This window comes from uncultured Microbulbifer sp. (assembly GCF_947489355.1).
In the GTDB taxonomy this organism is placed as follows: Bacteria; Pseudomonadota; Gammaproteobacteria; order Pseudomonadales; family Cellvibrionaceae; genus Microbulbifer.
This window is the reverse complement of the sequence record NZ_CANLDD010000004.1, coordinates 57,672-115,342: the sequence shown is the minus strand read 5'-3', so window position 1 is coordinate 115,342 and position 57,671 is coordinate 57,672. Positions and strand designations below refer to the sequence as shown.

Genomic DNA, 57,671 nt, shown 5'->3' with positions numbered 1-57,671 from the left:
CGAGGGTGTGGCACTGGGTATTGGCGACGATTGCGCCCTGTTGCAGGTGCCGGCGCAGGGCCAGCTGGCCGCCTCCGTAGACACCCTGGTGGCGGGCAGGCACTTTCCTGTGGATGCAGACCCCGCCGCTATTGCCGCGCGGGCGCTGCGGGTTAATCTCAGCGACCTGGCCGCCATGAATGCGCGCCCGCTGTGGTTTACCCTGGCGCTGACCCTGCCGCACAGTGATGCGGATTGGTTGCAGCGGTTCGCCGCTGGCCTGCTGAACACCGCCAGGCTATTTGGCATTTCCCTGGTGGGTGGTGATACCACCGCGGGGCCTTTGTCGATCACCATCCAAGTACTGGGCCAGACCCTGAAACCGCTGTGCCGGGGCGGCGCCCGCCCCGGCGACTCCGTGTATATCAGTGGTCCTCTGGGCGGGGCAGCCGCCGCTTTGCCGGTGATCCTGGGCGAACGACCAGCCGAAGGGGAAACCCGGCGCAGTGCCGAGCGGGCTTTTTACTACCCTGAACCACAATTCGCCATTGCGGCGTCCATCGCCGGGTTGGCCAGCAGTGCAGTGGATATTTCCGACGGCCTGCTGGCGGATCTCGCCCATATCTGCACAGCCAGCGCGGTCAGTGCCGACGTGTATCTGGAGCGGCTGGCGATTGCGCCGTTGGCGCGGGCGCTGGCGGGGAAGGGTGCACTGGCGTTGGCCGCTGGCGGGGGCGACGATTACCAGCTGTGTTTTACCGTGCCCCAGGCGCGGGTTTCAGCCCTGCAAAAGCTGGAGCCGGAAGCGGTTGCTATCGGCACCCTGGGCAGCGGCGAAGCCGAGGTGCGCTGCTGGCAAAACGGTAAGCGCTGGCGGGTCCGCCGCACGGGTTACCGGCACTTTTGAGCGCGGTTTTACAGGCAGGCCATACCGCTATGGCTGTGTAGTGTCACCGGACTTGGACACCATGAAGATACAGAATCCGTCTTTTTCCCGGCTGTTGCGCGACCCCGTTCTGTTGCTGGCCTTTGGTTTTGGTTCCGGCCTTGCCCCCAGGGCGCCGGGCACCTTTGGCACCCTTGCCGCCATCCCCTTCTGGTGGTTGATGCAGGGGCTGTCTCCGGCCGGGTACCTGGGGATTGTGGTGGTCTCCGCACTGCTGGGGTGTTACCTGTGTGGCGCCGCGGCGAAGAAACTCGGCGTGCATGACCACGGCGGCATTGTCTGGGATGAAATGGTGGGTTACTGGCTCACCATGTGGCTGGCTCCCCAGGGCTGGCTGTGGGCGCTGTACGGCTTTGTGTTGTTTCGCCTGTTCGATATTGCCAAGCCAGCGCCCGTGCGCTGGGCGGACAGGCAGGTACAGGGTGGCATCGGAATTATGCTCGACGATATACTGGCCGCCATTTACGCGGGGCTGGTAGTGCAGGTGACCGCATGGCTGGTAGGTGTGTAAACGGATAGGGACTATCGATGGGAAAACGACTGTGTGTACTGCTGGGGCTGCTGATTGCCACTGCCGCCGGTGCCCAGCAGGTGCAGCTCAAGGGGCTTTTTGGCGACAGCGCCCTGCTGGAAATTGATGGTCGCCAGCGTATTCTCAGCAGGGGGGAAAGCTCCCCGGAAGGGGTCGAACTGCTGGAGGCCACCACCAGCCATGCCCGCATCCGTGTCGCCGGGCGCGAGCGAAAGCTCACCCTGGATGCACCGGTTGCCACCCGCTATGTGCAGGCCGAAAAGGCCGAGGTGCGCCTTATGGCCGACAGGCGCGGCCACTACAGCACCGAAGCCTGGGTGAATGGCTTGCGCGTGCCCATGCTGGTAGACACCGGCGCAACCAGCATTGCCTTCAACTATCCCACTGCGCGCCGCCTCGGCCTCAATCTTGAAGGTGCGGAGGAAATCGCGGTTTCAACTGCCAATGGTATGACACGGGCGTACTTGGTGACTCTCAGCAGTGTGACCATTGGTGGCATTAAACTGCACAATGTGGAAGCCACTGTGCACGCTGGGGACTTTCCCCGTATCGTGCTGTTGGGAAACACCTTTCTCGCCCGGGTGGATATGAAGCAGCAGGATGGTGTGCTGATACTGCGCGCACGCAACTGAATAGAAGAGGTATAACGTTGGCTATTCGATATGTGGAATCCTCAAAGCTGCCCACCTCCTGGGGTATGTTTGAGATGCACGGCTTTGAGGAGCTGGGTACCGGCAAGGAGCACCTGGTACTCACCATGGGCGACTTCAATACCGATACACCGCTGCTCGCCCGCATTCACTCAGAATGTCTGACCGGCGATGCGCTCTTCTCTCTGCGCTGTGACTGCGGTGCCCAGTTACAACACGCCATGCACCGCATTGCCATGGAGGGGCGCGGGGCCATTTTTTACCTGCGCCAGGAGGGTCGCGGCATCGGCCTGCTGAACAAGATTCGCGCCTATCACCTGCAGGACTGTGGGGCAGATACTGTAGAGGCCAATGAAAGGCTCGGCTTCGGTGCGGATATGCGCGATTATTCCCTCCTCAAGGGGATGATTGCGCATCTGGGTATCCATGCCATTCGCCTGATGACCAACAACCCGCGCAAGGTAAAGGCCTTGCAGGATCTGGGCATCGAAGTGACCGAGCGCCTGCCACACCAGTCTGGGCGCAACCCGCACAATGCCAAATACCTCTCCACCAAGAAAGGCAAGCTGGGGCATCTGATTGAAAGTGGAGAGGAAGAGGACGGGGAGCCATAATCTCCGCTCTTTTGTGCCCCTGCCATTCCAATAAAAAAGGCCGGAAGTATCCGGCCTTTTTATTTTTGCTTCCTGCGATGGGTTCAATAAGCCCGGCGCGGCTGTACAAATACCGCTGTGGTGCGCCCGAGCAGGGTAAAGCTGCCGTTCCGCCGGTTGAAGCTTGCCCGTTGCAGGCGCGGGTCCACCGAGCGGCGTTGGCGCGGATGTGGGCGCAGGGGCAGGCCGCGCAGCGTGTCGCTGGCAAATGCCACCGTGTCATCATCGCCGTTAAACAGCACCACAATGCGTTCAAAGCGCGGGTCAAAGCTGCCCTCAGCATCGGACAGTGCCATTACAATCAGGCCCGGTATCTGGTCCGGGCCGGTATTCAGGAAATGTACATGCGCTGCCACCGCCGCCGCATCAGGCAGGCGGAACAGCGGTGAGCTGTTGCGGATCGCCAGCTGCTCGCGGAACAGGGCACTGCTCCACCGGCGGTGGCGACGCTTGGGCGCCAACGCGGGATTGGCCAGCAGCGGCTGCATCAGGGGCCATTTGTCCTCGTTCTTGTCCGCCATCGGCAGCCCGGCACCCCAATTGTCGGTGGCCAGGCTGAAATCCAGCGCATTGAACCAATCGCCGGCGTTGTAGCTGTCGCGATCCGTGGACTTGGAGCGCAGGAAATCCTGGCCCGCGTGGATAAACGGTATCCCCTGGGCGAAGAGTACCAGCGAGTTGCTGAATGCCTGCATGCGCACCCGTTCGCGCAGGCCGGCGCCCTCACTGGCCTTGATCTGCACGCCGTCAAACAGTGTCTCGTTGTCGTGGGCGGAAATATAGTGGATGGATTCCTGTGGATCGGCGGTGTAGCCCGTGGGCTGGCCGTTGTAGACCAGCTCGCTGCCGGTGATCAGGGCGCCGGTGGCATCCTCAAAGAGGTAATTTGCCAGATTACCGGCCAGGGAAACCCGCACCTTGTCCGCCAGGGTCAGCAGGGTGGTGCGTTCATCCCCACTTTCGAACTTGCCGTTGCTATCGGTGAACAGGCCGGTACCAAAGCCCTGCTCTACATAGCCGCCGAAGGGATTGCCACCGCGCACGGCATCCCGCAGACGGTCGTTGAAGGTGCCCACCCCCGTGCCCGCCATATTGGCCTGGCGTGCCTGCAGGAAGCGGGCGTCGTTGGCAACCTCGCCGAAATTCCAGCCCTCGCCGTAGAGGTAGAGAGTGCGGCCATCTACACCATCGGCCTGCAGGGTCAGGGATTGCAGCGCCGCCTGGGCCTTGAGCATATTGTCCAGGCTGTGATGGCCCATCAGGTCGAAGCGGAAGCTGTCCACTTTGTAGGCCCTGGCCCAGGTGCGCAGGGAATCGATCATCAGCTTTTCCATCATGCCGTGCTCAGTGGCGGTATTGGCACAGCAGCTGCTCATTGCCACATCGCCCTCCAGGGTGCGGCGGTGGTAATAGCCGGGCACGATCTTGTCGAGTACCGAATGCGCGTACTGCCCGTAGGCACTGGTGTGGTTGTAGACCACATCCATCACTAGGCGCAGGCCGGTGCGGGACAGTGCCTGTACCATCTGGCGGAATTCGAGGATACGCGCAGCGCCGTCCGGGTTTGTACTGTAGCTGCCCTCCGGCACGGTAAAGTGCAGCGGATCATATCCCCAGTTAAAACCGTCGGTATCGCGAACGGCGTGCACTGCGGCCTGCTGTGCGCTGCTGTCCGGTGCGTAGAGGGACAGGTCGGGCGTCTGCTGCTGTTGCCCGCGGTCTTCATTGACTGTGGCAAAGTCAAAAGCCGGCAGCAGGTGTACATGGGTGAGCCCGGCGCGGGCCAGTGCGGCAAGGTGGCGCATGCCCTGGCTGTGGCGCCGGGTAAAGGCCCGGAAAGTGCCGCGCGCAGCTTCAGGCACCGTTTCATCATGAATACTGAAATCCCGTACATGCAGCTCGTATATGCTGATATCTTCCGGCTGTGCCAGTGCCGGCTTGCGCAACCGCTCCCAGCCCCAGGGTTTCAGGTCGCGATCATTGAGGTTGACGATCTGGCTCTTGCCGCTGTTGATAGAGAGGCTCAGGGAATAGGGGTCGGTCACCAGGTTGGTTTCGATCCTGCGGCTGAAATAGGAGTAAACCTCCACCTCATAGAGGTAAAACCCCCGGTCCCACTGTTTGTCGATAGATGCCGACCAGACCCCCGTGGCGGTATTGCGGTGCATGGGGAGCACCAGATCGGCGCTGTCACCGGCAGAATCCCGGAACAGGTGCAGCTTTACCGAGCGCGCAGTGGGTGCCCATAGGTCCAGTTGGATATGATCCGCCTCCACGCGGGCACCCAGCGCGCCATCGTAGTAAAAGCGCGCGTCCAGGGCGCCGGCCATCTGTACGCCGGTGGCATCGCGCAGCCTGCCTTCGCGGTCGTAGACCGCAACGGCCAGCTGCCCGGTAACCAGGGCTTCCAGTGAGACCCCGCCGGGCAGTTGCAGCGCGTGAAAGCCGGCCAGGTGCGGGAATTTTTCGCGCGCGCCCTGGGGCAGTCCGTCGGCGGGTGTGAGGGGGATTGCGCCGTCTGAAACGATACCATCGGCAGTCAGCGCCAGCCCGGCGGAATGGCTGTAGTGCAGTTGGAATGTGTCGCCTTGTCGCGCTTGAATATCCCAGGCAAAGGTGTTGGTGTCCACCCAGTGAGCCCTGTCGCGGCTGAGATCACCCTTGGCGAAACCATCGCTGCGCACGCTGACCTGTTTGCTGGCGGCGTCGAAGGCAAAATAGAGTTCGTCGTTGTCGGCGCCCACGGTAAAGGCAATATTGTCGCCGTCGTTGCCGTAGCTTTCGTCCCAGCCCTCATGCAGGGCCACCTTGAACGCATAGGTACCGGCGGGCAGCCCCGAGGTCACAAAGGTGTAGATACCGTCGTTGTCGGCGTCCTGCATCCAGGTGCGCAGGCAACCGGGCTGCCAGTCGCCGGCACAGCCGAGCAGGTTCTGGAAGTTACCGGCTACCGTGGCGATAAACTGGTTTGCGTCGTCGCTGATCCAGTGGCTCTCGTGGTCGTAAATAAATTTGACCTCGCGGGCTTCGCCCAGATCGAGAGGAATATTGGCTCCATTGCGCTGGGCGCCCTGGCCGTAGTTTTCGTCCCAGTTGTTGTTGAGGGCGGCTTTGTACTCCCAGTTTCCGGCCGGGACAAAAAAGTGGCCCTGCCACTTGTCGTCTTCGCTGTCGTAATGGAGCCCGGTGGCGGCGCAGTCCGGTTGCCAGTTGTCGCTGCAGCCGAGCTGGCTTTGCAGGCTGCCGGGAATGTTCACTGCCACCGGTGCCGGCGTGTCCGACGCCCGGGAGGGCCATTGGGTGCAACAGAGCAGAGCGCCCAGCAGGAGCGCCTGATAAAAGGGGCTGGCGGTTTTTACTATTGGCATGATCTGGCCTCATTTATTGTTATAGGCAGGGGGTTTGCGTTTCTCCCAGCAAGGCATTGAAGCCCAGTTTTGCCCCGCCGACCTCCCTCCCCAAGGGGGTGGAGGCAGACGGGTTGTGGTGGCTGGTGGGGGTATGCGCCGCCGCAAACGGGCAGGCAGATTGGTGGATGGCTTCACAAAACCTTTATGCGGATGTCATCTGCCGGTCATGTCCGCGGGACAAAGTATGCCTGGGTAGGGAGCGGGCAACCTGAATTCTGAATGGTCGGCGACCTATCTGATTGTTGAGATTGCTTCGGGTCGGGAAAGGTGATGTACCCGTTGCAATCCCCGGCACGCCGGCATTTGCCGGCTTTACCCTCATAAGGTAGTGATGTTTCATTCTTTGTTTAATATTCGGGCCTTCCCCCTCTCCGGCTCCCTGCCAGGTACTATGCCCTCTGCTGACTAGAGTTATTGTCAATTCTGGTGTTCAACAAGCCTGATCAAGCAGCGCTCTGGTCGGCTGTTGGCACCTCCTCTCCATCCTTGAATTCCACCCCGATGATGACCTTGGCCAGGTAGTCAAAGCCCCGGAGTTTTCTCCATTTTCCCTCTGCACACATTCCCAGCTTGAACAGCATGTGCAGCATTCCCTCTCTCGACAGACAGCCTTTAGAGCGCTTCGTCCTATGTCGTATCGTTCCGAACGTCGACTCGATCGGGTTCGTTGTCCGGATGCTCTGCCAGTGTTTTGCCGGGAAGCCGTAGAAGCTCATCAGCTCCTCATGGTCTTTTAACAGGCACTCGGCAACTTTCGGGTATTTGGCTTCGTACGTCTTGACGAAAGTGTCGAATGCCTTCTCCGCATCGGTCCTTGTCTCAGCCTGCCAGATGTCGTGTAGGAAGCGCTTGACTTTCGGCTGGCACGACTTGGGCAGCTTGTTGAGCACATTGGCCGTCTTGTGTACCCAGCAACGCTGCTGGCGCGTCTTCGGGTAGGTCTCTTCCAGCCCCGTTCAGAACCCCATGGCACCATCGCCAATCGCCAGCTCCGGAGTGTTCATGCCGTGCTCCTTCAGCTTTCCCAGCACACCTTTCCAGCTCAGCGTCGATTCGCGTTTCCCATCTTCAATTGCCAGAAAGTGCTTTTCTCCACACTCGTTTACGCCAATGACAACCAGCGCACAGAGCTTGCTTTCTTCCGAGCGCAGGCCGCTGTATATGCCGTCTGCCCAGATGTACACCCAGCGATCTTTATCAAGTCGCTTGGTTCGCCAGGTATCGTATTCATTCTTCCACTGCCCCTTCAAGCGAACCACTGTGCTGGCTGATAGGTCCTTCGCTTCCGGGCCAACCAGTATCGACAGGGCCTCCTCCATCTCACCAGTTGAAACGCCCTTCAAGTATAACCACGGCAGCGCCGCCTCCAGCGAGCGGATCTTGCGCACGTATGGCGGCACCAAAGCTGAGCGGAAGGTTACTGGCTTACCGTCCTTGCTCCGGACCTTCGGCACTTTCACCGGGCCAATTCCGGTCTGTATATCACGCTCTGGCAGGTATCCATTGCGGACTACAGCCGCTCGGCCATCATCCAGGCGGCGGTTTTGAAACTCCTCCATGAAGGTCGACAGCTCTGCCTCCACTGCTTTCTGAAGCAGCTCTCGTGCCCCTCGACGTAATAGCTCAGTTAGCGGATCTACTGTCTCCTGTCGACCTGCAAACTCAACAACGGTATTCTTATCCATAGCAGCGTATTCCTGGTTGGTTGACTGTTTGGCGACAACAAATCAACCAGATACGCCGCTTTCTTTCAAACACCAGAATTGGTTATAACTCTGACTTCTGCACTATCACCGCTAGGTTTCCCTGTAGTGGCATAGTGAATTTGGCTACCCGTCCTGAAGCGCAAGTTGCAGGGCTTCCAGAACTACTTCGGTCTGCCAGATAACAGTCGAAGCTTGTCCCGTTTGTACCGCTATGTACTACACAGCATACACAAATGGCTCAACCAACGAAGTCATCGCAAGAGTTATAACTGGAATGATTTAAAGGAAATGCTGGGATATTTTAGGCTAAAGGCACCTCGGGTATACAAACGCAGTATACTTGTGGACTGGTATTAGGGTTTGTGCTTTACGCGAGCGATTATATTACTGAAGAGCCGGATGCGGTAGTTCCGCACGTCCGGATCTGAGTGGGGGTAGTTAGGGTAACCGGTTGTCCTACCACTACTGACTACCAATGGAGTATGTAGGTCCATATTAGAGCAAAGAAATTTTTGATAGCAAGAACTGTTATTCCAATTTTATTGTTTTTACCCAATCGGCCATGAGCTCTTATATGCTTTTTTCTGGGTAGGTTCAGCCAGGAGATAGAATGTATGCCGATGGTATAGTGCCAACCTATTTGGGGTCATTTCTCGTGACCACAGTTAGCTTTATTATCATCGGGCTGCTTATTTATGCTAATCACCGGTTAGTTAAATATGGTCCAAATACAAAGTCATAACCAATAAGGATATGTTGCGCCTGTCGCTGTATTGCAGAACCGAAACCTGTAAGATATCCTGATCACGTGTGTAGATGGCTTGAAAGGCTTCCCGGAAGCGATTGCTGTGGATACCCTGAAACCAAGGTTCAATTTTGCATCGTGTACATGGTGCGCAACTCGCTCAAATACGTTTCTTGGAAAGACTACTAGGCCGTTGCGGCCGATCTGAAAGGGATCTACGCAGCAGTCACGGAAGCCGCCGCACTGGCCGAACCTGATCACCTTGTTTGAGTATCCGCCGGAGATCCGAAAAGTGATCTATATCACTAACACCGTTGAGCCACTGAAAAGCGTTATCCGGAAAGCAACCAGGCAATGCAAAGTGTTCCCCTCGGACCACTCTGCGGTGAAAGTAGTGTATTTGGCGATGCAAGTTGCCGCGAAAAAATGGGCGATACCGATCCACAAATGGAAGCTGGCACTAAACTACTTTATGATCAAATTCAGCAACCGTTTCACCGATTATCAATAAGCAGTAGGGACGATTACATGGAATTATTTACACGTTCGGTTTTATCTAAAATTAAAGGTTTTCATCGGCCTGCTATCACCAACCAATCAAAAAAATAGCCTTAGTTAAAATTTTCAGAAAAAAACAACTACACGGCCAGGTGGCATGTGGATCTATAAAATCTGCTTTTTGTCAATCTTACCTACAGCGGTTACCGGTAGGCGTGAAAGCACATTTAGGCGCTCGGGTAATTTGAAAGCTGCCAATCCTCTTTCGGTCAAAAAGTCACGTAATGCTTGTAAGGTTATAGTTTTATCAGTGCATACAATCGCTACTCCAACTTGTTCGCCTAGGTCTTTGTCTGGCAAAGGTACCACAGCCGCTTGTTGTATGTTGGGGTGTGCAAGTAGGTGCTCTTCGATTTCCTCGCATGCAAAAATTTCACCTCCTCGATTTACAACATCTTTGAGCCGACCAGTAACAATAATATTGCCATCGGCCTGGATACGTACGCGATCTCCACTGCGATAAAAACCGCCGGAGGTAAAAGCGCTGCGGTTGTGCTTCTCGGCTCGGTAATAGCCTCTTAGTGTGTAGGGACCCCGAGTGAGCAGTTCCCCTTCGTCACCGGCGCCAACTTCTTGTCCTTGGTTATCGACTACTCTAAGTTCATCCAGCGGGCTCATGGGCCTGCCCTGAGTAGTGGCAACTACTTCATCTGTATCTCCGAGACGGGTATAACAAACCAGCCCTTCAGCCATACCAAAAACCTGTTGCAACGCGCCGGGAAATGCAGCCATTGCAGCTTGGGCATCGGTTTTAGCGAGCTTTGAACCACCAACTTGTAACAGATGTATGGAGCTTAGATCCGCTTCCTCCCAAGCGGTCGCTGCGGTCCAGACTTGGGACAAAGCCGGGACGAGCGCAGTAGCAGTTACACCGAAGCGCTCTATCAGTTCAAAGCATTGATCCGGGCTGGCATCTCGAGTGAATACCACTTGTCCCCCCATTGCCAGGGTGCCGAGGATACCGGGGCAGCCAAGTGGGAAATTATGTGCAGCAGGAAGTACGGCCAGATAAACCTCATCGCTTTGCAATTCGCAAGCGGCAGTGGCGCAGGCAATATTGTAACGATAATCGTTGTGACTGCGTGGAATCAACTTGGGGAGACCCGTTGTGCCGCCTGACACCAAGAACAAAGCCGGGGCATCGGGGTCAATGGGGGGGGGGGTAAATTGGCCCTTCCCTTTGGGTAAGGGTTCAAACGGATCCTTGTCATCTGCGCTGTATATGCCGCGCAGGGTTTTGGCTTGCTCAGCGATTTGCTCTATCATTTTGTGTCGGCTTGCATCCCCCTCAACACCGGAGGTGATATACACACTTGCGCCAGACAACTGGGCAAAATGACAGATTTCATTTTGGCGGTGTGCCGGTAAAGCCATCACTGGCACCAGTCCTGCTCGAAATATTCCGAGTAAGGTAGTGGCAAAACTGACCTGATTACTCCACTGGAATACCACGCGCTCCCCTGTGTTGAAACCTTTTGCCAGTAACCCTGCGGCAAAAAGGTCGGCCTCTTTAAGCAGTTCGGCGTAAGTTAGCTGGTGTGATAAATCACGAACCGCACAGCGGTCTGGCAAATTCCGGGCTGTGCGCGTAATCAGTTCCCAAATAGGTTGATTATCCCAAATTTTCTGTTGTTTGTAATGAAGTTCGATTTCTTCAGGGTGGGGCTTGAAACCGTTAAGTAAATCGTTATTCATTCTGATCTCCTGTAATTAGTAGCTGGAGCAGACTAATAAGACTCGGTACTATTTCACATTTCTAAATTTAAAAATAAAGGGTAGTATCTACTATCCAAGTCCTTTACCAAGATAGGTTTTATGTCCTGCGCCTGGCTAAATATTCCTCATCCCAAACCCAATGCAGCAATACAACTTTTGTGCCTGCCCCATGCTGGTGGTACTGCTGCACTGTACCGACCCTGGGTAAAGCTACTGCCGGATTCGATTGAATTGGTGCTGGTCTGTTTGCCGGGCAGAGAGCAGCGATGTAATGAGGTGATGCCCGCAGATATGCGGAGTTTAATCACCTTGTTGGGTAACGCAGTCACCCCTATTCTCGATCGCCCCTGGGCCGTATTTGGGCATAGTATGGGTGCAACAGTTGCTCATGAATTGATACTCTCCTTGCAGTGTCGAAACCTGTGTGGTCCTGAGCACTTGTTTGTGTCTGCCCGCAAGGCCCCTCAGTTTCAAGAAGGCGGAAACCAACATCAGCTGGATGACGATTCCCTGTGCCAACAACTCATACAACTTGGTGGAACTGCTCCCGAATTGTTAGAGATACCGGAATTACGGGCCTTGCTACTCCCGACACTACGCCAGGACTATCGTTTGATAGAAACCAGCAAGGTGTCCTCGGATCAACCTTTGAGTTGCCCAATCACAGCCATGTTGGGCCGGGATGATCCTGAGCTTACCCCTGATGATGCTCGTGGCTGGCAGCGGTGGACCAACTGTCATTTTCACATCTATGAATATACTGGCAATCATTTTTATTTGTCTCAAAGCCCCCATTTAGTGGTTAGTCACGTAGTAAAGCAACTGGGTCTAACTTAATTCTGCAAAAGATCGGACTTGTCAGGGAATCATCAATTAATTGCTACCTATCCTGCACGGACTCAACTAGTGATTGCTCTAAATACACTGCCGGGTGCACTTTTTTGCATCCGCGGTAAAAAATAACAACGAAATAGGGCATCTGAGGTGCTCTTGTCGCTCCATCAACCTGCTGTTTAAAGCTTTACGCTTACGCTTACTCTTACCGTTACAGGGTTCACCCTGAATCACTAATTTCGGGTGGAATGTAGATATCGTAGAGTCTCGTAATCATCAAATTTCTAAAAAGTCACTGCCCTCTGCTCTGATCAATCAGGCTATTCAAAATAATCTATTGATTTGCAAAAGGATATGTTATAACGTCACAACCTCAATGAAAAGATTGACTTTGGGGTGGTGGATTTTTAATGCAAGTAGCCAAGCTGCCAATGGATTGTGGAAACCTGAATGAAATCCGCCAGGGTTCCGATGCCGTAGACCGTGGGATGATCAGATTGGTGCAGCGACCTTTAGGTTATGGATTGACTGCCGCACAGCCCAAACCAGATGAAGCCAGTATTCCCGCTCCAGACCGGGTTGTGGCTAGGTTGATTGATCATCGTCACTGGGCTGGGGAAGAACAGTTAGGCGCCGATCTCACCTTCCAGGCCATCGATTGATTTGGCAATCAATATGATAATCATTATCATTTTCAAAAGCAATGGAAAGATCGGCTCTACAGTGATGGAGTTTTTATGCAAGCAGCCAGGTTGCCAATGGAATGTAAAAATCTGAATGAAATCCGCCAGGGCATCGATGCCATAGACCGCGAGATCATCAGGTTGTTGCAGCAACGTATGGGCTATGTATTGTCTGCCGCACAGTTCAAACCAGATGAAACCAGTATTTCCGCTCCAGACCGGGTGGTGGCTATGTTAATTGATCGGCGTCACTGGGCTGAGGAGGAAAAGCTGTGTGCTGACTACATAGAATTGCTATTTACCGACATTATTCGGTGGTTTATTAATCAGCAAACACTGCATTGGCGTAAAACTTATCGTGCGTCGATGGGAGAGGATGTATGACGGTGCGCTTTGAGTTTGCTGGCTTGAAGCAATGCTTGCAAGAAGCAAAATCCCGAGCGAAGCATCAGCAGTCTAAGGTGCTGGCATCATATTCATTGCCGTGCCACAGGCGCGATCCACTCGCACTGTTTGCGGCAAATTATCAATATGGACGCACCGTGAGCTTGTGGGGTACACCTTCTAGTGACTATTACTCCGTGGGTTTTGGTTCTGCCTGTGAGTTTAGCTGTGCCCCTGGAGGATCCTGGTCCGAAATCCAAGCTAGCTGGCAAAAGCTGTTGGTGTCCTCGGTGGTGATCGGAGACCATCAACCGGTTTTGTGTGGCGGATTTGCCTTTGATTGCCAGAGAGCGCCGTCACCACTCTGGAAAGATTTTCCCCCAGCCGTATTGACACTGCCTGAGCTGACCCTTTTTTGTGAAGAGAACCGCAGCTATCTGGTAATCAACTTGATGGTTAGCAGTCAAACGGATTGTGGTCTTGCTGCTGAGCGAGCATATGCGCAGTGGCAAAGTATTTTATCCTGCGCCTTAACAACGCCTAACAATGACAGTTTATTGCTGGAGGAGGTTGATCTTTACAACAGTAATACTGATCCAGTGGTTTGGCAACAGTGTGTCGTTGATGCGGTTGCGTCCATCAAGCGGAATGAATTGCAAAAAGTGGTCCTTGCACGCTCGGACTCACTAGCCCTGAATTGTTGTCCTGGGGATATTCTCGAATACCTGAGAGATCACTATCCCGGCGCTTTCCTGTTTGCTTTTGCACGGAAAAAGAGTTGCTTTCTTGGTGCGTCACCCGAGCGTTTGGTCGCTTGTAAAGATGGGCGTATTAGCACGGTTGCCCTGGCGGGCAGTGCCCCAAGGGGAAAGGGCCCGGGCGAAGATGATAAGTTGGGATTATCTTTGCTCAACAGTGATAAAGACCGCTTTGAGCATCATTTGGTGGTGTGTCACCTCCTTTCCATTTTACGCAAGCATTGCCAGAGTGTATGGGTATCAGACCAGCCCGAGCTTTGTAAATTGAAGCAGATTCAGCATTTGCTGACGCCATTATATGGCTGCGCTAAGCAAGGGGTAAATCTATTGGAGGTTCTATCCGATTTACACCCAAGTGCCGCAGTGGGAGGCCTGCCGAGGCAAAAAGCACTGGAGTATATCCGCAAAAATGAAAACCTGGACCGCGGTTGGTACGCTGGGCCAGTTGGCTGGTTAGATGCCAGGGGGGAAGGGGAGTTTGCCGTTGCATTGCGCTCTGCGCTTTTAACCCAAGGCAGGGTGACACTGTTTGCCGGTTGCGGCCTCGTTGAAGCCTCCCTTCCTACCCACGAGTATCGTGAAAGTTGTATCAAAATGCGTGTTATCCGAGACGCAATAAGGAGCGTATCTCTTGTCGCCGAAGCCGCAGAATAAATCAGAGCCAATCAGTCCGGCCAGTTTGTTAAAGGATTTAGTTTGTCAGGCTATTGATGCCGATATTAATGGCATTCATCCGCAGGCTGACTTAATTGCACTGGGGCTCAACTCAGTACAAATCATGAAGATAGCTGGCCAATTAAGGCAGAAAAAGATCAAGGTAAAATTTGCTGATCTTATCGCGGTGCCTCAATTGGAAGCCTGGCTTTCTCTACCTCAGTTGGCTACTGGAACTGAAGAAAGTACCAGTGAACATTTATCTGTGCTGGGAGCCTTTGATGAAGGCACTCCCTTTGATTTGGCACCGATGCAACATGCCTATTGGATTGGACGAGACCCGAATCAATATTTAGGGGGCGTTGCCGCACATTTTTATCATGAGTTTGATGGCCAGGAAGTAGTACCTGATCGATTGGAACAGGCTGTGCGCTCCCTGTTCGAGCGGCATGGGATGCTGCGTGTTTAAATCCTCGATGATGGTCGACAACAGATTCCCGCTGAAGTGAGCTGGCCCGGTTTAAAGGTTCATGATTTCAGGCATCAGGCTGCCGCAGAAGCGGAGCAGAGTCTTATCGCTGTTAGGGAGCAACTCTCCCATCGGCAGCTGGATATATTGCAGGGCGAGGTTTTTGATGTACAGCTCTCATTGTTACCTACGGAATTAAAAGCTGGCGGCACACGCCTGCATATTAATCTGGATATGGTAGCTGCAGATGCCTTTAGTCTGCGCGTGTTACTGAATGACTTGGCCAAGCTCTACCTGGAACCAGAGCAGTCACTGGTACCGCTGAGTTACAGTTATCCGCGCTACCAGGCTGATCGCAGCGCTCTTCACTCAAAGGAAGAGCGGCAGGCTGAGAAGCTGCGGGCTAAGGCGCACTGGCAGGATCGCCTGGCAGATTTGCCCGGCGCTCCTCAATTACCCACTGCAATAGGTATTGAGTCTAAAGACACTCGTCGCGTTGTTCGTCGCCACTATAGTCTGTCTGCTGATCGGAAAAACCAGCTAGCGGAATTTGCGAGTCGTCACGGTATTACTTTATCCATGACCCTGGCAGCGGCGCTTGCGGAAGTGCTTACGGTCTATAGCGAAGAGTCAGATTTCCTGCTGAATCTCCCCCTGTTCGACCGGGAATCCCTGCACCGGTATGTCAACTCTCTGGTAGGAGACTTTACTTCTTCGATCTTGCTTGCCTGGCAGGGCAGCCAGAGTGGAACCTTTGTTGAGCATGCACAGCGTTTACAACACAACTTCCGTCAGGATGTAGCGCACGGGAGTTATTCCGGCGTAGAGGTGCTGCGTGACCTCAGCAGGCAACAGGGACAAACGGTGTTTGCGCCGGTCGTCTTTACCAGTGCGCTTGGGTTGGGAGAATTATTTGGCGAGTCAGTTCGCAGTGCCTTTGGAGATGTCAATTGGATTATCTCCCAGGGGCCACAAGTGTGGCTGGACGTACAGGTTATGGAACTCAAAGGTGGCCTGTCCGTAAACTGGGATGCACGGGAAGCTGCTTTTGCTCCCGGCGTCCTGGATGGCATGTTTGCCGCCTTTACGCAGTTACTGGAATGCCTGATCGGCAGCCCGGAATTCTGGGCCAAGCCCATACCATCGCTGCTGCCAGCGGAGCAAAAGCACCAGCGCGAGCAGGTAAATTCCACAGCCAAGCCATACCAGTCTCACCAATTACACGAACATTTTTTTAGCAATGCTAAAAACTGCCCTGAAGCAGTGGCTCTCTATTGGAACGGTGAACAAATCCGTTACGGGGAGTTGGCCCACAGTGCTTTGGCGATGGCCGCGTATTTACAGCTTCAAGGTGTTGAGCCCGGTGATTTGGTCGGTATTTTATTACCCAAGGGGCCGGAGCAGATTATTGCAGCCTTGGGCGTATTAGCGGCAGGAGCGGCTTATCTGCCGCTGGGTATAGACCAGCCACCGTTGCGTAGAGAGCGCGTACTCAAACTTGCTGGAGCCAAGCTGGTTATAGATAACTTGTCTGTGCTCTCCGGTGTCGCGCCTTTATCCCAGCCTGTCGTGGGAGAGGCAAAAGATCTCGCCTATACCATTTTTACCTCTGGCTCCACCGGTGAACCCAAGGGCGTCGAAATTAGTCACGGGAGTGCCTGGAACACCATAGCAGACATTAACGCGCGCTTTTCGGTTAGCGAAAATGATCGAGTGCTGGCCGTATCGGCATTGGATTTTGACCTTTCCGTTTACGATATTTTTGGGCTCTTGTCCGCCGGCGGTGCACTGGTATTGGTTGAAGAGGAATCCCGGCGGGACGCTGAGCGCTGGCATCAGTTGGTGTGCCAACATGGCGTAACGGTTTGGAATACAGTACCGGCGCTTTTGGATATGCTGCTCACCACGGGTGGTGATACTCCAGCTGGAGAGCTGCGCCTGGTATTAAATTCTGGTGACTGGATCAGCCTCGACCTGCCGGAACGATTAAAGCGCGTAAATCCCGGTTGCCGCTTTATGGCTTTGGGTGGCGCCACTGAAGCTTCTATTTGGTCGAACAATTTTGAAGTCAAAGAAGTTGATTCCTCTTGGCGATCTATTCCCTATGGTTACCCCCTAGCCAACCAGCAATTCAGAGTGGTGGATGCCCTGGGGCGCGATTGCCCTGACTGGGTGACAGGGGAGTTGTGGATCGGTGGTGCTGGCGTTGCTTTGGGGTATCGCAGTGCTCCCGGTATCACCGCAGCCCGTTTTGTGACAGACGAAGGCGAGCGCTGGTACCGCACCGGAGACTTGGGCCGCTATTGGCCGAACGGGTGCCTGGAGTTTTTGGGCCGCGCCGATAATCAGGTCAAGGTGCGTGGACACCGCATTGAACTCGGCGAGATTGAAGCGGCACTGACCGCACACAAAGGGATTGCGCAAGCGGTTGCATTGTTGACTCAGCGAGGTGTGGTTGCGGTTGTCGCTCTGGAATCCAAATTATCGCAAGGGAATATCAATCCAGAAAAGTGCTTTGTTGATTTGCAACAGTTGCAGGAACCCTTGAACGACCTGCGTGAATTCCTGAGCCAACGATTGACCAGCGCCATGCTGCCCAGTGAGCTTTGCTGTCTCGCTGAAATACCCCTTACCGCCAATGGCAAAATTGATCGCGGTGGCTTACAGCAGTTTGCCGATGAATCCCTGTCGCAGCACCAGGCAAAGCAGAACCCACCGCAAGGTAAATTAGAGCAGCAGGTGGCTGCCGCCTGGTGCAAATTCCTTGATGTTACCGATATAGCGCGGGACGATAACTTCTTCGCACTTGGGGGTGACTCCCTGTTAGCAACCCGTGTTGTGCGAGACCTGCGCGAGTCTGGCTTTACAGGTGTCACACTGTCGGAATTGTTTAGCCAGCCCAGCTTGGCCGACTTTGCTGCGATATTAGTTCAAGATCCAACTGAGAACCCACAGCGAAACAAAGGTACTAACGAAATTGCTGCCACACAGTGGCAATCGGATAAGGCCAACCGGTACGCCGCTTTTGAACCTACCGATGTTCAGCGGGCCTATTGGCTGGGAAGGGACCCAGAATTTGTTTTGGGTGGTATCGGTTGTCACTTTTACCGCGAATACGACGTTGTTGATCTCGATCTGGAGCGTTTGGAGTCCGCGCTAAACGCGATGATTGCCCGCCATGAAATGCTGCGGGCTGTATTCGACAGCGAAGGTCGACAGCGCATCCTTGCCGATGTGCCGAGATTTTCCATTGATGTTACAGAAGTAGACAGCGATCCAGCTTCTGCTTTTGCGCAACTGCGACAGGAATGCGCGGAGCAGGTATTTGAGCCCAGCAGGTGGCCACTGTTTGATGTTCGTGCGGTGCGCTGTGGCCGCAATACCCGATTGGCTATCGGTTTGGATAATTTAATTCTCGATGCCTTCAGTATTCTGCTGTTTTACCGAGAGTTAAATATCCTCTATCAGAGTCCCGGTATTGATCTACCTTCTATCGAACTCTCTTTCCGCGATTATGTGCGCATTGTATTGCCACAAACGACCGCCGTATTTGATAGTGATCTTCCAGAAGGTCCCCTGGCTACCGCAAAAACTTTTTGGCAGCACAAATTATCGGAGCTGCCTCCCGCGCCTCAGCTACCCATTGTAAGGGAGCCGGCATCCATTGAGCGCCCGCACTTTGTGCGTCATCAACAGCATATTGATAAAGATACCTGGCAAAACCTGGTTGCGCGCGCGGCTGAGCAGGGAATCACGCCTTCGAGCCTCCTTTTAACGGCTTTTGCCGAAGTGCTTAGTCGTTGGAGCAGTCGCCCCGACCTGAGCTTGAACCTTACTTTGTTTGATCGCCGTGAAGTTCACCCGGATATCTATCGAGTGATGGGGGATTTCACCTCCCTGACCCTGGTGGGTTACCGGCCAGAGGCCGGTGACAGCTGGTTGGTGCGAGCGAAAAAAATACAAGGGGAAGTTGGCGCGGCCCTGGAACATCGCGATATTTCCAGTGTTAGCCTGATGCGGGAATTAGCCCGCCGGCAGAGCGACGCGGAAGCCACAATGCCCGTGGTTTTCACCAGTGCACTGGGTATTCCCGGTGGTACAGCGGCATCGGAAAATGGACCTCTGCGGGAACCCATCTGGGCCCTGACACAAACGCCGCAAGTCTGGTTGGATCACCAGGTGGTCGAAGTCGAGGGTGGCGTTTTCTTAAATTGGGATGTGGTTGAAGCGCTTTTCCCAGAGGGGATGTGCGCGGAAATGTTCCAGACCTATATCGGCTTGCTCCAATGGACGGGTGAGGCTGAATGGGATTCCACACCGCCTGATTTATTACCCAGTGCTCAACGAGAACTGAGAACCCAGCTTGAAAAGCGTATCGCAATTAATCCAACGGATAACTTGTCGCAGCGATTTTTCCAGCAGGCAAAAGCGAATCCCGAGAATATCGCCTTGTATTGGGGAGACGAAAATTCCCTGAGTTATGGCGTCCTGGCAGAGCGTGCTTTGCGCATCGCTGCCTGGTTATTGCAAAGCCAGGTTTCATCTGCCGAGGTAGTGGCCGTCAACCTGCCCAAAGGGCCCGACCAGATTGCCGCTGTTTTGGGGGTACTCGCAGCGGGAGCCGCTTATTTACCTGTCGGTATCGATCAACCGCAGGCAAGGCGTGAGTCAATGTTACGCCGTGCCGATGTAAAAGTGGTACTCGACAAAAGCGCAATTCAACAGGCCGAACAGTTCGCTTCTATTGGTGAACCGATTGCAACAGAAGCTGAGCAACTGGCTTATATCATTTTCACTTCCGGCTCCACAGGCGAACCCAAGGGCGTCGAAATCAGTCACAGTGCCGCCTGGAATACCATTGCGGATATCAACGAACGCTTCTCTGTTGATGAAAATGATCGTGTACTGGCCATTTCAGCCCTGGATTTTGACCTCTCTGTTTACGATATCTTTGGACTGTTATCGGTAGGCGGTGCACTGGTATTGATTGAGGAAGAGGACCGGCGGGATGCTGAGCGCTGGCATCAACTGGTATGTCACTACGGCATCACCATCTGGAATACGGTACCGGCGCTACTGGATATGTTACTCACTGTCGGTGCCGGTACACCGCCTGGCAATTTGCGTTTGGTATTAAATTCCGGCGATTGGATTGGCCTGGATTTACCCCAGCGATTAAAACAAATACAGCCCGATTGCCGTTTTATCGCACTGGGTGGCGCCACTGAAGCTTCTATTTGGTCTAACAGTTTTGAAGTTGTAGAAGTCGACCCAAGCTGGCACTCGATCCCGTACGGATACCCCCTGGCCAACCAGAAATTTAGGGTGATGGATACCCAGGGGCGCGACTGCCCTGACTGGATAACGGGTGAGCTGTGGATCGGTGGTGATGGTGTCGCCATGGGCTATCGCGCGGCACCCGAGTTGACCGAAGTGCGCTTTGTTACGATCGATGGTGAGCGCTGGTATCGCACTGGGGATCTTGGGCGCTACTGGCCCAATGGATGTCTGGAATTTTTGGGGCGCGCCGATAGCCAGGTGAAGGTCCGTGGCCATCGCATAGAGCTGGGTGAAGTCGAAACCGTATTCAATCGTCAGATGTTTGTGCAGCGTGCCCTGGTGCTGGCCACAGAACAACAGCTGGTTGCTGCCGTTGTGCTCAAACCTGAATGCCCTTCAACTCTTAGTACGGATGACTTGCGCGAGTACCTTAGTCTCCATCTTCCGTCTTATATGGTCCCGGATCTCATAGTGACTTTGCCGGAAATGCCCCTGAGTGCTAACGATAAATTGGATCGGGCTTCAGTATTAAAACTCGTGAATGCGGTGGAAAAACCGCAACAGGAAAAAGCGGCTGAACTGGTAACGGATAACGAGCGCCTGGTAGCACTGATCTGGCAGGAACTTCTTAACCTGCCAGCCATAAACCGCGATCAAAATTTCTTTGAATTGGGTGGCGATAGTTTATTGGCAACCCGGTTTATCGACCGCCTAAAGCAGCAACATCGTATGCTGCTTCCCCTCAGACGTTTATTCGCCTCCCCGAGACTGACAGATGTTGCCGGTGCCCTAAGTGCAATGGAACGACTAGAGAGTATTGATGCGGAGTGGGTGGAAGAGGGGGTGATATGAAGTTGTTGAACCACTTATTTGTCAACGATTGGACGGAGTCTTAACCCCATGGCGGCTATGGAACTGATCGACGAACTACAAGGGCTTGGGGTGGAACTCTGGACCGAGTCCGAACAACTGCGTTTTCGCGCGGCCAAAGGCCTGCTGACGGAGCGGCACAAGCAGAGGCTGCGGGAACACAAATTACAAATTATCGAAATACTGAACGCGGCTCAATCAGTCGCTGGCAACGACCAGGGTTTGGGAGTGGTGGTCGAGGCCGACGTGGAAAATCGGCATGCGCCTTTCCCTTTAAGCGATGTGCAGACCGCCTATCTGTTGGGGCGGCAAAATGCATTTGGCTATGGGGGCGTTGCTTGTCACGGTTACCTGGAGCTGGAATACCCGGGATTAAACCCAAAAGGCTTGCAGGAAGCCTGGAACCAATTGATTGAGCGTCACCCAATGTTGCGGGTGGTTATCGAGCAGGAGGGATACCAGCGGATTCTCCCCCAAGTGCCACACTACCAAATGCAAAGCCAGGACCTCACCGGTTTGGACGAAGAGGACCTGGAGCTTGCCTTGGAATCGGTGAGAGATGAACTGGGCCACCGCAACTACACCATTGGTGAGTGGCCCATGTTCGAGCTGCGTCATACCCGCACAGATAAGGGTCATATAGTACATTTCTCTATGGATGCACTGATCGCGGACTGGGCCAGTGCGGGCATTTTATTTAATGAGCTCGATCTCCTGCTGTCTCACCCGAGCGCAGTCCTGCCAGCACTGGAAATTGATTTTCGCGATTACCTGCTGGCCGAACGAAGTCTATTGGACAGCCAGGGCTACCAAAATGATCGTCGCTATTGGTTGGATCGCCTTGAGCAACTGCCGCCGGCACCTGAGTTACCGGTATTGCCGCCCGCTTCAGAGGCGGAATCTGTACGCTTTGATCGCCACCACTATCGCCTGGACACGGCGCACTGGCAGACCCTGAAGCAGCGAGCCGGTACTGCCGGCTTGACCGCGTCGGTAGCTGTGCTGGCTGCCTACGGGGCGGTATTGCAGCGGTGGAGCCGCCAGCCATGCTTTAGCCTAAGTCTTACCTTATTGAATAGGCTGTCCTTACACCCTCAGGTTAACCAGCTGATCGGTGATTTTACTTCGGTCAGTGTGTTGGCGATTGGTGATTCCAATGGAAAAACCTTTCGAGATTGGGCGGCTGGCATTGGCGAGCAGCTGTTTAGTGATATTGATCACCGCTTGTTCTCCGGTGTGGAAGTACTGCGGGAAATGTCCCGTGCGCGAGGACCCGAGGCCGCATTGATGCCGGTGGTATTTACCAGTGCTATTGGCCTGGGAGATACCGAAAAACCCGCTAGCGGTAGAAAGTCCGGCAGAGGAATTACCCAGACACCGCAAGTCACCCTGGATTGCCAGGTGAGAGATGATGCCGAAGGTCTGGAAATTAACTGGGACGTGCGCCAGGGCGTTTTTCCATCGGGCTTGGTAGAGGATATGTTCGCGGCCTTTACCGGCTTGTTGAATGAGCTTGCTGCTGGCGGCGACGGGCAATGGCTTGGCCAGTCTCCGGTTTCTTTACCCGAGTGGCAGCAACAGGAAAGGCATCAGGTTAATCAAACCGATGGACCTGTTCCTTCAGAGTTATTGCATCAGGGCGTATTTGCACAGGCTGCGGCAACGCCGGCAGCTACCGCCATTATTGATAGCAATGGCAGTGTGAGTTATGGCAACCTGGCGAAAAAAGCGGCGGGTATCGCCAAATCGCTCACCAAAGAAGGTTTCCAGCTGGGTAGCCGCGTAGCCATTGCAATGCCGAAAGGGCGAGAGCAAATAGCGGCGACCCTCGGTGTGCTCCTGGCCGGTGGTATCTATTTGCCACTGGACGCGGCACAACCGGAAATACGGCTCAATAAATTGTTGCTCAGTGCAGAGGCGGAATATGTCCTGACACTCAGCGACCTCGCCAGCCAAATTAAGTGGCCATCAGAAGTGCAGGTGATCAGTGTTGATACCCTGGCACCTGAAACTGAGATTCCGGTAGCCAGTAATGGCGACCCCGAGCAGCTGGCTTATGTTATCTACACCTCCGGTTCTACCGGCGAACCCAAAGGTGTGATGATTAATCATCGGGCCGCTTTAAATACGGTGCTGGATATTAATCGCCGCTTCGAAGTGAGCCCGGGCGATCGTATTTTGGGTTTGGCCCAACTCAGTTTTGATTTGTCGGTCTACGATATTTTTGGCTCCTTGGCAGCCGGTGCGATTTTGGTGTTGCCCGATCCGGCCCGCGGTGCAGACCCTTCACATTGGGCGGAGGTCATGGATGAGTACCGGGTGACATTGTGGAACTCTGTCCCCGCGCAGTTGCAAATGCTGGCCACCTATCTGGATACAGAGCCTCGGCCGCTGTCCGAATGGCGATTGGCAATGCTATCGGGGGATTGGATTCCGGTTACTTTACCGGAACATATCAGGCGCCATGTGCCCGCACTCAATCTGATCGGCATGGGTGGGGCTACAGAAGCTGCAATCTGGTCTAACTACCACCGTATTGAGCGAGTCGATCCCGCCTGGAGCAGTATTCCCTATGGCGTGCCGCTGACGAACCAGGGCTTCCGGGTGCTGGATAGCCAGTTGCGCGATGCCCCTGTGTGGGTGGCGGGTGAGCTGATGATTACTGGCCTGGGATTGGCTGATGGTTATCTCGGTGATGCGGCCCTCTCTGAACAGAAGTTTTTCTCTCATCCAGTGGACGGCCAGCGCCTTTACCGCACTGGCGATTTGGGTTGTTACTTACCCGGAGGTGAACTCGAATTCCTGGGCCGTGAAGACGGGCAGGTAAAAATTCGCGGGCACCGTATCGAACTGGGAGAAGTGGAGTCTGCATTATTGGCCCACCCCGCAGTATCAACAGCAACGGCGGTGATTGAGAAGAAAGAGGGCGATTCGCGAGCGGATTTAAATCTGTTGGGCTTTGTGGAAAGTCGCTGCTTGGATGATACCGAGCCGGCGGTTATCGATCCCGAGCTGGTAAATTCAGTGCGTCAGTTTGCGCACTACCAGGCCGGTGAGCCGGAAGCTGTCAGTGTCGGCGACTATGTGCAGGCGCTTGAAGAAGCGGCCCTGTTGTCGATGCTTCACGGCTTGATGGGCCTGGGGGCATTTACAGATTGCGAGCAGGGATACAGTGCAGAAGAAATTCTTTCACTAGCGGAAGTCCATGAAAAGCATCACTGGCTGGTGCGTCGTTGGTTGGACCTTCTCGTTCAGGCAAAATTGCTCAGCTTATCCACTATCAGCGCCGCTGCTGAGGAAAAATACACGCGTACCCAGGCAGTCGACATCTCTGCTGTTGACGAAGCGTGGAAGCGCGTTGAGCAGGGAATTGAAAGCGGTTTTTGTAATCGGGAATTCCTGCAATATCACCGGAATCATGTCGAGTTATTACCCCAGTTATTAGCGAATCAACAAAACCCGTTTGAATTGTTGTTCCCCCAGGGCGACCAGCAGGTGGCTTTGTCCCTCTATCGGGATGACCTTATTGCCCGCTATAACAATGCCGCGGTTGCCGCATTAATTAACCGCATTGCCGCCCAGAGCGATAGAGGGTTAACGGTTCTTGAGTTGGGCGCTGGCACAGGGGCTACCAGTGCATCGGTTATTCCCATGTTGGATGGATATGACGTTGACTATCTATTTACCGACATGACCGCATTTTTCCTGACTGAGGCTCGCCGTCAATTTAAAGAATGGCCTTGGGTGCGCTTCGGGTTAATGGATCTCAATTCAGACTATCGCGCCCAGGGTTTGGCACCCAATAGTGCAGATGTCATTTTATGTGCTGGGATGCTCAACAGTACCCGAGATCCAGACGCGGCTATCGCCAGTGCTGTCGAATTGCTGGCGCCCGGAGGCTGGTTAATCCTGACTGAGCCAACGGTGGATCACGCCCATATCTTACTCACCCAGGGTTTTATGATGGACCCCGCCGGCGATGATCGCGCTTGTGGTGCGACCAAGTTCCTGTCTATCGAAAAATGGCAATCGCTGTTAAAAGCCCATGGTGCCGGCCAAGTGCTCTGCCTGCCGGAAGATGAGCATCCTTTGTCGGCTTTTGGCATGAACTTATTGGCCGCGCAGATGAAAACTGATCGGCAATATTTGAGTGCCGGGAAATTGCGGGACTTTTTAGCGAATAGATTGCCCGCGCATATGGTGCCCGCCCATTTACAAGTTCTCGACCAGCTGCCGCTCACCGCCAATGGCAAAGTCGATCGTAAAATGCTCGCCGGTTGGCGCCCTGCGACTGGTGACGCACAAGAGGCTGCCCACTCAGAACAGATGGACCCTTTGGAAACGGCTCTGTGCAAGCTCTGGGCTAATGCACTGGGCCTCGATAATGTGGGCCGACAGGACAGCTTTTTCGATCTCGGTGGTGACTCGCTGATTATGGCGCGGGTTGCAGGGCGCTTGTTGGAAGAGATTCCCGAGGCAAAATCGTTTACTTACGACGCCTTGTTGCGCCACATGCTCAATGGACCGACGGTTGCTGCATTGGCCAGAGCACTGAGAGTCGAGCCGGATGCCGCTGCGGAGGAACAGGCAGACACGGATAGCGACAATCTGGTTGCAACTACCCGCGAGGGCAGCAACTCCTTGATGGTTCCTTTCAGTCATAAGGGCGAGGGTAAAGGGGTATCTAAAGAAGAGGCGCCGGTACGGATTATGTTCCATGCGGCCCTGGGTACCCTGGATTATTTCCAGCACCTGGGCAAAGCGCTTGCGGCCCAGGATTTGGGCCCGGTCATTGGAATTGCCGTCGCCAATACAGAAACGTATCTGTCCATTGATGCCAAAGAGTTAATCGAGCGCACCGCCGATGATTACGCACAAAGAATCATCGACGAGGGCTATCAGCGTTGCCAGTTAATTGGTTACTGCCTGGGCGGCCTGCTGGCGACGGAAGTTTCGCGGAGATTGCTGGAGCGCGGTGTCGATGTGATTGACCTGAGCTTGATCGACAGCATTCCAATGTTTGTCGATACCGATGAAGAGCTGGCTTTTGAAGCGATTTTTGCTCCCAATCTAAATCTCGACCCGGTAAAAGCGGTATTTGGTGAGCATATCGAGAGCGAAGATATTTCCCGCGCGATCGAGACCTTAATGCAGAAACACAACGGTCGTGTTCCCGCCGGTGCAATGGCAGAACTCGATGGTGATGCCGGGCTTAAAGCGGTCGCTGAAGCCGTGCGGCAACGCTCACAACTGACCCAGGAACAGCGCCTGACCGGTTACACCGAGTTGGCCTCTGCCCAGGCGGGTGTGCCGGTTGAAGCCGCGATGATACCGGGGCTTTTCCGGGTGTGCCGACACAGTATGCGCGCTGCCTGTTTTGATCTGCCTCCCTATATTGGCGATATGACCTACTTGCGCTGCCAGGAAGAGCAATCCTTCGGTGTCACCGCCGGCGTAGGCCATATGGCTGCGCCTTATTGGCAGGATGTTTGTCTGGGTGATTTTGAATTAATTGATGTGCCGGGCAATCACTTCAGCGTGATGGAGCCGCCGCAGGTTGCCACTGTCGTTGAGCACTTGGCAAAACCATTACAGCGCGGTAAAGCGGGCAAATAAATGGCTGAGTACATTTCGCCAAAGTCCAACCTGCGGGAACTGATGCGTCCATTTCGTGGCCTCGTGTGGCTGGGGGTGGCGCTCGGTGCCTGTGGTGCGCTCACTTCTTTGATCCCTTTTATCGGTATCGTTGAGCTGGCTCGCCTGTTCCTGGCGCCCGATATCAGTGGTATCGCCGATGCGATTACTCCCGTTGTATTCGCGATAGTTGCCGGGCTGGCGATGGGGTGGATCTGCACCGTGATCGGTTTGTGGTTAACCCATATTGCAGACCAGCGTATGCAGGCGGAACTGCGACGGGCCCTGGTGCGGAAATTGGGACAGGTGCCCCTGGGTTGGTACAGCGAACACACCTCCGGCGCGGTGCGCAAAGCGGTGCAAGACGACCTTGATGATCTTCACCATATGGTTGCGCACCACCAGGTGGAGTTGGCCGCTGCGTTTGTACTGCCACTGGCGGGCCTGGGTTATTTAACCTGGCTCGACTGGCGCTTGGCCCTGTTGGCAGTACTTACCCTGCCAGTTTATCTGGTGTCCTACGCCTGGATGATGCGTGGTTTCGGGGAAAAAATGCAGCAGCTGGATAAGGACTTTGCTCGGGTCAGTGCTGCGATTGTCGAATTTGTTCACGGCATTGCGGTGGTTAAGGTTTTCTCGCAAACCGGCCGCGCTCACAGAAATTACCAACAGGCCGTCGAGGATTTCAGCCGCCGTTACACGGGCTGGGTGACACCGCTTGTCCGTTTGGAGGCCGTAACCTCTCTGGCCTTGTCGGTGCCAGTCATTATGTTGGTGAGTTTGTCTGGGGGAGCTTGGCTGGTGGTGAATACAGCCATTCAGCCGATTGATGTTCTCGCAACAACGCTGATCGCCGTGATAATTCCCCAGACCATTCTCACCTTGAGCCAGGGGCTGACGGCCCAGCAAAAAGCCAAAGCTGCCGCAGGCAGGATCGATCAATTATTGGAGGTTGAGCCCCAGGCTGTTACCTCTGAACCCAAAGAGCCCAAAGATGCAGGGCTGCTCTTTAAGCAGGTCGGTTTTGCCTATACCCAGGATCGGCCGGTCTTAAGCGATATTACTTTGCGCTGTCGCCCCGGCTCGATCACAGCATTGGTGGGGAGTTCCGGTGCCGGGAAATCCACCCTGGCCAAGCTGGTGCCTCGTTTTTATGACGTGACCCAAGGTGCTGTACTCCTGGGGGACGTCGATGTCCGTGATATTGCTCCAGAAAATTTATATCGACATGTGGGTTTTGTACTTCAGGAGACCCAGCTGTTGGCTGGCACTGTGGCAGACAACCTGCGCCTTGGGCGCCCGGATGCCAGTGACCAGGAGCTAGAGGATGCAGCGCGCAGTGCCTGCATTCATGAACATATTTTAAGTTTCCCCCAAAGTTACCAGGCGGTTATTGGCAAGGAAGCCTTTTTTTCTGGTGGAGAAGCGCAGCGCCTAAGTATCGCGCGCACGCTTTTAGCAGATGCCCCTGTGTTGATTTTGGATGAAGCCACAGCCCATGCCGATCCGGAGTCCGAAGCTCAAATTCAGCAGGCATTATCCTGCCTGGTGCGCAATCGCACGGTACTGGTGATCGCCCATAAGCTGCACACCATCACCGGTGTCGATCAGATTGCGGTCCTGGACGGCGGCCGCTTGGTTGAATGTGGAAGTCACCGACAATTGTTGGCCGAAGGCAAGCACTACGCGGAATTATGGCGTTTGTACAACAGTGCCGAACAGAGTGAAAAAGCAATGAGTGATGAGGCTCAGGTTACTAGCGGGGTCTCATCATGATTCGCAGTTTGCTCGCCATTCTAGGACCTGCGCATCGCCGTGAAGTTGGCATTTATGCAGTATGGCTTCTCGCCTATGGGGTTTTGCAGGGAATCGCGGTGACACTTCTGGTGCCTCTGCTCAGTGCACTGTTGGCCTCTGAGATGGAGGCGGTTGGGTTCTGGCTGATTGCCCTGTTTTCAGTTGTCGCAATTGCCTGTATAGCCCGCTACCAGCAAACCGTTAAAGGAGCGGCGCTGGCCATCCTGGTATTGAAAACCCTGCACAATCGATTGGGGGAACACCTCTCTCAACTTCCCCTGGGTTGGTTCAATTCCGAAAGAGTCGGTCGTTTATCCCGCAGTGCAACCGGGGGCACCTTGATGGTGACCAACGTATTTGCGCATCTGTTACCCCCTGTTGTCAGCGGTGTTGTCACTCCACTGACAGTGGGGGTGGCAATGTTGTGGTTTGACTGGCGACTGGGGCTGACCGCTTTGTTGTTTGTGCCCTTGATTTATATTGGCCACCGCTGGTCCGCCCAGTGGATAGGCGCCATGGAAACGGAAGTGGATGCTGCCGGTGCCCGCGCCAGTAACCGGGTAGTGGAGTTTGCCCGCAATCAAGCGGTACTCAGGTCTTTTGGCAAAAATGTCAGCGGTTACCCCCCACTGGAAGAGGCGATTGCCGGACAAAGCAGAGCCGCTGGGTCCATGTTACGGCAGACCTTCCCCCGTTTGTTTGCCGGGGGATTTATGGTGCAACTCGCCTTTGCAGCAGTGATTGCCGTGGGCATTTGGCTCACGCTCAATCAACAACTTCCCCCTATTGAATTGGTGGCTTTGCTAGCTTTGGCGGCCCGATTTACCGGTCCTCTGGCGGAACTCGCCGGGCGCAGTGGTCTGCTGCGCATGGCCGGTAATGATTTACGCAGACTGGCCGCTATTCTTTTTGAGCAACCGCTACCTCAGCCATCCAAATCTCAGCCATTTACCGAGCAGATCGGATGGGTTGAATTTTCAATTGTGAATTTCAGCTACGAGCCGGGACAACCGGTATTGGAGGATCTTTCCTTTAGGGTTTCTCCGGGCACAACTACAGCGATAGTCGGCGCATCAGGCTCCGGTAAAACCACCATCACCCGTTTGTTGCTGCGTTTTTTTGATGCCGACCAGGGCCAGGTAAAAGTGGGCGGGGTGGATGTGCGGCAACTGCGCACAGAAGATCTGATGCGGCAAGTCTCTATCGTTATGCAGGATGTGTATCTGTTCAGCGACACCCTGGAAGCGAATATTCGTTTGAGCTGTCCCGAAGCCAGTCAGGAAGAACTGGAAAGCGTGGCGAAACTGGCTGGAGTGGATGAGATTATCGAGCGCTTGCCGCAGGGGTGGCAGACCCAGGTAGGGGAGGGGGGCGCTGCACTTTCCGGTGGCGAACGCCAGCGGGTTTCCATCGCCCGCGCCCTATTAAAAGCCGCACCGATCGTTGTACTGGATGAAGCGACAGCGGCGCTGGACCCGCGCAATGAAAAATACCTGAACAGCTCCCTGAGGCAGTTACAACAGGGTTCCACTCTTATTGTGATCGCCCATCAATTGTCCACCGTGATGAATGCGGACCAAATTATCGTACTTGATGCAGGTACTGTGGCCGAGATTGGAAATCACCGGGAATTGTTATCCCAGCAAGGCCTTTACACACATTTTTGGCATCAGCGCAGTCGTGCAACTGGCTGGCAACTGGTTGAGACCGATACGGAGGTGAGCTTGTGACAATTGCGATTTTAGGTGGCTACGGCGATGTGGGCGCAGCCGTTACCGGCTATTTACAGTCCCTGGAAGTGGGCCCTTTGCGTATCGGTGGTCGCAATGCAGATAAACAGCCTCTATCCAGTAATTCAGTTGTTTCTTATCAGGCCGTGGACTACCTGGATGCTGCTTCACTGGATCAGTTTGTATCCGGCTGTAAAGTCCTGATTAATTGCGCAGGACCTTCACATTTAATTGGCGACAGGGTTGCCAAGGCTGTGGCACAAGTGGGGGCAGCCTATATCGATGTTGCTGGCGATGAGGCTCTCTATGAGCAACTCGATTCATCCTATTACCAGAGCCGTGGATTGATTGCAGTTTTATCCGCCGGCTTACAGCCGGGGCTGAGCAGCTTGCTACCACGCTGGCTGGCAGAGCAGGAGTTTTCGCAGGTAGAGAGCCTGGCCAGTTATTTCGGCCTGCGCGACCGGTTTACCGATGTCGCCGCCGATGATTATTTGCAAGGCGCCAACGAACAGCACAGCAAGCCCTTAGCGGCCTGGCGTAAAGGTTGCAGGGTAAATGGTTTGCTGAAGCGCCGCTCCGATGTGGAACTGCCGTTTTTTCCAGACAAAGCCACGGTTCTCCCCTATTTAAACAGTGAAAGCGAGCGTTTGGCCCGGGACTTATCCCTCTCTGAAGGCAATTGGTATAACGCAATTACCGGCTCTCATATTTTGTCGGCCTTTAATAGCGCCCATGGTTTGAGCCGCGATGAAGCGCGGGCAGCGCTGTGTCGGGCCAGTGAACTGGATCTGGCGGGGCGCCATCCTTATGTGGTCCTACTTTTGCAGCTTACCGGTAGATACAACGGGCAAGAGCGCACTCGCACGGCCGCGTTGCGGGGCACGGGCAATGCAGATCTAACAGCAGCGATAGCCGCAGTTACCACTATGGCTGTACTTCAAGATGAAATCCCTGCGGGTTGCCACTACTGCGCCCAAGTATTGCCGCCGGGATCAGCGATGGAGCGTATGTCGGAGATTGGGGCATTCAGTTTTTTAACCACCCTGGAAACAAGTATTGAAGATATGGAGTGCCTTGAGGAGGGAGCCATTTGAAAAACCTAACACCTCCAACTGCCAATACCGTCCATGAGGCTGGGCTGGCAGCTCTACCTGCTGAGCTGACGGTAGACAGTGGTTTGGCGCAACTGCCTGGTGCAATGCAGAGGCTGGAATTCATCAGCCTGTGGGCGATTATGGAGTTGCTTTCTTCCAGCGGCGCGTTGACCGCCGAAGATGTCGGGCGCAGCAGTGACGAAATTATTAATACACTGGGTGCCGCTTCCCGACACCACTGGCTGGTTCGCCGCTGGCTGGTGGCCTTGGTTGAACGGGAGTTTTTGAAGCTCAGTAATGGCAACTACTCCTGGGAAAAAATTCCCGAGAGTGCAGCCGGGGCAGATAAATTACCGGAGGCCTACGATGCGTTGGGATTTCCCCCCGAAATGGCTCAGTCTCACCAAAAGCTCCTCACGCATTTGGCGGAGCTGGTGCGAGATCAGGTCTCCATTAATCAACTGCTGTTCGAGAATGGAGAAATACTAACCGCATTGGCCGCTTACCAGAACAACTGGTTTACGACTTATCTCAATTATGCGGCGGCAAGCATTGTAAAACAGGCTGTTAAACCCGGTCCTATGTTAAGAGTGCTCGAATTAGGCGGTGGAGCGGGTCTAACCACTGCTGCAATTTTAGATAATCTGGCCGGCAGGCCGATTAATTATCGCTTTACGGATATATCGCCTCTATTCACCACCGCTGCCCAGAAGAAATTCCGCAATCACATCGGTTTGCGTTGCAGCCTGCTCGATATCAATGCGGATTTCACTGCGCAGTCAATCCCAGCAGCCAGCACCGACATTGTTGTGGCTGGCAATGTTTTACACAACGCCGCTCATATTGGTCAGACCCTTCAGCGTATTCGTCGTTCTCTGGTCAATGGTGGCTGGCTGTTGTTTAGCGAATCCACTCGGGAAAACCATGCCATGTTAACGGCAATGCAGTTTCTTCTTTCCCCCGCAGAATCGGAGCCTCTGCTGGGGAGTGAAGACCGGCGAGGAGGGACCGACCAGGTGTTTATCGACAGCAAAGCATGGCAGGAAGAACTGGTTGTGGCCGGCTTTGAGATTAAGTGCTTCTTACCTTCATCGACATCGCCATTATCGGTCGCGGGTCAAACTCTATTTTTTGCGATAGCTGTTTAAGGAGCTGTAATGAAAAATGAAGTAATAGCAGCAGAACTCTTAAGTGGGTTAGAGCAGTTGGGAGAAGCGCCTGCATTATCCCTTGATGGCCATGAGTGGAATGGTAACCAGATACTGGCCTGGACAAACGCTGTAGCAGAAAACCTGGGTGAGCAGCTGGATATCTTGCAAGGTAACACACTGCTGTTACCTGCCAATAGTTGCGAAGAAGCAGTTCGACTGCTTTTGCACGTGGTGGCGCTAAGGTTGGGGATCGGGTTTGAAACTGAAGCCCCGACTAATGCAGAGGTTGAGCCCCTGGCAATTAAAGTACAAACCCCAGATTTATTGGAAGTTGATCAAGAAGAACTTTCCCTGTTGTTAACAGAGAAGGGGCTGATAGAGGCTGACAACGCTGAAGCAAATTTCACACTGTATAAATCCCAGCAGGACTCGCTAGGGGCTCTTCAGGGCAGTGTAGGGGTATTTTCCCCTCTCAATAAATTTGCTCGATTTGCTATTTTTGCAGCATGGAGTTGTGGGCTTGCTGTCTATTTGCAGTCGCCGGAAATCAATCCCGCAAAAGCACTGGTCGTTTTGGAACGCTCGGGATTTAGCGGAGTAATACTGCTGGCAACCTTATTAAAGGGGTTGGTCGCACATCCCGCAATTGCCCTGACAAACCTGAAAAATCTGCAATGCCTGCTCTATGAAACCGAAGTATTGCTGGCACAACCCCTGTTGCAGAATGCTCGGTGCCTATTAGCCAGTGAGATAGCTGGTTGGGTCTGTAGCGAGACGGGTATAGAACCTGTTGCAAAGGCAGAGCAGGCGTTAACCCAAAAGCTCGAGGCCATCACTGAGAGTGTTGCGAAACATCCCGCTGTCGCCAACTCTGCCACTGTGCCCCTTACCGGGTGCGACCGCTGGGCTGTGTTTGCACAAGCTAAGGTACAGGAGAGGATACCGGACAAGCCTGGCATGCCCGATATGGCTGGGTTATTTGAAGGAATTAATACCGAGCTGGATACAGAATTTGCCCATATTGACTTGGAACATGCGGTAAAGGTTACCGAACAACTTAACGCTACCGCTTTGCTTTCCATGCTGAATGCCTTTAGTCACCTGGGACTGTTTTGTGATCAGTGCTCAGTACACAGTTTGGCAGAGATACTCGAAACCCCACCAGTTGCTCAACAGCATCAAGCTTTAATCAAACGTTGGATCAGGGTTTTACAAGAGCAGCAGCTGCTTAGTGCTGAGGGTGACAGCTGGCGTGTCGAGGTTGATCCAGATAACTACAGTGATACCGCTCTTGCCCAGGCTTGGGATCAACTGGAACAGGATTGGCGAGCACTCTCTGGAGCTAGCAAAACGATTGATTACGCCCGCGCTAATGCGGCGCAATTACCAGATCTGATTCGAGGCAAAGTCCAGGCTGTGCACCTGCTGTTCCCCCGTGGTAGCACTGAGTTGGCGAGTGCGCTCTACCGGGAGGGTATCGCTGCCAGGTACCAACAGCATGCAGTCAGTGCTTTATTGAAGTCCATTTTAAATAGCTGGGAAGAGCAGCCGCAGCCCCTGAAAATTTTAGAGGTTGGTGCAGGTACCGGCGCGACAACCCAGGCCCTCTTGCCCGTGTTGGACGATGCCAGTGGCCATACCCCGTTTGATTACCAGTTCACGGATATCTCTGCGGCTTTTCTCGACAGCTTTTTCGCACAACATGGCGATCAGAAGCAACGCCCCTGGTTGCGCCGAGGTTTGTTTGATATTGATCGTTCGTTGCGCAGCCAGGGATTTTCCCCTAATAGCTTCGATGTAATTATTGCCGGTGGTGTTTTTAATGCCGCCCACAACACAGATGCCTCACTGCGAAGAGTGACTGAGTTATTGCGCCCGGGAGGTTGGTTCATTATGACCGAGCCAACCAGTGAGGAGTTCTGGGTGATGGCTTCACAGGCATTTATGTTGGCCGATGCCGTCGACGAGCGCACGGATTTCGGTGCAACATTTCTGTCACTTTCCCAGTGGCACAATGCCCTGGAGGCTGCCGGATTACAGCTGGCTATGGATTTGCCTGTCTCTGAACACCCCCTATCCAGACAGGGACATCGCTTCTTTGCCTGTAGAGCCAAGCAAAATCAAATGCGCCTGACGGCAGATTATCTTTCCGAATATATCGATCATTTTGATTCGGAAATCTTTATCCAGGTTTTGGACCAGTTGCCTCTGACGCTTGAGGGACAGGTAGACCATGCCCAGTTGCAGGAATGGGCCCAGTCCATGGGCAGTCATCAGGGAGATTCGTCCTGTGGAAATTGAAAAGCGCAAGCGAGTTGTCGTTGCAGGGACAGGCTTTGGGCGTATTTATCTCGAAGCCCTGACTTCCTCCAGATTACCCGGTCGGGATTATTTTGAATTGGCCGGTTTATTGGCTCGGGGTAGTGATTATTCCAGAAGTTGTGCCGAACAATATGGGGTGCCGCTTTATACCGAGGCTGAGCAAATTCCCGATGACATCGATATAGTCTGTGTTGTTGTTCGTTCTGGGGCAACGGGGGGCGAGGGTTCTGAATTGGCCCAATCGCTACTCAAGCGGGGTATTCATGTATTGCAGGAGCACCCGGTCCACACCAAGGAAATTACTGCAAACCTGCTGGCGGCAAAGCAGGGAAATGCGGCTTACGCGGTTAATACGCTATATCCGAATTTGCGTCCTACCAGACAATTTTTGGCGGCGGCCGAATATTTACGTCGGCACCAGCGCTTGGAAATGATCGATGCTATCTGCAACAGCCAGATGGCCTATCCGCTGCTGGATGTAATTGGACGCGCGGTAGGCGGCCTTCGTCCCTGGTCTTTTAGCGAGCCGGTGCAAGCGGAAGGGCACCCTTTTCAGAGTTTATCGGCCACTCTTGGTGGAGTGCCCTTGACGTTGCGCATACAAAATCAGGTGCACCCACAAGACCCGGACAATCACTCCCTGTTACTGCATCGACTTGCCATAGGTAGTGAGGGGGGTGTTCTAACCCTGGCCGATACCCACGGCCCCGTGCTGTGGAATCCAAGGCTGCATTCACCACGGGATCAAACAGGCAGGCTGATACTGAGCGGTGAGGGTACCGAGCGATTGGCGGTGCCCAGCATGGTAACCCTGGGTGATACGGACATGCGCAGTTACCACGATATTTTTGCCCTCACTTGGCCTGAGGCCGTTATCCAGGCTCTGCATTCCCTTTGCGCTGATATCGCGCAACCTGAAAAACGTAGACAGAGCGGCCAGTGGGCTTTGAGTGTGTCGATGGCATGGAGTGATTTAACTGCGCGTATCGGTATGCCGGCATTAATCCAGCCCGGGGAACCGGAACCAGTATCAGTGCAGGCACTTACCGATATTGTTCGCCAGGCTTGCGACTAGAAGAAAACGCGTTCAGTACAAAAAGCGATTACGGAATTTTTACTGATAAACGGGGTTAGGAGGAGAGATGCAAAAGCAATCAGGGTTGATCGTTGAAGGGCTCTTTAAGACTTATAAAAACGGGGTGAAAGCGCTAAACGGTGTTGATTTAGAAGTTGGCCCCGGAATGTATGGGTTGCTCGGGCCGAATGGCGCCGGGAAAAGTAGTTTGATGCGCACTTTGGCAACCCTGCAAACGCCAGATAGTGGCCGGATTATTCTCGATGGTGTGGATGTTCTGGCAGACCCGGATTTTATGCGCAGTAAATTGGGTTATTTGCCGCAACATATTGGCGCATACCCCGGAATTGCCGCGCGGGCATTATTGGATCGGTTTGCCTGGCTTAAAGGTTTCACCCAAACGAGTGCACGGCGTCGCGAAGTGGACAGGCTTTTGGAGCAGGTCAATTTGGCCGATGTGGCCGATCGAGCTGTATCAACTTATTCCGGCGGCATGCTGCGCCGCTTTGGTATTGCCATTGCACTTATCGGTGAGCCGCGCCTAATTATTGTCGACGAACCCACAGCAGGCCTGGACCCCGCTGAGCGCAATCGCTTTCACTGTGTTTTGGCGGATGTCGCGGCGGATGCCATTGTATTGCTCTCCACCCATATCGTAGAAGATATCGAAAACCTGTGTCAGCGCCTGGCGATACTGGCCTCAGGGCGCATCGTCGTTGAGGGGACAGCCCCGGAAGTGACTGCTCCCCATAGAGACAAGATGTGGCAAGCACTGATTCCTCGCGGCGAGCAGTTACCGGAATCTCTGCACAATATCGCCAAGCCCGATGGCACCCAGGTAATCGTATACGGTGAGAAACCCGAAGACCCTCGTTTTATAGCCCATACCCCACGCCTGGAAGATATTTATCACCTGGCGATTGAGCAGGTAAAAGACCAGCGGGAGGCGGCATGAACAAGCTGGCGCTTATTGCCCATGAGGCAAAGCTGGAAATAAGGGCCGGTTTTAGCAGCGGCATTGTGGCATTGGCCTTTTGGGGGCTTGTGATCTACCTGCTATTGAATCTGGTGAACGCAGACTATATGCAAAAAATGGGGGCTACAGATATCCCCCGGAACTCGCCATCGCTCATTTACCTGATGGGTGCTGGGTGTATGTTCTTCCAGTTTTTTGCCTGGGCCTGGGTATTCTCACAACCGATTCTGCGCGATCGCAAAGCCAGTTTGCACGAAGTCATTTATACAACCCCGAATTCCCTGAGGGTTATGCTTTGGGGACGGTTTATCGGTGCAGCGGTGATAGGGGCCATATTAAGTGCATCGGCACTGGTGGGCTTTTTATTCTCACCGGTATTGGTTTGGATGGGCTTACTGCCCGAAGCGGCGATTGGCCCAGCCCCCTGGAAAGCCCTCGGCTTTGCATGGATCTGGCTACAGATTCCCGCCAGCGTCGGTATCGGTGCTCTGTATTTTATGATGACACTGCGCACTCGAAGCCTGGCGGGTCCCTTTGGGATCGCTGCGGCTTTGATGATGCTGTGGATGTTTGCTGTAATCGTGCTTCAGGGTGCAAGCATTAATCCGCAGCTGGCTGCGGTAATGGACCCTTCGCTGTTTACTTTCGTTTATACGGAAGTCACCTCTTGGACACCTTTGCAAAAATCCTCTTCTCTATTGCCCTTTACCCTGGGCTCGGTATTAAACCGGATTTTTTGGTGTCTTTTACCGCTGCTTGCTTTAGCTGTCTACTTGAAATACCTGAGAAGGGAGTCCCTGGTTATGGAAGGGGCTGCCAAACCTTCTCGCGCTAAAGCCAGCAAAAAGGCAGCTGCCAGTGAAGTAGTAGATCTCTCTCTATCCAAGCCAGATAGCGCATCGCTTGGCCGCAGCCTGCGTCAATTAATGCTGGAAGCCCGTTGGAGGCTGTTCCATGTATGGAGTAGTCGGGCCTGGTGGGTTGGTGTGGCAATACTCGTCGTAATGGGGGTCGTCAGCTCTTTTACCCAAATTATCTGGCATGCGGAAGGGCCCATGGCACCGCGTTTGGAAATGCTGTTGCCACTCCTCAAGGATGTTATTTTTCTTGTGATTGCATTTGTGATCGCGGCGCTGACTGGCTTGGTGTGCCGCAGGGATCAGGTGCCAGGGTTTGAGGATATGCTGGCTGCTACCCCAGCGCCGGACTATATGCGCTTATTTGGTGTTGCCCTTACGGTATTTGCTATGACGGTGCTGTTGGCATTGCTACCGGGGTTATCGGGCATCTTTGCCGTGCTTCTTTCTGCACCGGCCTCTGTCGATATTGGCCAGGCATTTACATACCAGTTGTTGATAGTGACAGCGCCGTTATTGGAGTTGTCGATGATGGTGCTCCTGGTGCATGCGCTATTCCGTCATGCGGGCTTTGCCTACTCCATGTCAATGTTCGTGACCTTTATTTTGGTACTGAATCATGAATTGGAGCTGGTGCATTACCCTCCCTATGAAGTGGGTATCACCGCTCATATTCAACTGTCGACTCTCAGTGGTTGGGAACCTTGGATCGGTTATTTGTTCGCCCTGGATGGATTCAAAGTTGCACTCGCCGTATTGATGGTCGGCTTGGCTGCTCTATGGGTTCCAAGAGGATTGGATAGCCGCATGTCCCGGGGTTTTGCCCTGATACGCTCTCGCCTAATAGTCCCCCAGGGTGCCTTGGTGGCTTGTTCCGCTCTATTTCTTCTTGGTCTGGGCTCTGTACTGGAAGACAAGTTGGTAGTGCAGGGAGGTTATCAATCACCGGAGCAACTGAAGCGGGAAGATGCAGCCTGGGAAGCATACTGGTTACCGAAAGCAAGTGAGTTTCAAGTATCTGGCGGTGATCTGGAAATCAGTATCAACCCGGATAATCAGACAGTGGAAGCTGAGTGGCAATTGCTCCAAGTCCAGGTTGATGGACAGGGCTTGCAGTTTGAATTGCCCCAGGGATTTGTCCTGGTGAACGCTTTGGTGGATGGGCGTGAAGTAACGCCTGAACAGCGCTACGACCATATGTCCCTGCCAGTTTCAGGCTGCCCTGAACAGGGTTGCAACATCAAATTGTTATGGCAAATGACGGCGCCAGGGTGGTCCGCAGAGGGAGAACCCTCTGGGCTGACTGCCAGTGGAGTCTGGTTACAAGCGAGCGATATTGTTCCGCGTATCGGTATTGACCCCGAGCGTATCTTGCGTGTGTCAGCGGAACGTAAAGCGCTGGGTTTGAACCCTGAGTTCAACCTGCCGTCTTCACAACTGGCCACAACCCTTGAAGGCGCGGCCCCATCCGGGGACTGGCGCTGGCAGATTCAAATCCAAAGGGACGATAAAAATGTCTTTAGTGAGCAGGGGAGTACCCATGGCCCTTTGGATTTCTCCATTCAATGGGCACCCGATACGAAAATAGCAGTATTCGATGGGTTTGATATTTCCCATGATTCCGATCGCTCAAATATGGCTTCTGCCATTGCTAAAGACGTTGGCGAGATGCAGGCCTGCGTTAGTAAGCGGCTGGGTACTGATATCGAAATTAAACAGATTGCCCAATGGCCAAGAGGGCTCGGCGAGACTCGCGCCAGCGGTACCTTGCTGCAATTGTCCGAAGGACCTCATTGGGATATTGCTGATGAAGGCACAGGGCGCTGGCTGAGGCGGGTTGATATTGCCCGAGCCTTGGCCAGACAGCATCTAGTTGCCAGGTCGGATTTACGACGTATTGCCGGTTCTGCATGGCTCAGCGATGGCGTTTCGGGAGCGATTGGCCTGCTGTGTGTTGCAGAAATGGACGGTATCGAAGTACTTGATGATGTTCTGGTCCGCTACTCCGACAAGACGACTAGAGACTTGGCTGGCAGCGAGGTTCCTGTTGAAAGCTTAAGTACAGCGCCGATTTCCGGTTGGGCTCGCTACTATGCGCCGGTGGCTGCACTGGATTGGACACTTCACCAAACCCCGGAATCCCTGTCTGCATTACTCGATGATATTCAGCAGCAGAAAAACATCGAGATTGTACTGAACGCCTATGTGGGTGTGACCCGTACACAAAATATGCTCGGAGCTCCTCTTTCATCAGCTTTAACAGTCGATTATTTGGAGACGGGCCAGATACGCCTGGAGGGACAGCGTTGGCGCTGGGAGAAAGGCGGGTGGCAGCCGGTTTCCGAAATGGCCAGCTATCGTTTATTGACCGATATCAATGAGCTGGATGCTGAGGTCATCAATGGAAATAGGCTGATTGATCGTCTGCCTTCGAAACAGGTATTGGCGCTGGATGTTTGGCCATCCTATCAGCGTGATCCAGCGCAGAATTTACTCGGAAGGACGAAAGTCCCTGCGAAATAGCCACATTAAGATTTCATTTTTACATAAACACAGGAAGCTTGATCAATGCCCAGTAAAATTACAAATAAAAAAAGAAAGATTGCGCAGCAAATCTCATTATTGTCAGCCACCTTACTCACTACCTCTATGGTCCACTCTGCTGGGGAGACTGCGGATGCCGATAGCCTGTCGGACAGTGAACTGGAAATTGTAGTGGTAACTGCCCGACACTCTAAGGAGAACGCCAGAGACGTTCCCTTTAGTGTGAATGCGATCGACGGAGTTACCTTGCAAAACAGGTTGTTACACAATGTGGAGGATGCTCTGCGCAGTGTGCCTGGGGTTGATGTTTATTCTTCAAGTGGGGCTGTGGACGCCAATATCCGCATTCGCGGAGTTGGCTCTCTAACCCAGGTGAACAAGGATGACGGTTCCGTTGTTGTGAATATTGATGGCGTATCCATGCCAGCGGGAAATGTTTCTCTTGGCACGTTGGATATCGACAGGCTGGAAATACTGAAAGGTCCACAGGGCACTTTATTTGGGCGCAACAGCGAAGCTGGCGCCATAAATATAATTACCAACAAGCCAACCGGGGATTTAGAAGTTTACGGTCGCATTGAGCTCGGAGAGCAAAGCCAGCGGTTATACGAGGCAGTCCTCAGTGGTCCCTTTTCTGAATCGCTCAGTGGCCGCCTGGCAGTCCGCCAAACAAGTGAAGATCACTGGATTGAAAATACCACGGATGGTGATCCAATGACAGAGCCTGAAGCCCTGGCGTTTCGAGGCAGCCTGCTATGGGATCTCAGCCCAGAGACGTCAGCCTTGGTTATAGTAGAGAAGCAACGTCAAGAAGGTTTTCTGAACCTGCAGTTATTGCAGCCTTTTACGGACAGCCCTGGCAGTGAGCATACGCCGGGAGTGTTCGATGATAATAATAAAACCGTTGAACGCTTTTCCTCTGAAATCAGTCACCAGTGGGATCGCAGTCAATTAACCTCGATTACCGCATTGGTTAATACTGACTTTAGTTACCTAACCGGATTTGACAAGACCACAGCCGGGGCTGTATTCAATTTCCCGGTAGAATATCTTCGCGGCGATATGCAAGATGAGCGAGCTATCAGTCAGGATCTGCGCTTATCATCCCTGCCAGATGCCGCCATATTCTGGGTAGCTGGGGTCAATCTGCATGATGCTGAAAGAGGCTTCGATTCGCAGGATTTGGTGACCCTTGCTACTCAAAACAGGGATTTTGATATTGACAGCCAGGCCCTCTATGGCGAGGCAACGCTCCCGTTAACCCAGCGTCTCGATTTCACTGCTGGGATACGTTATACCCGGGAGAACAAAGATTACATTGGGGAATATATTACTTTTGGCCCAGGCGGCCGCACACGAGTTTTACAAGACCGGCGGAATTTGGATGATACCTATACGACGGGGCGATTGGCCCTCGGCTACTCCATCACCGAGTCTACCAATATTTATGCAGTGGCTGCACGTGGGTATAAATCGGGTGGCTTTAACGATTTTGCTACGCAACCTGCCGATAGCGTACCTTATAGGCCAGCCATTGTCGATAGCATTGAATTTGGTTTTAAAAATGCGTCAGACAAGCTGAGCTTCAATGGTGCCGTGTTCTATAGTGCAGTCAAAGATGACCATTTACTAGGTTTTGACTTTACCACCTTTGCCTCTGCTGCGGTAAATGCCGATACGGAAACCTTTGGAGTTGAGATGGAAGGTAACTGGTTTGTTACGGAAGGATTTAATATCGCGGGTGGCTTGAGCTTTCTGGATACAGAAATTACAAGTGCCGTGCTGGGTGTTTCTGGTGGACCTGTCGCTGCAGGGAATAAAGTACCTGATGTACCACGCTGGAGTGCGAACCTGTCGTTAAACTATTCTCATCCATTACCAGAATTCATGGGGTTGAGCGCACCGACATTCAATTCCAGTGTTAGCTTCCGCCGTGTGGATGAGCGACCAGCCGATGCACAAAACCATTTCAACCTGGATGCCTATGGTAAGCTGGATCTGCGCTTGGCATTGCAAGCCGATTCCATGGAGCTGTACCTGTATGCCGATAATTTGCTCGATGAACAGTTTGAATTTTATGGTTATACCAATGCGATATTTGCACCCTCAGCCAGAATTGGTGCCCCGGCAAAAGGTCGTCGTGCGGGTATTGGGGCAATTTACCGCCTATAATGACTCATAAGAAGTTAATTTGATAGAATCTGTTATTAACTATGCGCTGATAACTGCTTCTGGCTCTTTGAAAGATCACGGATCAGCCACTTTAAATGGTTGATCTGTCTTATTGATTTCAAATGGGCAGTCAATTTATACGAAATTTGCCCGATTGACTTTTCCACTATGCAATAAATTCGGGTCCAGATCTTCTTTGAGGCCGTTAATTTCTACGCCTGTAACTTTCGTTATGGCGCCGGGCTTGAGATTAAAAGTGGGATCTGCAGCCGTTAGCTGTCGAACGGCTTGCCAATCCTGCGCGCTCACGTCCATATGCACTTTGTGCAAACCGGTAGCGCCGTTCTCATGATTCGTTTCATCGGGATGCTGGGAAGGATTGTAAGGGCTCACCATAAATGGCAGCCGTTCTGAACGAGGATAAATAAAGCGAAAACGAGTTTTCTGCCCATCGGGTTTGGTACGGCGCCAGGGGACTACTCGTCCCGTCTGAATTCCCGACTGCTGTAATGTCGACAAATCATTATCAAAATCCTCACTCACCAAGGCAACATCGCAAAAACCCTCTCCCTCCTGAGACCAACGTATCATCCTGCGCCCTGCACCCAGACCGGCAAAGATATCAATTAACCATTTGAAATAGTGGGCATTGGAGGGTGATGTTAACAGCTCTATGATAGCGCCTTCACGAAACCAGATATGAGCATGCTGTGCATTTTGCTTCTTTGTCGCATAATCTACTGTGAACCCAAGTTGGCGGAAGTCTCGCACCGCCTGATGAATATCTTTTACCCATAGCAAAACATGGCTACAACGTGTTCTCATGATAGAACCTTTATTTTTGCAGATTGATTTTTATTCAGGCTTGCTGGATTCTTCGAATTCTATTCAATTTTCCGCAGAGATATTTTATTTAAATCATTGGCTAAGGTAAACATTAGGCCTCTGAATTTTCTGATCGTTAAAATCAGGAGAGTAGAAAAATCTGGCTGAACTTGTCGGTGGGGTTACTCGATCGCTTACGCTGGAACCATGCCAAGACCGCGTGCACTCTGGCCGTGCCGTTATGCTTTCCCGAGATAATGGCATGGGCATGGCAGAGTGGGTGCGCACGCGGATCGCCGTCGTCAGTCATGAATTGCCCCAAGAGCCTTGCGTTGTGCCCTTCGTCAGCCAACTCGTCAGGGGGCATGTCTTTAGCTTGTGCACGATAGGTGTTCAGCCCCGCTTGGATCTGGGCGATCACCTCAATACGAGTTTAATTACTGATGGTCGAGTTCAGAAGTGCCGAAAATTGGTCGATAGCCTGATCCAAATGCCCTTTTTTGTCGTTTTTTGCCCTTCCTTGGTGGGGCCATAGCAAACTCCATTTTAATTGAATTGCAGCCAGAAAGCCTCTGCAGTCCCCGAGATTTGCGCGGGTTAATTTACCAAAAATTGGGTGATACTGCCCCTCTTCGTCGTGTGGGCTAGCATCTGTGACCCATAGAATACGATTTTGTGAATCACTCCGAGGGTGTGTTGTAGGGTATACCGTTGTACAAAAAAGCACTGGTTTGAGCGAATTCATTAATCATTATGGCAGCGGTAGGAAGTGCTTCAATGCTCTCTACCACTGGCGATGGCCTGAGGGTTTTCGTTGCTCTCACTGTGGTCACGACCAGTGCTGCCAACTCACCCACCGGAAGTCACAGCAGTACAACCGCTGCCGCCAGCAAACTGCCGGCACCATATACGATTCCAGCATGCTGGTCCTTACCGTGCGGTTCCTGGCCATCTTCCGCATTATCCAGAACAAAAAGGGCATCTCCAGCATGCAGCTGGCTTGCCATTTGGGTATCTCCTACAACGCCGCCTGGCACATAAAACAGAAGCGCATACTGGTGATGCTGGAGCCAGACCAACGATACAAGTTGTCCGGCTTCATCGGGTTGGGCGACGCCAATCGCGGTGGCGAGCGTACCGGATGTAAGCCGGCGCGTGGCGCTGAGGGCAAGGCGCGCTTCGTGGGCGCCGTTGAAACCACCAGGGAAGGCCATCCCACCCGAGTCAAACCCTGCGTAGCCAAAGCTTTTCGAAGTACTGAAATCGCCACATGGAGCAAGTGCCACCTAAGCAAAGGCAGTACCCTTATCTCGGATGGTCTCACGTGCTTCAATGCCGCCACTGAGGTCGGCTGTGACCACGACAAAATCGTCTGCGGAGGCGATCGGGCCTCCGTTGAGGAGCCTGAATTCTATTGGGTGAACACGCTGCTCGGCAACTGAAAGAGTGCATTGCGTGGTACCTACCACACGATACATCTAAAATATGCGCAGCGTTATCTGGCGGAATTCCAGTATCGTATCCATCGCAGATTCGACCTTTGTGCGCTCATTCCACGGCTCGCCTACGTGTCTCTCAGGACACGACTACTACCGGAAAACTGCTAAAACCCGGCTTAACATGCGTGGTAATCAGGCATGTTTTAAAGTGAGCGTAAAGGCATTAGTGTCACTGCGAGCCAGTTGAAACCCCGTTCATGGGTCAGCCGTTCACGTTGTTTAGCGAAAGCTGAAACCGGTGAAAGTTGGCTCGATCTTCCACTTGAGGAGGCAGAAAAGACAGTAGGGCATCTCTATAAATTGAGTTTTTCTTTAATTTATGGCTCTGAGACCCCCATCATTCGGTGCTTATGGGCACCAAATAAGTAATTTTTAGAGATGCCCAGAAAAGAGGCCGCAAATCAAGATCGGTGTTTGCTTATGATGGCCAATAGGGTGTTTATGCTCCTTATACCAGAATTTGCTACTTCATCTGTCCCGTTTGGTCAATTAAACTTTTCCTGTTGGCTTGATAATTAGCTAGAATTAATGTGTTTTAGACTAAGGTAAGGTGAAAGCATGGGTCGACGTTGGAATGGCTGGGGTGACGAAAGTTACGTAAAAGAAGTTTCTGATCACGGTCGTCGTTTAATCCACTCTGTCATTGGCGTACCCCAATCATTACCCAATACTACCCTTGATGCGGTTATGGCCAAAGTGCCACCTTCCCGATTGCCGGACCATTTTCTGATTTCAAAAGGGACGGAAGAACGGGTTCGTCATGCCCGGGGGCAGAGCTTTCCAGACTGGCTGGCTATGCACAGTGGTGATTATGGTGTTTTTCCAGATGGTGTCGCTTATCCGGAAAGCAGTTCACAGGTTCGGAAGTTGCTGGATCTTGCCGTTGAGCAGGACTTTGAAGTGATTCCTTATGGTGGTGGGACGTCCGTCGCCGGTCATATTACTCCGCAGCAAAGTCAACGGGCTATTCTAACCATTGATATGGGCAGAATGAACCAATTATTGGATCTTAACGAAGAAAGCCAGATAGCTACTTTTGGCGCAGGCACGCCCGGGCCTCTGGTGGAATCCCAGCTACGGGTGCAAGGTTATACCCTGGGACATTATCCACAATCCTGGGAGCTATCAACTGTCGGTGGCTGGATTGCTTCCCGGTCTTCCGGTCAGCAGTCTCTTGGATTTGGGCGTATAGAACAACTGTTTGCCGGTGGCAGTATGGAAACGCTTCACGGCACATTGGATATTCCCTCTATTCCGGCGTCATCAGCAGGGCCGGATATCCGTGAAATGACCATGGGGACAGAAGGTCGACTGGGAATATTTACAGAAGTGCAGCTGAGAGTGACCCGTTTGGCGGAGGAAGAGAAATTCCTTGTGGTCTTTATGCCGGACTGGAATTCTGCCAAAAAGGCGGTGCGAGAGCTGATTCAACAAAAAGTACCCATGTCCATGATGCGGGTCAGCAATGCCAAAGAGGCAAAGGCGCATATCCATCTAGGGACCAAAGAGTCAGAGTTTAAGCTGTTGGATCGTTATCTGCGTTTCCGTGGCTTGGGGAATGATCGCTGTATGCTGACTTTTGCTGTAACGGGGTCAAAGGCTCAAAACAAAACCTCACTGAAGCAGATTAGAAAAATATTGAAAAGCTATGGCGGTATTGGAGGCCCTATTGCCCAGGTGATGGGTAAGATCTGGGCAGATGGGCGTTTCAAGTTTCCTTACCTTCGTGAAACTACCTGGCAGGAAGGCATCGCCATCGACACACTGGAAACTTCCACGGACTGGGAGAATGTGGACCCTGTTCTACAGGGTATAGAAGAAAGTCTGGAAAATGCTCTGAAAGATGAAAGCGAAGAAGTCATGGTGTTTACCCATCTTTCTCATATGTATTCACAGGGGTGCAGTATTTATACAACTTATTTTTTCCGCTGCGCAAACAGTTACGAGGCAACACTAAAGCGCTGGCAAAAAATGAAAACTTCTGCGTCAGAAGTGATTGCCCGTAGTCGTGCAACCATTTCTCATCAGCACGGCGTTGGCAAGGATCACGCCCTCTACCTGGAGGCAGAAAAAGGCAAGCTTGGCATGCGGATCATCCGTACCCTGACAAAAGAGTTTGACAGTGATTTTCGCCTGAACCCCGGAACCTTGCTGGTTCAGGAATCAGGGCAGGGATGATAGTCAATGTGGCAGAAAACATGGCAGTCCGGTCAGCGGGCAACACTGTTCAACAAGCTTGAAAATGAAACTGAGCAATGGGATCTGATCATTGCTGGTGGAGGCATTACAGGAGCAGGTATTGCCCGGGAAGCCGCACGGCGGGGCCTGAAAGCCCTTTTACTGGAACGTCGTGATTTTGCCTGGGGTACTTCCAGCCGTTCTTCGAAAATGGTGCATGGTGGGCTGAGATACATCGCCGCCGGCGATATCAAAACCACAGTGCACTCTGTACACGAGCGTGAACGCTTAATGTATGAAGTGCCGGGTCTGGTGGATAAAATGGCCTTTATGATGCCCCATTATAAAGGCAGGTTTCCAGGTCCCCTGGTGTTTAATATCCTCCTTGGAATCTATGATATTTTTGCTGGGCGGCGCTATCGGAAGAAGCTCTCCCTGAAGGAAGCAAAATGGGTTTGCCCCCATATTAATGAAAAACATCTGATAGCCGGAACACAGTTCACTGATGCCATAACCGACGATTCAAGGTTGGTTATACGGGTATTGCGCGAAGCGCAGGAAGATGGAGCGGCCATTGTCAACTATGTGGGCGTGAGGCACCTGTTAAAACAGGATGGCAGGGTTGTTGGTGTTGAAGTAGAAGATGCGCTTACCCATCAGTGCCGCGAACTTAAAGCCAGAGTGGTGATTAACGCTACCGGTGTCTGGGTGGATGAACTGCGCAGTGAGATGGCAAAGGAGAAAAATATTCGACCTGCCCGTGGGAGTCACATTGTGGTGCCTTTCTGGCGGCTGCCTGTGGCACAGACTTTGACGACATTTCATCCGCACGACGGAAGACCAATATTCATCTACCCCTGGGAAGGCAGAACTGTAATCGGTACAACAGATCTTGATGAGAACGCTATTGAGAATGTTGAAGCGAGTATGACCCGTGAAGAAATGGACTATCTGATTGGAGTGACTCGTTATCAATTTCCTTCAGCAGAACTGGAAGAGGGTGACATTTTGTCATCCTGGGCCGGTGTAAGGCCATTGATTGCCTCTGGTGCCCTAAGCCCCTCCAAAGAAAAGCGAAATCACAGTGTATGGGATGATAATGGCCTGGTATCGGTCAGTGGTGGTAAGTTAACCACATTTCGATTGATTGCTCTCGATGTACTGTCTACTGCCAGCAAATATCTGCGCGAATATGAAAACAAGGCAGATTCAAAGGCGATATTTTCCCCGTTCAGTCCAGAAAATAGTTTGTTTGCAGGGCTCCCTTCCTACTTGAAAAAACGGTTTTTCGGTTACTATGGTAAAGATGCAGAGCCATTGGTTGCTGGCGCGAACCGTTCTGAACTTAACCTGATACCGGGAACCCGTTCAACCTGGGCAGAGCTGCGCTGGGTCGCAGCCAACGAGGCGGTAGTGCATCTTGATGATTTACTACTGCGCAGAACTCGACTGGGTTTGCTTTTAGCAAAAGGCGGAATGGTCTATGAAGACAAGATATGCGCTATCTGTCGTGAAGCCCTGGGCTGGACTGAGAAAAAATGGACCGAAGAAAAAGTCCGTTATCAACAAATCTGGCAACAACATTACAGTGTCCCGGCCTGAATAAGTAAGAAAAAAATTCTGAAATTAGGAATTTGAATGTGAAGCAGTCACATTATTTTTTAGCCATCGATAATGGAACCCAGAGTGTGCGTGTGCTGGTTTTTGATAACCAGGGTAATGAAATCGCCAAAAGCAAAGTAGAGCTTGATCCTTATATTTCTGAGCACCCCGGCTGGGCTGAGCAGGACCCGAAGTATTACTGGCAGTCTCTGGGGAAAGCTTTTGACGGGTTATGGGCAGCGGGTAAAGTAAGACCTGAAGAGGTGCTTGGTGTGTCACTGACAACCCAGCGGTACACCATGATTAATCTGGATGAAGAGAAGAAGCCCTTGCGGCGGGCTATTGTCTGGATGGATCAGAGAAGAGCAGTATCACAAGAGCCTCTTGGTGGAATCATTGGCTTTGGTATCAAACTGCTGGGACTCGGTAACCTGATTGAGGATTTGCGCTCCAAATCACGGTGTAACTGGATTGCTCAGAATGAACCGGAAATCTGGAGCAGAACACGCCATTATGTCAGTCTGTCAGCCTACCTGACCTACCAGCTAATTGGTGAATTGAAAGATGCTACCGGCTCCACCATGGGGTATCTGCCTTATGATTACAAACAACAGTGCTGGGCTAAAAAGTCCGATTTAAAGTGGAAGCTGCTTTCCTGTACCCGGGATATGATGCCTGAACTGGTTAAAACCGGAGAGTTGCTTGGGCATATTTCGCAGAAAGCCTCAGAAATGACAGGTCTTCCAGTTGGGTTGCCCATGGTTGCCGCAGCTTCTGATAAAGCCTGTGAAGTACTGGGAGCAGGTGGCTCAGAACCGCATATTGGTTGTCTCAGCTATGGAACAACGGCAACCATTAATACAACCACGTCAAAATATATTGAGATCCTTCCATTTATCCCCCCCTACACGGCAGCGATTCCCGGCTTCTATAACACTGAGATGATGATCTATCGTGGATTCTGGATGGTGAACTGGTTTAAGAATGAGTTTGCCCATTATGAGCAGCGCAAGGCAAAGGCACTCGGTCTGGAAGCAGAACAGCTTTTTGATGATCTCTTAAACCAGGTGCCGGCCGGCTCTATGGGTTTGATGATGCAGCCTTATTGGTCTCCGGGTGTGCGGCAGCCAGGACCCGAGGGAAAAGGGGCGTTGATTGGTTTTGGTGATGTCCATAAAAGAGCACATATATACCGCGCGATTCTGGAGGGCTTGGCCTATGAGCTGCGGCAGGGAAAGGAACGGATAGAGAAACGTAGCCGTGTTCCAATTACACGCCTGAGGGTGTCCGGTGGTGGCTCCCAAAGCGATGCCGCCATGCAGTTAACTGCGGATATCTTTGGTCTTGCGGCAGAGCGTCCACATACTTATGAGGCTTCTGGGCTTGGGGCCGCGATTAACTGTGCGGTGGGGTTGGGAGAATACCCGGATTACCTGACGGCTATCCAGCATATGACTCGAAAAGGGGATGTATTTGAGCCGCACTTTCCAACGGTGCAGCTATATGGTCGACTGTATAAAGAAGTGTATTTGGAAATGTATAAGCGGATGAAACCGCTATATCAATCCATTCGTGAAATAACTGGATATCCATAATAACGGGGTTTTAGGTAATACACTCAATTGGTAAGGCGTTGGCCAGTTGATAGAGTCGGAGCTTTCCCCGGCAAGAAAAAATACTGATGGACTTTTACCAGCTGACCGAAAATGAATGATACTAGATTTATAGCCTGAAACAATTCCAATTACACAGTAAATGAAGCGATTAGCACAGCAAACAGTGCGATTATGACTAGCCTGTGCTTTTTGATAAAATTCATCCATCCAGAGAATTTTAATAATTGTGATATATTTAAAATAAGAATTGTTTTAATATATTCAGAAGATAATTTCGATTGACTGGGCAGATTTTGACGGCTTGCCAACACCCTCTCAAGGCGAGGGTGTCTATTCAAATGCGCGTACGTATAAATTAGCTTTTCAGAGAGCCTCAGTTTTGCCATATCAATTATTGGCGGTTTGCGGACAGTTGGCCGATGAAAGTGTATTTTCCCCCTCAATGTCTGATAAAACCAATTCTAAAATATTCGAAACAGCTTCTTCCGGCCCTTCGTTTAATCCTTTCATTTGGTAGTTAATTTTTCCCTGTTTGTCCAGTACTGTAATCATATTCGAATGTGCTATGTCTTTTTTATCATTATTCATCGGCCTATAGCGCACACCCAACAGGGCTGAGAACTCAATCACGTCATCTGGATTACCATTCAACATCACCCAGCGACATTCATCTAGATCATGCTCCTGCATATAACGTTTTAATAATTCTGGGCTATCTCGTTCTGGATCCAAGGAAACAAGGGTAAATTGGACTGCCGTGATGTCGGATGAAGATATTTTCTTCTCAATATTTCTTAATTTGGAAAGTATCACCGGGCAACTATGTTGGCAGTAAGTATAAACAAAAGCTATTACTTGCACTTTTCCCTGTAAGGCAGAAATAGTTATTTCATTATTATTCTGGTCCCGCCATTCTGATTCAGCGTGGTAAACAGAGTCATCGGGAAGTTCAGCAAAGGAACAGGTTGACGATAATGGCAGAATCAATGTTAGAAATCCTGTGGCGAACATTTTAATCCATTGGGAATGTGGATTCAGTATTTCGCGTTTGATAGTTTGCGTAGTCCTACGCTTGTGATGCCGATAAAATTCTCGTAGCATATTTTTTGCGTAATGTGTGATTGATTCTGATATTGCATTTTTGAGAAGGAATATGAATTTTATTTTCTCATTATCTTTGATTTCAATGTGTTCAATTCCAGAGATGCTGGTATATGAGGTCAACCTGCTCATTACTTACTCCGAGGGTGTTTTGGGTTCTTGACCTAAAAATAAAGTAATCAGACTGAATTGCTTTATTGCCTTCCTATCCACTTAAATCAAATTACAAAACCAATATTGTTCAATGCTGGTTTGTGTCTCTCGCGCAACGAAAACCCAGAGAGCGCATTGTATAGGCTGCGCGATAACTGCTGCGCAGTGCGTAGCGCATAAATGCTGTGTAATCACCCGGGTCGACGGAGGAAACAGCACCGGCACCACAAAACAGGGATAGCTCCAGTTGTGTATCTCCACGGGATTCTCCGGTCACCAGTGCGGTATTGAAATCGTTAACCAGTTCCCAGATTACGCCATGCATGCCATACACACCCCAATAGTTGGTTGGAGTATCTTTTACATTTGGCAGCAGGCTACCTGTAGGCCTGGAGTACCATTCCAAAATTTTTTGGCGATGCGCCGGATCATTACGACCATTCCTGTTAGTGCCACTGGCTTGCGCGACATATTCCCATTCATCAAGTGATGGCAAGCGCTTGCCCATCGACTTGCAATAGGCCCGCGCAGAAAACCAGGATACGTTAGTCACTGGGGCCTCAGCCCGTGTATCCAATGTAAGTGGATTCATATGTTGTAGATATTTTTCATCGCTAAATACAGACTTGATATTATCTTTGCTCCACTTTGGATTGTGCTGTGTAAATGTATGGTATTGGCGATTGGTAACAGCATAGCGGTCAAGCAAGAATGGCCCAACAATCGGCGAAGCGGTACTGTCCTTGAAAAGTGGAGTGTATTGCCCGCCGGGTATATAAGCCATTTCACTCTGAGTCGGCTTGCGGGATTGGCTTGCTACCTGATCAGCCTGTCCGAGGATTGGCTGACATATCAGCAAGGAAAACCCCAACAGGCCAGTTGTTATCAAGCGCCTGTTTTTCATTTTCGCAATTCCATCAGTTCCTTAATGTATACGCCGTTTGGCAACTTGTTCAGGTGTGATTTCACCTCCATTGTTGCTCCAGCTATTCAACACATAGGTCAGTACATTGGCGATACTTTCGTCAGACAATTGCACTGCCGGCATAACTCCATCATATGCTTGTCCATTGACTGTGATCTTGCCCGAGAGCCCATTGAGTAGTACGTCGATTGAACGGTGGGGTTTTGCGAGCAAATAGTCAGATCTTGCCAGGGGAGGAAAGGCACCGGGAATACCCTGACCCCCGGATTGGTGACAGGCCATGCAGTTTTGATTGTAGGTACGCTCTCCAAATAATATGCGCTCTTCTTTGCTTCGGGCCCTGGTTGATGCGCTGTCACTTTCTGCAATGCTTTGAATACCCCCACCTTCAGGGTGATAGACCGTATCATCCTGCTTGCCAGAATATATAGCGAGGTCTTCAGTGCCTGTGATTTTCAACATGCCCAGTGCACCCTTATTGAATGCACGAAAAATAGAATGATCGACTAGTATAAAGGTACCCGGCACATCCACTAGAAACTCCACGATTGCTGAGCCTCCGGCAGGAACAAGGGTTGATTGCACGTGGTGATTAACCATATCACCACCTTCTACATATACTTTGTCAAAAATCTCACCAATGATATGAAATGAAGAAATCAGATTGGGGCCACCATTGCCGACGTATAAGCGGACAGCCTCACCTACATTGGCGCGTATGGACTTATCTCCCGTTGTCGAACCTACAGAGCCATTAAATACAACGTAGTCAGGATTTTCGGAAAGTGCTTTCTCCATATCAAAAGATTGCAGACCTTCTTCACCATACTTTCCCTTGGTATAGAATTCGCTTTGCATGATGTAATATTCTTTATCTACCGGCGGCATACCTTCTTTGGGCTCAACAAGAATCAGCCCATACATACCGTTGGCAATGTGCATACCAACGGGTGCCGTGGCGCAATGATACACGTATAAACCCGGGTTCAGCGCCTTGAAAGAAAAGCGTGAAGAATGCCCCGGTGCGGTAAAGGAGGAGGTGGCACCGCCACCGGGTCCTGTAACAGCATGCAAGTCTATGTTATGTGGCATTTTGCTCGACGGATGGTTATTGAGATTAAATTCAACATGATCACCCTCTCTAATGCGAATAAAGTTACCGGGTACCTGGCCACCAAATGTCCAAAAAGTGTACTCAACACCATCGCTCAGGCGACCAACTTTTTCTATTGTTTCAAGGGTGACAATCACCTTTGCCGGGTAGTCCCGAGCAATGGGGGGAGGCACGAGAGGTGCCGCCGTGAGTACAGCATGCTCAATCGAAAGCTGCGAATCAGTCTCTGCAAATGTGGGCATACCCGTCGACCAGATTACGCCTGCCAGAAAAAAAATTATAATACCTACACTATGTATTTTGTGTTTTCTATTTGTCATCATTGCTATATCCCCCAATGGTTCGTTACAGTTATTTAGTCTAATAACAAAAATAGTAGTCACAAGGGACAGTTATCCAGGTGCATACGCTGCCGGCTAAATTCAAATGCAGTTAAGTATAAAAATTTCTCCCTCTAATTCTCAAAGTAAGGGTGGAGTGAAAGCGATCGACAATAGTCAGAAAGCCAGACCCTTAAACCCGTGAGCGGATGGCATCTACCTATAATTAAGGTTTTTGAGTGAATCATTGGTATTTGTCTGGATGGTGCTGGCCCCGTTAAGCAATTTTTACGCTGGTGTTCAGGAGAGCTGCTGATCTTACTAGAAAGACGGAAGGGAAGAATACCCACATCCCAGGACTGTATGAGGCATGGATGCTGATTACGAGCGTACAGGGAGGTATTCACAGCGTGCCCCCGAGAGGAGGGTAGTCTTTGCTTCTGACTCGGTAGTAAGGCCAGTAGAGCCTTCGAATTTGTTCGTAGTGCTCTACACTGTTTGCAGGTACAGTAAGATTGTGTTGCATAATTACAGCAGCTGCCGGTACCCATCAATGTGATTTTAAAGCGTTTCATGCAACCAACCCCAGCTATGCATGCTACTTGAATAGACACAATAAATACGCGGGTTTTAAGCATACAACCATGGCGACACACAAGCCTCTGTATTGTTAGAGGTGGTTAAAGTGTTAGAAAGCCTGTACCAGTTGGATGAGGTGTCACCAAGCCTAAAGGTCTCATTGTATGGGATGCTATACCTTCAATAAGTGCTTTTCATCTCAGATAGTATTTTAGTCTGTGTTTGAAGCAGGAGCTTGATATACATCAATTAAGGAGGCAACTATTGATAAAATCGAACCTGTGGAAAATAAATAGATCCCGTTATCTCAAGGGGAACGTTACTGTTTAAGTCTGACTTTGGCAGAGCCAATCTGGTAATGCCCATAAAAAGAACAACCAATTAGAAACTTTATAACGGCCAGAAAAGTAGTCTCCGAATTCGGTGACTCTGCAGTATTGTTGCTTCGGATAGAAGTTTTTACTAGTGGCTGGGTGAGCTATATAATATTTGAAATTATCGATGCTCTAACAGAAAATTTACAAGCCGCTCTGAAATTTGCAAATTACTAACAAGGCGGAAGGGAAGAATACCCTTATCTCGGGACCGTATGAGGCATGGGCGCCGAATACGAGCGTACAGGAAGGTATTCACAAGGTACCCCGAGAGGAGGGCATTCTTTGCTTCCGATCCGGTAGTATAAAGGATGAATTTTTTCTGCTTACAGCCAATTTCTAAATTGAGAAAGTGCGGTAAAAATATATTTTTGTATAAGATAACGTTTTCTCAGTGGTAAAGATCAACAGTAACATCATTCTGCACTTTTCATGAGCGTATTCTACTTTGCTTAGAAGCGCCGAGCTGTTACAGAGCGTTTGCCGAAAATCTTTCCTAAAAATCTTTAAGATTAATTGCGTGAATTACCTTGGGTGATTCACGCATGGTCAAAAAGTGCTTTTCAAACTCCATTATCGGGATTTCAATGGGAGGAGCTATTTATCGGTTATAGATCATGATGCTAACATTAAAGCCGCTATTTGTAACTGGTGAAAGGTCATTTTACGGCGAGAAATGGTTGTTTTCAACGAATGTTGATACTCGCCATTGATCAGTATTCGTTTCGGTGTTACGCGTAAGTCCAAGGGTGGAAATTAAATAGCCTTCTTCTTTGGTAGATACTTTGTATTTCACTTCAGTAGCATTGTTATCAATCTTGGTGCGACTTATCAATTCACTGTGAATGTGTGGATGATTGCTGGAATGTTCGCCATAAGCTTTATCCAGGGTGATTTCCTTATCAAGTCTATCTCTGGCTTGTCCGGTGGTAAGTGCTCTTGCTTGTTGTAAATTATCACCAATATAGTAGGCCTGTATGAATGCTTCTGATACTTGTCTAGGTGTCTGCACAATCTGGCTCTCCGAACATGCAACAAGCAGGCTGAGTAGCAGGAGTGATAAGAAACAATAGGATCTTTTCATAAACGTATGTCCTTGAATAAACGGATGAACTCACAGGCTGTGGATAGGTGGTATTGGGTGAATCAATGCTCCTCCAGGAAATTGCAAACCAGGATTTTTTTGCTCCTGGCATTCGGGAAGGATGTTTGCTGTTTATCGATCATTCGATGTGTCCTGTGAGAATGATTTATGGGTGATTGAAGCAAAACTAGTTGGATTGTTTGTCTCCAACAACCCGTGTGGAGGCCATTCTGGCGATCCCGATCAATTTCTCTGCTAAAACTCGCTCAGCTTGCGTTCGCAATGCTGGAATCTGGATATTAGCAATCTTACAGATCAGGTGAAGTAATTTCTCTAACTATTCTACTTAACGATTTCCCTTTCAGTTTCAGCTTATGGCTATTGTGCAGTCAACGACCAGGCATGACAGTGACCAGTATGGTATTGCTGATACAATATGCCTGGCATCAATGGTCTGGTTGGTGTTGAAGGTTAACTTCGGGCCATGTTGTAGCTCCCAAACTCGGTCGAGGGAGCCTTGCACAGACCCCATGGTCATTGTGACTGGTTGCATGGCAACTGCTTTACATATCAGTAGGTACCTTTCCCAAGAGTTGCAATGCGGCTGGCGTGATGCTGTTGGTGATGGTGGAGCACCAATGCGTTGGTCGCCGGCTGGAGCTTGCACTGTGGTATATAGGTAAGCACTACAATTTGCGTGCCACAATTCTCCAGGAAATCCTGGGAATTAAATTGCTTGGAATTGCGAGGGATTGAAACGAATAGACGATTGGATATGGTTGATATAAACCATTTTTCCTTGGTTTATATCAACGAAATGGTTTATATAAACCTATTTGTGGCGTAAAATACTTCCATCCGATCCCCCTGAGCCCTTGTGGCGTGGGGTTTTCAGGTCTTTGGCAAGATGTTTGCAGTGAGCCTCTTTAATTCAGCCGAAACCGGTTTGTCTTCAAGAGGTGGAATGGCAAGCATGGACATTACCCAGAAAAGAAATCGTTACGCAGACGCTGGATCGGTAGGTTTGTCTGAAGCCTGTCTGGCGCGCTTTGATAGTGGATATTATTCACCGCCCAGCGCCCTGGAGATTCGTCGACTACTGGCCGTGTATCAACTGTCAGGGGCCTGCGTAGCGGAGATTCTGGGTGTGTCAGATTCGAGGACTGTCCGGCGCTGGACCAGTGGCGAATCAAGAATCAGTTACTCAACCTGGCGATTGTTGCTTTGGGAGTTAGGTTTGGTAGTCGCTGACTGACGTGACCGTATTTTTCTCTTATAGGAGGTTGCGGCCTTCGGTTACGCATATTTTATCCAAAGCATTTGGAGTTGGTATGCTTAAACAGTTGGTGTTCAGACCTCTATGGTTGTTATGTTTAACAATGGGTGCAATCGTTATGATCGCATTGATTGCTGTTGTTTTGCGAGCCAGCTTAAATTTAAATCGATACGAGTCCATCAAAAACAACCTTGCCCATCTAACCGCGCTGCAAGAAACGGGTATCGATGTACAAGAACACATTATTCAGGCATTAGACGACAAGACCAGGATTTCCCCTGATACGAAAGCCAAAATTCATAAAGATATTGACTATTTGCTATCCCTTGGTTGGCATCTCAATGAGGAAACCCCTGCGCACTTGAAGCGCATCCAGGTAGCGTTTGACGCTTTAGAGGCCCAGCCTAGAGAAGCCTTGCTCCTTATGCTGGGTGAAATGGAGTCCATCACAAAGCGTGAATTCAGAGCACATATCGCTCTGGTGGAGGTTCTTCATAACGAAACGGTCAACGAAGTGAATATGTCTTTATTCATCATAGTGATGCTGGCGTTGACTATCGGGTTGGTTACCTTTTTTGTGCGTCGAAAAGTGGCGGCACCCCTATCGAATTTATCACAGCTCATGTCAGTTTTAGCCGAAAGGGATTATCAACTGGCTGAGACAGAGCAGATAGAGCCCATCATTTTGCCTATTTTTGAACGTTACAACAAAATGGTTGGACGATTGCAACAGTTGGAGCTTGCGCAACGGGAGAAGCAGGAGAATCTGGAGACCCGTGTCCAGATCGCAACAAAAGCCATAGTGGAACAGCAGCTTACATTGGCTAATTCTGAGCGGTTGGC

At 51.7% G+C, this 57,671-nt stretch carries 33 protein-coding genes and 3 pseudogenes (2 of these 36 cut by a window edge); 28 read left to right on the top strand and 8 right to left on the bottom strand.

Features of this window, described 5'->3' with window-relative positions; translation table 11 throughout:
* The 4 genes from thiL to ribA all read left to right on the top strand — a co-directional run.
* Positions 1 to 886 carry the 3' portion of a thiamine-phosphate kinase gene (gene thiL / locus Q1A48_RS03750; RefSeq protein ID WP_299941400.1) on the top strand. The gene continues 62 nt to the left of window position 1, outside the view, so 886 of the gene's 948 nt are visible here — the last part of the coding sequence; the start codon falls outside the window, past its left edge; it ends in the stop codon at positions 884 to 886.
* Between the two features lie 61 nt (positions 887 to 947).
* Entirely contained in the window at positions 948 to 1,436 is a 489-nt protein-coding gene (locus Q1A48_RS03745; protein WP_299941397.1) for a phosphatidylglycerophosphatase A, read from the top strand.
* Between the two features lie 17 nt (positions 1,437 to 1,453).
* Positions 1,454 to 2,089: a TIGR02281 family clan AA aspartic protease gene (locus Q1A48_RS03740; RefSeq protein WP_299941395.1), complete on the top strand. Its 636-nt coding sequence runs from the start codon at positions 1,454 to 1,456 to the stop codon at positions 2,087 to 2,089.
* 17 nt (positions 2,090 to 2,106) lie between these two features.
* Entirely contained in the window at positions 2,107 to 2,721 is a 615-nt protein-coding gene (gene ribA, locus Q1A48_RS03735) for a GTP cyclohydrolase II (RefSeq protein WP_299941392.1), read from the top strand.
* Between the two features lie 83 nt (positions 2,722 to 2,804).
* On the opposite strand, the gene pulA is transcribed toward ribA, so the two are convergent.
* Complete coding sequence (pulA, locus tag Q1A48_RS03730) at positions 2,805 to 6,128, bottom strand: pullulanase-type alpha-1,6-glucosidase (RefSeq protein WP_299941389.1); 3,324 nt, start codon at positions 6,126 to 6,128, stop codon at positions 2,805 to 2,807.
* A 485-nt stretch (positions 6,129 to 6,613) separates the two neighbouring features.
* Positions 6,614 to 7,855: pseudogene (locus Q1A48_RS03725) on the bottom strand (IS256 family transposase).
* A 165-nt stretch (positions 7,856 to 8,020) separates the two neighbouring features.
* On the opposite strand from Q1A48_RS03725, the gene Q1A48_RS21745 reads away from it, so the two are divergent.
* Together Q1A48_RS21745 and Q1A48_RS03720 are read left to right on the top strand one after the other, a co-directional pair.
* Positions 8,021 to 8,233: a hypothetical protein gene (locus Q1A48_RS21745; protein WP_366523373.1), complete on the top strand. Its 213-nt coding sequence runs from the start codon at positions 8,021 to 8,023 to the stop codon at positions 8,231 to 8,233.
* A gap of 395 nt (positions 8,234 to 8,628) precedes the next feature.
* A pseudogene (locus Q1A48_RS03720) lies at positions 8,629 to 9,132 on the top strand (transposase); the annotation flags it as partial.
* Positions 9,133 to 9,284: 152 nt separating this feature from the next.
* Here the strand turns inward: Q1A48_RS03720 and Q1A48_RS03715 are convergent.
* Positions 9,285 to 10,874, bottom strand: coding sequence for an AMP-binding protein (locus Q1A48_RS03715; protein WP_299941386.1), 1,590 nt, complete (start codon positions 10,872 to 10,874; stop codon positions 9,285 to 9,287).
* 120 nt (positions 10,875 to 10,994) lie between these two features.
* On the opposite strand from Q1A48_RS03715, the gene Q1A48_RS03710 reads away from it, so the two are divergent.
* From Q1A48_RS03710 to Q1A48_RS03635, 16 genes are all read left to right on the top strand, one after another.
* Positions 10,995 to 11,732: an alpha/beta fold hydrolase gene (locus tag Q1A48_RS03710; RefSeq protein WP_299941384.1), complete on the top strand. Its 738-nt coding sequence runs from the start codon at positions 10,995 to 10,997 to the stop codon at positions 11,730 to 11,732.
* A gap of 407 nt (positions 11,733 to 12,139) precedes the next feature.
* Entirely contained in the window at positions 12,140 to 12,391 is a 252-nt protein-coding gene (locus Q1A48_RS03705) for a hypothetical protein (RefSeq protein ID WP_299941382.1), read from the top strand.
* A gap of 75 nt (positions 12,392 to 12,466) precedes the next feature.
* The gene (locus Q1A48_RS03700) at positions 12,467 to 12,796 is read left to right on the top strand and encodes an isochorismate lyase (RefSeq protein WP_299941380.1); all 330 of its coding nucleotides are present in this window, start codon (positions 12,467 to 12,469) and stop codon (positions 12,794 to 12,796) included.
* Complete coding sequence (locus Q1A48_RS03695; RefSeq protein ID WP_299941377.1) at positions 12,793 to 14,208, top strand: isochorismate synthase; 1,416 nt, start codon at positions 12,793 to 12,795, stop codon at positions 14,206 to 14,208. The genes Q1A48_RS03700 and Q1A48_RS03695 overlap by 4 nt, the downstream gene beginning before the upstream one ends.
* Positions 14,186 to 14,677 carry a phosphopantetheine-binding protein gene (locus Q1A48_RS03690; protein ID WP_299941374.1) on the top strand — a complete coding sequence of 164 codons (492 nt, stop codon included), beginning with the start codon at positions 14,186 to 14,188 and terminating at the stop codon, positions 14,675 to 14,677. Before Q1A48_RS03695 ends, Q1A48_RS03690 begins: the two co-directional genes overlap by 23 nt.
* 36 nt (positions 14,678 to 14,713) lie before the next feature.
* Complete coding sequence (locus tag Q1A48_RS03685) at positions 14,714 to 20,809, top strand: non-ribosomal peptide synthetase (RefSeq protein WP_299941371.1); 6,096 nt, start codon at positions 14,714 to 14,716, stop codon at positions 20,807 to 20,809.
* A gap of 48 nt (positions 20,810 to 20,857) precedes the next feature.
* Entirely contained in the window at positions 20,858 to 26,443 is a 5,586-nt protein-coding gene (locus Q1A48_RS03680; protein ID WP_299941368.1) for a non-ribosomal peptide synthetase, read from the top strand.
* On the top strand, positions 26,444 to 28,237 hold the full coding sequence (locus tag Q1A48_RS03675; protein WP_299941365.1) for an ABC transporter ATP-binding protein: 1,794 nt from the start codon (positions 26,444 to 26,446) through the stop codon (positions 28,235 to 28,237).
* Positions 28,234 to 29,988 carry an ABC transporter ATP-binding protein gene (locus tag Q1A48_RS03670; protein WP_299941362.1) on the top strand — a complete coding sequence of 585 codons (1,755 nt, stop codon included), beginning with the start codon at positions 28,234 to 28,236 and terminating at the stop codon, positions 29,986 to 29,988. Before Q1A48_RS03675 ends, Q1A48_RS03670 begins: the two co-directional genes overlap by 4 nt.
* On the top strand, positions 29,985 to 31,085 hold the full coding sequence (locus Q1A48_RS03665; protein WP_299941360.1) for a saccharopine dehydrogenase NADP-binding domain-containing protein: 1,101 nt from the start codon (positions 29,985 to 29,987) through the stop codon (positions 31,083 to 31,085). Before Q1A48_RS03670 ends, Q1A48_RS03665 begins: the two co-directional genes overlap by 4 nt.
* A complete protein-coding gene (locus Q1A48_RS03660) occupies positions 31,082 to 32,233 on the top strand; it encodes a class I SAM-dependent methyltransferase (RefSeq protein WP_299941357.1) in 1,152 nt (383 codons plus the stop codon). The genes Q1A48_RS03665 and Q1A48_RS03660 overlap by 4 nt, the downstream gene beginning before the upstream one ends.
* Positions 32,234 to 32,242: 9 nt before the next feature.
* Positions 32,243 to 34,537 (top strand): class I SAM-dependent methyltransferase, encoded by a 2,295-nt coding sequence (locus tag Q1A48_RS03655; protein WP_299941354.1) that lies wholly within the window; start codon positions 32,243 to 32,245, stop codon positions 34,535 to 34,537.
* Positions 34,527 to 35,633, top strand: a complete 1,107-nt coding sequence (locus tag Q1A48_RS03650; protein ID WP_299941350.1) for a Gfo/Idh/MocA family oxidoreductase — start codon at positions 34,527 to 34,529, stop codon at positions 35,631 to 35,633. The genes Q1A48_RS03655 and Q1A48_RS03650 overlap by 11 nt, the downstream gene beginning before the upstream one ends.
* A gap of 67 nt (positions 35,634 to 35,700) precedes the next feature.
* Entirely contained in the window at positions 35,701 to 36,588 is an 888-nt protein-coding gene (locus Q1A48_RS03645; protein WP_299941347.1) for an ABC transporter ATP-binding protein, read from the top strand.
* The gene (locus tag Q1A48_RS03640; protein WP_299941344.1) at positions 36,585 to 39,989 is read left to right on the top strand and encodes an ABC transporter permease; all 3,405 of its coding nucleotides are present in this window, start codon (positions 36,585 to 36,587) and stop codon (positions 39,987 to 39,989) included. The genes Q1A48_RS03645 and Q1A48_RS03640 overlap by 4 nt, the downstream gene beginning before the upstream one ends.
* A gap of 45 nt (positions 39,990 to 40,034) precedes the next feature.
* Positions 40,035 to 42,182 carry a TonB-dependent receptor gene (locus Q1A48_RS03635; protein WP_299941341.1) on the top strand — a complete coding sequence of 716 codons (2,148 nt, stop codon included), beginning with the start codon at positions 40,035 to 40,037 and terminating at the stop codon, positions 42,180 to 42,182.
* Positions 42,183 to 42,317: 135 nt separating this feature from the next.
* Here the strand turns inward: Q1A48_RS03635 and Q1A48_RS03630 are convergent, their stop codons facing one another.
* Positions 42,318 to 43,007 carry a VOC family protein gene (locus tag Q1A48_RS03630; RefSeq protein WP_299941338.1) on the bottom strand — a complete coding sequence of 230 codons (690 nt, stop codon included), beginning with the start codon at positions 43,005 to 43,007 and terminating at the stop codon, positions 42,318 to 42,320.
* A 731-nt stretch (positions 43,008 to 43,738) separates the two neighbouring features.
* Between Q1A48_RS03630 and Q1A48_RS03625 the strand changes: the two are divergent.
* From Q1A48_RS03625 to Q1A48_RS03610, 4 genes and pseudogenes are all read left to right on the top strand, one after another.
* A pseudogene (locus Q1A48_RS03625) lies at positions 43,739 to 44,658 on the top strand (IS1595 family transposase).
* A 406-nt stretch (positions 44,659 to 45,064) separates the two neighbouring features.
* Complete coding sequence (locus Q1A48_RS03620) at positions 45,065 to 46,684, top strand: FAD-binding oxidoreductase (protein ID WP_299941335.1); 1,620 nt, start codon at positions 45,065 to 45,067, stop codon at positions 46,682 to 46,684.
* Positions 46,685 to 46,690: 6 nt separating this feature from the next.
* The gene (locus Q1A48_RS03615; protein ID WP_299941332.1) at positions 46,691 to 48,286 is read left to right on the top strand and encodes a glycerol-3-phosphate dehydrogenase/oxidase; all 1,596 of its coding nucleotides are present in this window, start codon (positions 46,691 to 46,693) and stop codon (positions 48,284 to 48,286) included.
* 38 nt (positions 48,287 to 48,324) lie between these two features.
* Positions 48,325 to 49,881 (top strand): FGGY-family carbohydrate kinase, encoded by a 1,557-nt coding sequence (locus tag Q1A48_RS03610; RefSeq protein WP_299941329.1) that lies wholly within the window; start codon positions 48,325 to 48,327, stop codon positions 49,879 to 49,881.
* A 408-nt stretch (positions 49,882 to 50,289) separates the two neighbouring features.
* Here Q1A48_RS03610 and Q1A48_RS03605 read toward each other — a convergent pair whose 3' ends face one another.
* The 4 genes from Q1A48_RS03605 to Q1A48_RS03590 all read right to left on the bottom strand — a co-directional run bounded on the left by Q1A48_RS03605 (position 50,290) and on the right by Q1A48_RS03590 (position 55,552).
* Positions 50,290 to 51,135, bottom strand: coding sequence for an SCO family protein (locus Q1A48_RS03605; RefSeq protein WP_299941326.1), 846 nt, complete (start codon positions 51,133 to 51,135; stop codon positions 50,290 to 50,292).
* A gap of 109 nt (positions 51,136 to 51,244) precedes the next feature.
* Positions 51,245 to 51,940 (bottom strand): formylglycine-generating enzyme family protein, encoded by a 696-nt coding sequence (locus Q1A48_RS03600; protein WP_299941324.1) that lies wholly within the window; start codon positions 51,938 to 51,940, stop codon positions 51,245 to 51,247.
* Positions 51,941 to 52,081: 141 nt separating this feature from the next.
* Positions 52,082 to 53,578 carry a copper-containing nitrite reductase gene (gene nirK, locus Q1A48_RS03595; protein WP_299941322.1) on the bottom strand — a complete coding sequence of 499 codons (1,497 nt, stop codon included), beginning with the start codon at positions 53,576 to 53,578 and terminating at the stop codon, positions 52,082 to 52,084.
* A gap of 1,554 nt (positions 53,579 to 55,132) precedes the next feature.
* Positions 55,133 to 55,552 (bottom strand): hypothetical protein, encoded by a 420-nt coding sequence (locus Q1A48_RS03590; RefSeq protein WP_299941320.1) that lies wholly within the window; start codon positions 55,550 to 55,552, stop codon positions 55,133 to 55,135.
* 964 nt (positions 55,553 to 56,516) lie between these two features.
* On the opposite strand from Q1A48_RS03590, the gene Q1A48_RS03585 reads away from it, so the two are divergent.
* Positions 56,517 to 56,807 (top strand): hypothetical protein, encoded by a 291-nt coding sequence (locus Q1A48_RS03585; RefSeq protein ID WP_299941317.1) that lies wholly within the window; start codon positions 56,517 to 56,519, stop codon positions 56,805 to 56,807.
* A gap of 76 nt (positions 56,808 to 56,883) precedes the next feature.
* Positions 56,884 to 57,671 carry the 5' portion of a HAMP domain-containing sensor histidine kinase gene (locus Q1A48_RS03580; protein WP_299941315.1) on the top strand. 655 nt of this gene lie beyond the right edge of the window, so 788 of the gene's 1,443 nt are visible here — the first part of the coding sequence; it begins with the start codon at positions 56,884 to 56,886; its stop codon lies off the right edge, out of view.

What these genes read in the sequence shown, in the direction of transcription:
- Q1A48_RS03745 (WP_299941397.1), top strand. Translation starts at nt 948, where the DNA reads ATGAAGATACAGAATCCGTCTTTTTCCCGGCTGTTGCGCGACCCCGTT.
- Q1A48_RS03740 (WP_299941395.1), top strand. Translation starts at nt 1,454, where the DNA reads ATGGGAAAACGACTGTGTGTACTGCTGGGGCTGCTGATTGCCACTGCC.
- pulA (WP_299941389.1), bottom strand. Translation starts at nt 6,128, where the DNA reads ATGCCAATAGTAAAAACCGCCAGCCCCTTTTATCAGGCGCTCCTGCTG.
- Q1A48_RS03715 (WP_299941386.1), bottom strand. Translation starts at nt 10,874, where the DNA reads ATGAATAACGATTTACTTAACGGTTTCAAGCCCCACCCTGAAGAAATC.
- Q1A48_RS03710 (WP_299941384.1), top strand. Translation starts at nt 10,995, where the DNA reads ATGTCCTGCGCCTGGCTAAATATTCCTCATCCCAAACCCAATGCAGCA.
- Q1A48_RS03705 (WP_299941382.1), top strand. Translation starts at nt 12,140, where the DNA reads ATGCAAGTAGCCAAGCTGCCAATGGATTGTGGAAACCTGAATGAAATC.
- Q1A48_RS03700 (WP_299941380.1), top strand. Translation starts at nt 12,467, where the DNA reads ATGCAAGCAGCCAGGTTGCCAATGGAATGTAAAAATCTGAATGAAATC.
- Q1A48_RS03695 (WP_299941377.1), top strand. Translation starts at nt 12,793, where the DNA reads ATGACGGTGCGCTTTGAGTTTGCTGGCTTGAAGCAATGCTTGCAAGAA.
- Q1A48_RS03680 (WP_299941368.1), top strand. Translation starts at nt 20,858, where the DNA reads ATGGCGGCTATGGAACTGATCGACGAACTACAAGGGCTTGGGGTGGAA.
- Q1A48_RS03675 (WP_299941365.1), top strand. Translation starts at nt 26,444, where the DNA reads ATGGCTGAGTACATTTCGCCAAAGTCCAACCTGCGGGAACTGATGCGT.
- Q1A48_RS03670 (WP_299941362.1), top strand. Translation starts at nt 28,234, where the DNA reads ATGATTCGCAGTTTGCTCGCCATTCTAGGACCTGCGCATCGCCGTGAA.
- Q1A48_RS03655 (WP_299941354.1), top strand. Translation starts at nt 32,243, where the DNA reads ATGAAAAATGAAGTAATAGCAGCAGAACTCTTAAGTGGGTTAGAGCAG.
- Q1A48_RS03645 (WP_299941347.1), top strand. Translation starts at nt 35,701, where the DNA reads ATGCAAAAGCAATCAGGGTTGATCGTTGAAGGGCTCTTTAAGACTTAT.
- Q1A48_RS03640 (WP_299941344.1), top strand. Translation starts at nt 36,585, where the DNA reads ATGAACAAGCTGGCGCTTATTGCCCATGAGGCAAAGCTGGAAATAAGG.
- Q1A48_RS03635 (WP_299941341.1), top strand. Translation starts at nt 40,035, where the DNA reads ATGCCCAGTAAAATTACAAATAAAAAAAGAAAGATTGCGCAGCAAATC.
- Q1A48_RS03630 (WP_299941338.1), bottom strand. Translation starts at nt 43,007, where the DNA reads ATGAGAACACGTTGTAGCCATGTTTTGCTATGGGTAAAAGATATTCAT.
- Q1A48_RS03620 (WP_299941335.1), top strand. Translation starts at nt 45,065, where the DNA reads ATGGGTCGACGTTGGAATGGCTGGGGTGACGAAAGTTACGTAAAAGAA.
- Q1A48_RS03615 (WP_299941332.1), top strand. Translation starts at nt 46,691, where the DNA reads ATGTGGCAGAAAACATGGCAGTCCGGTCAGCGGGCAACACTGTTCAAC.
- Q1A48_RS03605 (WP_299941326.1), bottom strand. Translation starts at nt 51,135, where the DNA reads ATGAGCAGGTTGACCTCATATACCAGCATCTCTGGAATTGAACACATT.
- Q1A48_RS03600 (WP_299941324.1), bottom strand. Translation starts at nt 51,940, where the DNA reads ATGGCTTATATACCCGGCGGGCAATACACTCCACTTTTCAAGGACAGT.
- Q1A48_RS03590 (WP_299941320.1), bottom strand. Translation starts at nt 55,552, where the DNA reads ATGAAAAGATCCTATTGTTTCTTATCACTCCTGCTACTCAGCCTGCTT.
- Q1A48_RS03585 (WP_299941317.1), top strand. Translation starts at nt 56,517, where the DNA reads ATGGCAAGCATGGACATTACCCAGAAAAGAAATCGTTACGCAGACGCT.